This is a genomic window from Paenibacillus macerans, from assembly GCF_900454495.1.
GTDB classification, from domain to species: domain Bacteria; phylum Bacillota; class Bacilli; order Paenibacillales; family Paenibacillaceae; genus Fontibacillus; species Fontibacillus macerans.
Genome location: NZ_UGSI01000001.1, coordinates 5128260 through 5172500, shown reverse-complemented (window position 1 = coordinate 5172500; position 44241 = coordinate 5128260). Strand labels below are relative to the sequence as shown.

The 44241-nt window shown below is 53.9% G+C and carries 39 protein-coding genes, 2 rRNA genes and 1 riboswitch (1 of these 42 cut by a window edge); of the genes, 38 read left to right on the top strand and 3 right to left on the bottom strand.

Annotation, left to right across the window (positions count from 1 at the left end):
* From DYE26_RS23040 to DYE26_RS23025, 5 genes are all read left to right on the top strand, one after another.
* Positions 1 to 1761: ribosomal RNA gene (locus DYE26_RS23040) — 23S ribosomal RNA — on the top strand; it begins 1169 nt to the left of the window's first position.
* 196 nt (positions 1762 to 1957) lie between these two features.
* Positions 1958 to 2074: ribosomal RNA gene (gene rrf / locus DYE26_RS23035) — 5S ribosomal RNA — on the top strand.
* Complete coding sequence (locus DYE26_RS33190) at positions 2075 to 2272, top strand: hypothetical protein (RefSeq protein WP_124333748.1); 198 nt, start codon at positions 2075 to 2077, stop codon at positions 2270 to 2272. It abuts the rRNA gene before it with no gap.
* A gap of 520 nt (positions 2273 to 2792) precedes the next feature.
* A complete protein-coding gene (locus DYE26_RS23030; RefSeq protein ID WP_036618169.1) occupies positions 2793 to 3911 on the top strand; it encodes a PdaC/SigV domain-containing protein in 1119 nt (372 codons plus the stop codon).
* 159 nt (positions 3912 to 4070) lie between these two features.
* Positions 4071 to 5702, top strand: a complete 1632-nt coding sequence (locus DYE26_RS23025; RefSeq protein ID WP_036618168.1) for a formate--tetrahydrofolate ligase — start codon at positions 4071 to 4073, stop codon at positions 5700 to 5702.
* A 100-nt stretch (positions 5703 to 5802) separates the two neighbouring features.
* Here DYE26_RS23025 and DYE26_RS23020 read toward each other — a convergent pair whose 3' ends face one another.
* Positions 5803 to 7740, bottom strand: a complete 1938-nt coding sequence (locus DYE26_RS23020; protein ID WP_036618167.1) for an amidase family protein — start codon at positions 7738 to 7740, stop codon at positions 5803 to 5805.
* A 436-nt stretch (positions 7741 to 8176) separates the two neighbouring features.
* Between DYE26_RS23020 and DYE26_RS23015 the strand changes: the two genes are divergently transcribed.
* Entirely contained in the window at positions 8177 to 8605 is a 429-nt protein-coding gene (locus DYE26_RS23015) for a hypothetical protein (protein ID WP_051985145.1), read from the top strand.
* Between the two features lie 430 nt (positions 8606 to 9035).
* Here the strand turns inward: DYE26_RS23015 and DYE26_RS23010 are convergent, their stop codons facing one another.
* Entirely contained in the window at positions 9036 to 9563 is a 528-nt protein-coding gene (locus DYE26_RS23010; RefSeq protein ID WP_306308161.1) for a hypothetical protein, read from the bottom strand.
* A 364-nt stretch (positions 9564 to 9927) separates the two neighbouring features.
* Here DYE26_RS23010 and DYE26_RS23005 point away from each other — a divergent pair, with 364 nt between their 5' ends.
* The 10 genes from DYE26_RS23005 to rsmI all read left to right on the top strand — a co-directional run bounded on the left by DYE26_RS23005 (position 9928) and on the right by rsmI (position 17717).
* Positions 9928 to 10113, top strand: coding sequence for a sigma factor G inhibitor Gin (locus DYE26_RS23005; protein ID WP_036618164.1), 186 nt, complete (start codon positions 9928 to 9930; stop codon positions 10111 to 10113).
* A gap of 152 nt (positions 10114 to 10265) precedes the next feature.
* Positions 10266 to 12065, top strand: coding sequence for an aminotransferase class I/II-fold pyridoxal phosphate-dependent enzyme (locus DYE26_RS23000; RefSeq protein WP_036618162.1), 1800 nt, complete (start codon positions 10266 to 10268; stop codon positions 12063 to 12065).
* Positions 12055 to 12705, top strand: coding sequence for a dTMP kinase (tmk, locus tag DYE26_RS22995; protein ID WP_036618160.1), 651 nt, complete (start codon positions 12055 to 12057; stop codon positions 12703 to 12705). The genes DYE26_RS23000 and tmk overlap by 11 nt, the downstream gene beginning before the upstream one ends.
* Before the next feature lie 67 nt (positions 12706 to 12772).
* Entirely contained in the window at positions 12773 to 13102 is a 330-nt protein-coding gene (locus DYE26_RS22990; RefSeq protein WP_036618158.1) for a cyclic-di-AMP receptor, read from the top strand.
* Between the two features lie 76 nt (positions 13103 to 13178).
* Positions 13179 to 13622, top strand: a complete 444-nt coding sequence (locus DYE26_RS22985; RefSeq protein WP_036618156.1) for a YaaR family protein — start codon at positions 13179 to 13181, stop codon at positions 13620 to 13622.
* Positions 13623 to 13651: 29 nt separating this feature from the next.
* A complete protein-coding gene (gene holB / locus DYE26_RS22980; protein WP_036618155.1) occupies positions 13652 to 14632 on the top strand; it encodes a DNA polymerase III subunit delta' in 981 nt (326 codons plus the stop codon).
* Positions 14633 to 14786: 154 nt separating this feature from the next.
* Complete coding sequence (locus DYE26_RS22975; RefSeq protein ID WP_036618153.1) at positions 14787 to 15587, top strand: PSP1 domain-containing protein; 801 nt, start codon at positions 14787 to 14789, stop codon at positions 15585 to 15587.
* A gap of 45 nt (positions 15588 to 15632) precedes the next feature.
* Entirely contained in the window at positions 15633 to 16004 is a 372-nt protein-coding gene (locus DYE26_RS22970; RefSeq protein ID WP_036618150.1) for an initiation-control protein YabA, read from the top strand.
* 67 nt (positions 16005 to 16071) lie between these two features.
* Positions 16072 to 16827, top strand: coding sequence for a tRNA1(Val) (adenine(37)-N6)-methyltransferase (locus DYE26_RS22965; protein ID WP_036618148.1), 756 nt, complete (start codon positions 16072 to 16074; stop codon positions 16825 to 16827).
* Complete coding sequence (gene rsmI, locus DYE26_RS22960) at positions 16824 to 17717, top strand: 16S rRNA (cytidine(1402)-2'-O)-methyltransferase (protein WP_036618147.1); 894 nt, start codon at positions 16824 to 16826, stop codon at positions 17715 to 17717. Before DYE26_RS22965 ends, rsmI begins: the two co-directional genes overlap by 4 nt.
* A gap of 155 nt (positions 17718 to 17872) precedes the next feature.
* Here rsmI and DYE26_RS22955 read toward each other — a convergent pair whose 3' ends face one another.
* On the bottom strand, positions 17873 to 18127 hold the full coding sequence (locus tag DYE26_RS22955; protein WP_009226360.1) for an AbrB/MazE/SpoVT family DNA-binding domain-containing protein: 255 nt from the start codon (positions 18125 to 18127) through the stop codon (positions 17873 to 17875).
* A gap of 321 nt (positions 18128 to 18448) precedes the next feature.
* Between DYE26_RS22955 and DYE26_RS22950 the strand changes: the two genes are divergently transcribed.
* The 22 genes from DYE26_RS22950 (at position 18449) to DYE26_RS22845 (ending at position 43746) form a co-directional block, all read left to right on the top strand.
* On the top strand, positions 18449 to 19738 hold the full coding sequence (locus DYE26_RS22950; protein WP_036618146.1) for an HD domain-containing protein: 1290 nt from the start codon (positions 18449 to 18451) through the stop codon (positions 19736 to 19738).
* 16 nt (positions 19739 to 19754) lie between these two features.
* Positions 19755 to 20543 (top strand): TatD family hydrolase, encoded by a 789-nt coding sequence (locus DYE26_RS22945; RefSeq protein ID WP_036618145.1) that lies wholly within the window; start codon positions 19755 to 19757, stop codon positions 20541 to 20543.
* 194 nt (positions 20544 to 20737) lie between these two features.
* Positions 20738 to 20948, top strand: a riboswitch (cyclic di-AMP (ydaO/yuaA leader).
* Between the two features lie 329 nt (positions 20949 to 21277).
* On the top strand, positions 21278 to 22414 hold the full coding sequence (locus DYE26_RS22940) for a resuscitation-promoting factor (RefSeq protein ID WP_036618144.1): 1137 nt from the start codon (positions 21278 to 21280) through the stop codon (positions 22412 to 22414).
* 178 nt (positions 22415 to 22592) lie between these two features.
* Positions 22593 to 23147: a ribonuclease M5 gene (gene rnmV / locus DYE26_RS22935; RefSeq protein WP_036618143.1), complete on the top strand. Its 555-nt coding sequence runs from the start codon at positions 22593 to 22595 to the stop codon at positions 23145 to 23147.
* The gene (gene rsmA, locus DYE26_RS22930) at positions 23144 to 24034 is read left to right on the top strand and encodes a 16S rRNA (adenine(1518)-N(6)/adenine(1519)-N(6))-dimethyltransferase RsmA (protein ID WP_036618142.1); all 891 of its coding nucleotides are present in this window, start codon (positions 23144 to 23146) and stop codon (positions 24032 to 24034) included. Before rnmV ends, rsmA begins: the two co-directional genes overlap by 4 nt.
* Positions 24035 to 24096: 62 nt before the next feature.
* Positions 24097 to 24993 carry a sporulation peptidase YabG gene (yabG, locus tag DYE26_RS22925; protein WP_036618140.1) on the top strand — a complete coding sequence of 299 codons (897 nt, stop codon included), beginning with the start codon at positions 24097 to 24099 and terminating at the stop codon, positions 24991 to 24993.
* A 573-nt stretch (positions 24994 to 25566) separates the two neighbouring features.
* Positions 25567 to 25842, top strand: a complete 276-nt coding sequence (gene veg / locus DYE26_RS22920; RefSeq protein ID WP_036618138.1) for a biofilm formation stimulator Veg — start codon at positions 25567 to 25569, stop codon at positions 25840 to 25842.
* A gap of 242 nt (positions 25843 to 26084) precedes the next feature.
* Positions 26085 to 26267, top strand: a complete 183-nt coding sequence (locus tag DYE26_RS22915) for a small, acid-soluble spore protein, alpha/beta type (RefSeq protein WP_036618137.1) — start codon at positions 26085 to 26087, stop codon at positions 26265 to 26267.
* A gap of 166 nt (positions 26268 to 26433) precedes the next feature.
* Positions 26434 to 27288 (top strand): 4-(cytidine 5'-diphospho)-2-C-methyl-D-erythritol kinase, encoded by an 855-nt coding sequence (gene ispE / locus DYE26_RS22910; protein WP_036618136.1) that lies wholly within the window; start codon positions 26434 to 26436, stop codon positions 27286 to 27288.
* 130 nt (positions 27289 to 27418) lie between these two features.
* Positions 27419 to 28252, top strand: coding sequence for a pur operon repressor (gene purR, locus DYE26_RS22905; protein ID WP_036618135.1), 834 nt, complete (start codon positions 27419 to 27421; stop codon positions 28250 to 28252).
* 179 nt (positions 28253 to 28431) lie between these two features.
* A complete protein-coding gene (gene spoVG, locus DYE26_RS22900) occupies positions 28432 to 28716 on the top strand; it encodes a septation regulator SpoVG (RefSeq protein ID WP_036618134.1) in 285 nt (94 codons plus the stop codon).
* Between the two features lie 170 nt (positions 28717 to 28886).
* Positions 28887 to 30287, top strand: coding sequence for a bifunctional UDP-N-acetylglucosamine diphosphorylase/glucosamine-1-phosphate N-acetyltransferase GlmU (glmU, locus tag DYE26_RS22895; protein ID WP_036618133.1), 1401 nt, complete (start codon positions 28887 to 28889; stop codon positions 30285 to 30287).
* A 152-nt stretch (positions 30288 to 30439) separates the two neighbouring features.
* Complete coding sequence (locus tag DYE26_RS22890) at positions 30440 to 31393, top strand: ribose-phosphate diphosphokinase (protein ID WP_036618130.1); 954 nt, start codon at positions 30440 to 30442, stop codon at positions 31391 to 31393.
* A 258-nt stretch (positions 31394 to 31651) separates the two neighbouring features.
* The gene (pth, locus tag DYE26_RS22885; RefSeq protein WP_036618128.1) at positions 31652 to 32212 is read left to right on the top strand and encodes an aminoacyl-tRNA hydrolase; all 561 of its coding nucleotides are present in this window, start codon (positions 31652 to 31654) and stop codon (positions 32210 to 32212) included.
* A 140-nt stretch (positions 32213 to 32352) separates the two neighbouring features.
* Positions 32353 to 32583, top strand: coding sequence for an anti-sigma-F factor Fin (gene fin / locus DYE26_RS22880; RefSeq protein WP_036618126.1), 231 nt, complete (start codon positions 32353 to 32355; stop codon positions 32581 to 32583).
* A 156-nt stretch (positions 32584 to 32739) separates the two neighbouring features.
* Positions 32740 to 36267: a transcription-repair coupling factor gene (mfd, locus tag DYE26_RS22875; protein ID WP_036618124.1), complete on the top strand. Its 3528-nt coding sequence runs from the start codon at positions 32740 to 32742 to the stop codon at positions 36265 to 36267.
* Positions 36254 to 37405 (top strand): peptidylprolyl isomerase, encoded by a 1152-nt coding sequence (locus tag DYE26_RS22870; protein ID WP_036618122.1) that lies wholly within the window; start codon positions 36254 to 36256, stop codon positions 37403 to 37405. The genes mfd and DYE26_RS22870 overlap by 14 nt, the downstream gene beginning before the upstream one ends.
* Positions 37406 to 38017: 612 nt before the next feature.
* Positions 38018 to 38560 carry a stage V sporulation protein T gene (gene spoVT / locus DYE26_RS22865; protein ID WP_036618119.1) on the top strand — a complete coding sequence of 181 codons (543 nt, stop codon included), beginning with the start codon at positions 38018 to 38020 and terminating at the stop codon, positions 38558 to 38560.
* Positions 38561 to 38755: 195 nt separating this feature from the next.
* Positions 38756 to 40390: a polysaccharide biosynthesis protein gene (locus DYE26_RS22860; RefSeq protein WP_115311269.1), complete on the top strand. Its 1635-nt coding sequence runs from the start codon at positions 38756 to 38758 to the stop codon at positions 40388 to 40390.
* A gap of 1121 nt (positions 40391 to 41511) precedes the next feature.
* On the top strand, positions 41512 to 43008 hold the full coding sequence (gene yabN / locus DYE26_RS22855) for a bifunctional methyltransferase/pyrophosphohydrolase YabN (protein ID WP_036618114.1): 1497 nt from the start codon (positions 41512 to 41514) through the stop codon (positions 43006 to 43008).
* A gap of 184 nt (positions 43009 to 43192) precedes the next feature.
* Positions 43193 to 43465, top strand: coding sequence for an HU family DNA-binding protein (locus DYE26_RS22850; protein WP_036618112.1), 273 nt, complete (start codon positions 43193 to 43195; stop codon positions 43463 to 43465).
* Positions 43465 to 43746, top strand: coding sequence for an RNA-binding S4 domain-containing protein (locus DYE26_RS22845; protein WP_036618110.1), 282 nt, complete (start codon positions 43465 to 43467; stop codon positions 43744 to 43746). The genes DYE26_RS22850 and DYE26_RS22845 overlap by 1 nt, the downstream gene beginning before the upstream one ends.
* Positions 43747 to 44241 lie beyond the last annotated feature (495 nt).

Here is a 44241-nt window from a genome sequence, read left to right as displayed (position 1 = left end):
CGCCGAAAATGTAACGGGGCTAAACACACCACCGAAGCTATGGCTTGATGCTTTGCATCAGGGGTAGGGGAGCGTTGTATGAGGGTTGAAGGTGTACCGGAAGGAGCGCTGGACTTCATACAAGTGAGAATGCCGGTATGAGTAACGAAAAGATCAGTGAGAATCTGATCCGCCGAAAGCCTAAGGGTTCCTGAGGAAGGTTCGTCCGCTCAGGGTAAGTCGGGACCTAAGGCGAGGCCGAAAGGCGTAGTCGAAGGACAACAGGTTGAAATTCCTGTACCACCGTAATCCGCTATGAGCGATGGGGTGACGCAGGAGGGTAGTGACGCGGGGCGATGGAATGCCCCGTCCAAGCAGTGAGGCTGGTGTGCAGGCAAATCCGCACACTATAAGGCTGGGCTGTGATGGGGAGGGAAAATTTACAGTACCGAAGGTCATGATCTCACACTGCCGAGAAAAGCCTCTAGCCAGGAGAAGGTGCCCGTACCGCAAACCGACACAGGTAGGCGAGAAGAGAATTCTAAGGCGCGCGGAAGAACTCTCGTTAAGGAACTCGGCAAAATGACCCCGTAACTTCGGGAGAAGGGGTGCCCCGGTAGGGTTTATAGCCCGAGGGGGCCGCAGTGAAAAGGCCCAAGCGACTGTTTAGCAAAAACACAGGTCTGTGCGAAGCCGCAAGGCGAAGTATACGGGCTGACGCCTGCCCGGTGCTGGAAGGTTAAGGGGAGCGGTTAGGAGTAATCCGAAGCTGTGAACCGAAGCCCCAGTAAACGGCGGCCGTAACTATAACGGTCCTAAGGTAGCGAAATTCCTTGTCAGGTAAATTCTGACCCGCACGAATGGCGTAACGACTTGGGCGCTGTCTCAACGAGAGATCCGGTGAAATTTTAATACCTGTGAAGATGCAGGTTACCCGCGACAAGACGGAAAGACCCCATGGAGCTTTACTGCAGCTTGATATTGGACTTTGATACGATTTGTACAGGATAGGTGGGAGCCTAGGAAGTGGGAGCGCAAGCTTCCATGGAGGCGCCGTTGGGATACCACCCTGATCGTATCGGAGTTCTAACCCGGTACCGTGATCCGGTACGGGGACCGTGTCAGGCGGGCAGTTTGACTGGGGCGGTCGCCTCCTAAAGAGTAACGGAGGCGCCCCAAGGTTCCCTCAGAATGGTTGGAAATCATTCGCAGAGTGCAAAGGCAAAAGGGAGCTTGACTGCGAGACTGACAAGTCGAGCAGGGACGAAAGTCGGGCTTAGTGATCCGGTGGTACCGCATGGAAGGGCCATCGCTCAACGGATAAAAGCTACCCTGGGGATAACAGGCTTATCTCCCCCAAGAGTCCACATCGACGGGGAGGTTTGGCACCTCGATGTCGGCTCATCGCATCCTGGGGCTGAAGTAGGTCCCAAGGGTTGGGCTGTTCGCCCATTAAAGCGGTACGCGAGCTGGGTTCAGAACGTCGTGAGACAGTTCGGTCCCTATCTGTCGTGGGCGCAGGAAATTTGAGAGGAGCTGTCCTTAGTACGAGAGGACCGGGATGGACGCACCGCTGGTGTACCAGTTGTTCCGCCAGGAGCACAGCTGGGTAGCTAAGTGCGGACGGGATAAGCGCTGAAAGCATCTAAGCGTGAAGCCCCCCTCAAGATGAGATTTCCCAATTAGTAAGACCCCTTGAAGACGACGAGGTTGATAGGCCTGAGGTGGAAGTGCAGCAATGCATGGAGCTGACAGGTACTAATCGGTCGAGGGCTTATCCAAAACTCTACTCACCAAAGTGACGTGAAGCTTCGAAGCTGAGTCCGAGTACTTTGGCGGGGCCCAAAAATATACCCCAAAAAGTGACGCGAGGCTTCGTAGGTAATTCCGATTACTTTTCGGGGACCCCGGGAACTGAATAGGGGCTAACACGCAAATCAAGTTTCGTATCCAGTTTTCAAGGATTAACCTTGAATCGTTTGGTGGCGATGGCGGAGGGGTTCCACGCGTACCCATCCCGAACACGACCGTTAAGCCCTCCAGCGCCGATGGTACTTGGACCGAAGGGTCCTGGGAGAGTAGGACGCCGCCAAGCATGAAGAAGAGCACCGCCGATCACTCGGCGGTGTTTTTTGCATTGTCGGAATGCACAAGGGTTGCATTTAAATCTGACAAGTTACATTTTCTGGGCACACCAAAATTCAAACGGTTGCCACAAGCGCTATTTGTTCCAATACCGTTGATTTCAAATTGTAACGGTTGCCATGGTGCTTATTTCGCTGAAAACCAGTAATTTTTACTTGGACTCAGGCAAATAACGGCGCTCGCAACCGTTAGAATTTAGAAAAGGCCTTTTTTTCGGCAAATAGCCGCTGCTACAACCGTTAGATTTCGGATAGCTTTTACGGGAAAGCTTGAGCAAAAGTTAATGCAACGCCAGTGGAAATACTCGGGAAATGGGGAGATAAGCTCTTTACTAGAGCTAGAATACGGTCCGTTAGAGTTTGTAACATGCGCGAAAAAGGACAGTTTGTGATAAGAATACCGCACAGTCCGGGAAGAGCACGGCCGAAAACGTCGGCTGTGCTTTTTTGTATTCTTTTTTACGATTCCGCTTGTCAATCAGTTAAAAAGCCGTAAAGAAAACGTCAATATTCGCGCGTAATCCGGACGAAAGAGAAAAAAAACTGTAAGGTGGGATGTAACTTATTCTGCCTAAGCAGTCACTATAATGATAAAGGTGAGCAACAACAGAGAATGAAGAAGCGGCTCTGTAAATACAAAAGTGGTATTTGGCAGGAGGAGAAACCGAGATGAACAAATTGATGCGTTTAGGGGCTGTGGGTGTAGCAACAGGTTTGTTATGTTCCGCAATATTGCTGCCGGTTAGCCCGGGCCAAGCGGCTGCAGACGTCCGGCAAGGGAATTTCAATGCGGCCGTGGTCAAGAGCAAGAGCGCTGTCGGCGATGCCATTAACCTTAAAGTTAATGGGGAGAATACGGGGCTTAAGGGGCTGCTGCTGAACGGAAAAACCTTGGTTCCGGTCGCTTTTTTGCGGGATGCGTTGAAAATTCCCACTAACTATGACTCAAAAACGAAGACCTGGAAGATTGGCCAAGGTTATCGGCAGCTAACAATGATGGTGGCCGGAGGGAGCGTGGAACCCGTCATTAACGGTTTCTATATAGATGGAGAGGTCAAGCTCATTAACGGTAAAATCTACATTCCTTTTCAATGGGTCAAGGATTACCTCGGTTATGATGCGGTCTGGAATAAAGGCGCTAAGCAGTTAAACGTCATCAAGAGCCGAGAGAATAAAATCACGGTGACCACTTCAAGCTATGACAAGGAAAGCAAACGGGTTTCGGTTCATCTCCAATATCCTCAATTGGGCGGCATGGGAGATGCGAAAGCGGAGAAGGCGATCAATACGTTTTTTGAAAAGCAAATGGAAGATCACAAAGGGCACATCGACGAGGTCATGAAGGATCTCGGCGATCAGAATATAACGAATCCGAATAGTTTTGAGAGCTCGTATCTTGTCACCTATAACCAAAATGGCGTGCTCAGCCTTTTGTTCCAATATACGGAGTATACGGGCGGAGCGCATGGTATGAGTTACCGGACCGGATACACTTTCTCGTTGAAAGACGGCAAGCTTTTGGAACTTAAGGACTTGCTGGGCGCGAATAAGGATTATGAAAAGCGGATGAACGCCCGGCTAAGCAAGGAGTTGAAAGCAGACCCCGGTTATATGGGGGGCCTCGAAGGGTTAAAGGACAATCCGGATTTCTATTTGCTGCCGGGCCGCGTGCAAATTTTCTTCCAATTATATGAATACACGCCTTATGCCGCCGGTTTTCCGGAGTTTAGCTTTGCTTGGAACGAATTGCTCCCGAAAGGCAGTAGTCCGTTTGCCTCCTTCAAATAACGCGGAATCCGGTTGAATACGCTCTTGAGAGAACGGCCTAAGGTTATTATGATGCCAATTCCGTCACGCCTATCCCGGTTGTTTTCATGTACAATATGATTGTGTTTTGATTTTTTCCTTATTTTGCACGAATCATATTGCTGGAGGTAACTTGCGGGAATGAAGCCGATTTTGGAGATAGCCGATACGTTTGGGATTGCGGATAAATACTTGGAATTGTACGGCCGTTATAAGGGTAAGCTGGATCTTCGGCTGCTAAGCGATATGCGAGATCGGCCCGACGGGAAATTAGTGCTGGTGACGGCTATGAATCCTACGCCGGCCGGGGAAGGAAAAACACTGACGACGATCGGCCTGGCGCAGGCGCTGAACGCGATCGGCGTGCCGTCGATCGCTGCGCTGCGGGAGCCGTCGCTGGGACCATGCTTTGGCATGAAGGGCGGAGCGACCGGCGGCGGTAAGGCGCAAATTTTACCGTCCGAGGATATTAATTTGCATTTTACCGGCGACCTGCACGCGATCACTTCCGCGAATAACCTGCTCGCGGCGATGATCGACAACCACATTTTTCAAGGGAATGCACTGCAAATCGACCCGGGGCGCATTTTGTGGAAGCGCGCGATGGATATGAACGACCGGAGTCTTCGGCAAATCGTCGTCGGGTTGGGTGACGGGAACGGCCAGGTTCATGAATCCGGCTTTATGATTACTAGCGCTTCGGAGGTTATGGCGGTGCTGTGCCTCAGCGAAGACGCGGACGATTTGAAACGGCGGCTTGGCCGTATGGTTGTGGCCTGCAACATGTCCGGGGAAGCGGTCACCGCGGCGCAGATCGGCGCGGTCGACGCGATGACCGTTTTGCTCAAGGAGGCGATCAAGCCCAATTTGGTGCAAACGGCCGAAGGGTCCCCGGCCATTGTTCACGGAGGCCCGTTCGCCAACATCGCTCACGGCTGCAGCAGTGTGATCGGTACGAAGGCCGCCCTGAAGCTGGCCAAAATCGTGGTTACGGAAGCCGGTTTTGGAGCCGATTTGGGCGCGGAGAAATTTTTCAATATCAAGTGCCGTCAGGCTGGATTAACGCCGGACGCCGCGGTGCTCGTCGTTACCGTAAAAGCGCTCAAATATAACGGCGGGGTCCCCAAAGCGGAGCTGGACAAACCGAATCCCGCGGCGCTGGAAGCCGGTCTAGCCAACATTAGACGGCATTTGGAGAACATCGGGAAATTCGGAGTTCCCGTGATGGTGGCTATAAACCATTATGCCGACGATCCGCAAGATGAAATCCGGCTGGTTACCGAAGCCTGCCGCCGTATGGGGGTTCGGGCGGAGTTGTCCGATGTTTGGGCTAAAGGCAGCGAGGGCGGTTTGGAAATGGCCCGGGCCTTGCAGGATATTTTGCGGGGTGAGCCTTCGCGGTATGCGCCGCTGTATCCGGAAGAGCTTGATATCCGGGCAAAAATTGAAGCCATCGTGAGGGAAATCTACCGCGGCAAAGGCATCAAGCTGTCCGCTAAGGCGGAAGCGAAGATTCGGGAGCTCGAGCGCCTCGGATTTGGCCGCTTGGCGGTGTGCATGGCGAAAACCCCTTATTCCTTCTCGGATCAGGCAACGCTTCTCGGAGCCCCGGACAATTTTACTGTCCAGGTGCGGGACGTAACGCTGTCCGCGGGAGCGGGCTTTATCGTTGCGCATACCGGCAATATCGTGACGATGCCCGGTTTGCCCAAATCTCCGGCGGCGGAACGAATCCGTCTGGATGAGCGGGGGGAAGTGGACGGTTTGTTGTAGGTTCTCTTTTCCGGAACGGGGTTTGAAAACTGGAAATATAACGCACAAAAAAAGTACGGCCGAAGCGGGTCACGCCCCGGACCGTACTTTTTGCTTTTCGTTATGGTGTCAATTTAGGGGCGTGGCGATGATGAGTCCCTTGTTCATAGCTGTATGCCAGCTTAATCAGGGTCCCTTCGTCAAAAGCCCGGCCCAGGAATTCAATGCCGACGGGCAAACCGTTTGGGGTAAACCCGGCTGGAACGGTGATGGCCGGGAAACCGGAGAATGGGCTAAGGCGGTTGTTGTTGCCGGAAGCCTGGCTCTCGCCGATGAACGCGGCCGGTTGCGTCGTCGTCGGGTAAACGATCGCATCCAGGTCGTAATCGGCCATCACTTTTAGAAGGGCATCGCGCGTTAATTTGGTCCGGTTCAGCAAAATATCCTTATATTCCTCCGTTTCCAGCGTTTCCCGAGCCTCGCGGGCTTTCATGGACTGCTCCTGAGCCTTGTCATACTCTCCCGATGCGATAATTTCCGCCAGGCTATGATAAGGTGCGCCGTCTCCCAGCTCCTGAAGGTACTCATTCAATTGAAATTTGAACTCGTATCCGCTTAGGCTGGGGTACTCGTTGATTTCCGCCAGGTTCGGAATGGTGACCGGAATGGCCGCAGCTCCCAGGGCCTTCAGCTCATCGACCGCATGGTAAACGACATCGGAGACGGTCTTTTCCCGATCATTGCCGTTTTGAAACAGTTCGACGGCGACACCGATCCGGGCGCCTTTTAAACCGTCCGTATCCAGAAACGCGGTATAGCTTGCGGGAATATGCCCGACGCTGTACGCGGTTGCCGTATCATCCGGATCATACCCGGCGGTGGCGTCCAGCATGATAGCGGCATCCTCCACCGTGCGGGCCATCGGGCCGCCGACGTCCTGCGTCAAGGCCAGCGGGATGATGCCGTCGCGACTGGACAAACCGACCGTAGGGCGTATGCCCACCAGGCTGTTGAAGCTGGACGGGATGCGAATCGATCCGCCGGTGTCGGTCCCAAGGCCGGCTGCGGCGAAATTGGCCGCGACCGCCGCACCGGTGCCGCCGCTGGAGCCGCCGGGATAATGGTCGGGCGCGTACGGATTTTTCGTTTGCCCGCCAAGGGAGCTGGAGGTCGTGATGCCGAAAGCGAACTCATGCAGGTTGGTTTTGCCCAAAATAATGGCGCCGGCCTCTTTCAATTTGGCGATTTGCTCGGCATCCTTGCCCGGAATGGAATCTTTCAAGCATAGGCAGCCAGCGGTGGTAGGCATGTCAGCCGTATCGAAATTGTCCTTAACCAAAATAGGGATGCCATGAAGCGGTCCGCGCGGCCCTTTCGCGGCCCGTTCCTGATCGAGAGCTTCGGCAATGCTCAAAGCGTCGGGATTTAAGGTCAGAACAGCCTGCAGCGAGACGCCCTGGTCGTCGTATTTGGCGATGCGGTCCAAATACATTTGAACGAGTTGCTTTGAGGTCAGCTTGCCCTGATCTATCGCTAACTGCATATCGGCGATCGTCGCCTCTTCGAGCACAAACGGTTTCAAATGACCCGCGACGCGATCATGCAAAATCGTCAAGTCCTCAGCCGTTAGCGGTTGCCCCGGCATAAACAGGGTTTTGGAATACCCCTCCATTAAGCCGGCTTTGACAACAGCCCCAACCGCCGGTGCATAGGAGGCATCGTCCGCTACATCATCGAAGGTTTCCGCCGCATCTTTCAAATTCAGCCATTGCTGAAGGAAGACGGCGGCGTTGCTGCGCTGCATTTTCGCGCCTTGAGGAACGTCGAGCGTTAGGGCGGATCCCGCTTCGGCGGCGGCCTCCTTCATCGAAAGGTAAAATTGATCTGCCGTGATAAAACCTTGGGTTTTCCCAGCCCTGGCACTACTAGCCGCAGCAGAAGCCGCAGCAGAGGCCGAAGCGGCCTCCGCTGGTGTGCCGCCGGTCCATAGCCCGGTCATCAGAACCCCGGTTAATAGCAGGGAACTGCTTTTTTTCCAATTCCAGCGATGTAGTTTCATCTCTTTATTGCTCTCCTCTCCTGAAATCGTATGTAAAGAATATGGGTACCATCATAAATAGATGTAAGGTATTATGACAAAATCACTTTAACTTCAAATAAGCGCATACATGATTGATTTAATTTATAATGCTTTATAAATCTCCCGAATTCGTGCAATCATTAAATAAAGTGACTAAAAATTTGTGTAAAATAACATAACATTTAAGTCACGCGATTTTCCGCTTCAGTATTGCATTTTGAGCTGTACGGGTTTACTATACTTAGAACCTATCAAAAAGAATGTAACCTTTTTGTTACCGACAACGGCAAGTCAACCGTTATAATTGTAATGATATGTTATTGTCTAGGGCATATAGCCTTCCGAATTCTATATCAGGCATCGACAACATGGGATAACGTTTACAGTATATAGGCAGGGTAAGGAGGAATGGATCATGCGGCGCAGAGGAGTTGCGTATTCCTTATGCTTCATGTGGGGAGTCTTGATGATGATGTTCGTCATCGCGGGCTGTGCGTCTTCCGAGCCTTCGTGGACAAATTACGTAGGGGCGGCTGTGGAAAAAAGCTTCCCGGTTCCCAAAGAAGCCGATCAGACGGATAACGCATTAAATAACTCAAAAATGGACTATGTTCACTACTCGCTGAAGGGGTTAAGCGAAAGCGGCGGCATACCGGATGCTTATGAGAAGGTCATAAAAGAATGGGGCTGGACCGAACAAAAAGAGGAACGCGCCGGTTCAACCCGAGTTTACGAGAAAGGCAAAAAGATTGTGCAGCTGACCATTCACGACGATTCGTTTACGGTGCTTGTCCCAAAACAAGAAGATAAGGCGGTGATTCAAGGTCTGGAAAGCAGTCCTTGATTTGCCGGGCCCGCAGCAACGCGGGGATCGCTTAAATTCGGTACAAGCCAGCCAGCCGGTTGATTCCGAACGGTTCACCAGTATCGGCCTGTTCCTGCAAACCGCAGGCAACAGGCTTATTGTAAAGGTTCAGAAAAATAACGGAAAAAATGGTCCTTATTCTCGTCAAAAAAGGAGTGTGGCGAGAATAGAGGATTTTTTTGTCCCTATTTTAGTAAGATGGGGGTAAAAAAGCCGTGTTTTTCAAGCGTTGCCCCGAATAAGGACAAAAAGTTCCGCTATTTTCTTCGAGAGAGTAAAAATCTTAAAAATAGCGACGTAAAAATTACCATTATATCCGTCAGAAAGTAAAACTTAGGCGGCGCCTCGGCATCCTCCTATCGCAAGAAAAAACAACCGCCAAACGCAGCTATTTTCTCTGAGTACGTACTCACTGCAAGTAATAGGAAATATCGGGACCGGTGATTTTCAGCATGCCGTCTTTACGTTGGCCCCGTACACAGGCAAGGGCGAGCAAACGTGGTGCAATCAGCCAGAAGTGCCAGAAAAACAAGGACAGCACAAAAGAAACCGGGGACCACGGAATGAGGATCGCGATGATACAGCAACCGATCCAGGCGGCATGCAGGTGAACTTTGCGAAATACGGAGTAAGCCACATATTGTTCGGGCATATAGCCGATCCAGGGCAGCAGCCGGGAAAAACGCCAGCGCTTGCGGTAGGAATGGCTTAAGATGATCAGGACGGACCGGGAAATGACGAATTGAATCCATAACGCAATGGGTGCGGCAATCAGAAAGAAGAAAAGGCTGGTCCAGGATAGAAAAATCATCTCTGCGGCAAGCCAAAGAAAAGGAAGCGTAGCGAAGCCATAGATCAAGGCTTTAGGCAACACGACCTTTTTCAGCAACCGATAATGGTAAAACGTCGCGTTTGTTTCAGGATCAGCGGATATCACCCATCAACCCTCCTAGAAATCACATATAGTACGTGTTCAAAAAGTCGGCTTTTCAGCACCGAAGCCTATGCTTCCGCTGTGCGTTTTTTCAAAACGCTTAAGGTCGGATGAAGCTAGGGACGAAAGTAGCGGAGCTAAACGTTTTCGGAGAAAACGGCTTCGGAAGCATAGAACTACCTCTTTAAAACTCGGACATACCTATATTATTATATCGGAGCAAGCCGCCGATAATTAAAGATGCGGCGTACAAACACAGCCGCGGGCCATGCGGCATAAGATAAAGCAGGTAAGGGACTATGAAAAGGTTTAAAATAATAGAATCTGTGTCATACTGATAGTAAAACAGACAAGGTGGGATTTGGGCATGGATGAGCGGACCGAAAGAACTTGCATTATATGCGGGGAGCCAAAAACCGAAGGCATTCATATCGTATCGGAATTTATATGCGATGCGTGCGAGGCCGAAATGGTGCATACCGATGTGCAGGAGGAAAAATACCATTTCTTTATTCATCAAATGAAGCAAATTTGGGTGCAAAAGAATGCATAATACGCATAAATCGATGAGGTGACAGGGCCTGTTCTTCGGGAGAACGGGTCCTTTTCTATATGCGATATTGCCCATTCGGGGAAAGAAGCGGTAAAATGAAGCAATGATATTTTCAGCAAAGCAGGACCACTGCCGGAAGGATTAAGATAGAGATGCCGGAACAAGCACAAGCCAATCGGGCTCCGTTATATGAAGCTTTGATGCAATATATGAAAAAAAACGATGTTTCCTTTCATGTGCCGGGACATAAAAACGGACAAGCCCTGCGCGGCGAAATGCCCCCGGAGCAGGATCTGCTGTCCCGGGTGATGGAAATCGACGCCACGGAAATTACCGGCACGGATGATCTGCATCATCCGGAGGGAGCGATCCGTGAGGCGCAGCAGCTGGCCGCCGCCCAATTTGGGGCGGAGGAGACGTTTTTTCTTGTCGGCGGCAGCACAGCCGGCAATTTGGCGCTGATCCTGAGCGTGTGCACCGCTCCGGGCGATGTGTTGCTCGTGCAGCGGAACGTGCATAAATCCGTCATCCACGGATTGATGCTGGCGGGCGCGCACGCGGTGTTTTTGGCGCCGCGGCTCGATGCGCCGAGCGGCCTGGCGACCATCCCGCCTGCGGAGACGGTGCGTGAAGCCCTGCGCCGGTACCCCGGCGCTAAAGGGCTGCTCGTCACGCACCCGAGCTACTACGGGATGGGCGCATCGCTGCGGCCGCTGGCCGAGCTCTGCCGCGCGCACAGCGTGCCGCTGCTCGTCGACGAGGCGCACGGCGCCCACTTCGGCCAGCATCCGGCGCTGCCGGAGAGCGCGCTGGCCCAAGGCGCCGATGGCGTCGTGCAGTCGACGCACAAGATGCTCACCGCGCTCACGATGGGCGCGATGCTGCATGTGCAGGGCGGGCTGATCGACCGCGCGCTGCTGCGCCAGCGGCTGGCGATGCTGCAGAGCTCCAGCCCGTCCTATCCCATCATGGCTTCGCTCGACGTGAGCCGAAGCCTGCTGGCGGCCCAGGGGCCCGCCCTGTTCGCAGGCGGGCTGGCTGCGGCCGCCGCGGCGCGCAGCGGCCTCGATAAACTGCCGCGCTTCGGCTTCGTCAAGCCGCCGGGCGCGAGCGGCGGGGCCGCTGCATATACTATTCAAGACCCGTTTAAGCTTGTAATATACGACACAACAAACAGGTGGAGCGGCTACGAGCTGCAGCAGCGGCTTGAGGCGGAGGGCTGCGTGCCGGAAATGAGCAATGAGCGGTACGTGGTGCTGGCGTTTGGACCGGGGACGACGGAGCGGGACGCCCTGCGGCTGCTTCAGGCGCTGGAGCGCATCGCGGTGGCAGCGGAAGAGTCGGAGGGTGCGTCGGAGAAATCGAAAGAGAAGGCGGCAGAAACGACGGCACAGCCGGCAACGGCGGCGGAGAAAAGGGAAGCGGAGCAGGAAGAGGAACAGGAAGAGGAACAGGAAGCTTCCGGAGGTGATCCAGCTGCGGAACTTTCCACGTGGAACATTTCGCCGGACCCGAAACCGGCAGATCCCGCAATAAGAAATGCTGAAGTCCGGTCCCAAGCCGCTGCCGGTATAGGTGCGCAAGTAACCGGCACGGTTATAGACTTGGAACCTGCCGATTGCGGATCGGGCATAGATGCTGAACAGGCCGACGTTCTTCCCGGCATCTCCGAGCCTGTGGCGTTTTCCTTGGCTCCCCTATCCCAAGGGGAAATTGAAGCGATTCCCGTGGAGGACAGCGCCGGCCGGCAGGCCGCGGAGATGATCATCCCTTATCCTCCGGGCATCCCGCTGCTGTATCCGGGAGAGACGATCACGGAAGAGACGAGAAGCCGTCTGATCCGCCTGCGGCATTCCGGGGCGAAATGCCAGGGGGCGGCCGATCCTTTGCTGCTCACCATCCAAGTCAAGAAGCTAATCAAGAAAGCAGGGAATGAACCACATGAACGGTAAAGAGAGAGGACTATTTATTACGCTGGAAGGCGGTGACGGTTCGGGCAAAACGACGGTAATGGCCGAAGTGGCCCAAGTTCTTGAACAACACGGCGTTTCTTATATGACCACCCGTGAGCCGGGGGGGATAGAAATCGCCGAGAAAATCCGCGACATCATTTTAAACCCGCAGCACACAGCGATGGACGCCCGTACCGAAGCGCTGCTCTACGCGGCGTCGCGGCGCCAGCATTTGGCCGAGAAAGTGGAGCCTGCCTTGGCGCGGGGCGTCAGCGTGCTGTGCGACCGGTTCATCGACAGCAGCCTGGCTTATCAGGGGTATGCGCGGGGACTCGGCATTCAAGAGGTGCTGAACATCAACATGTTTGCGACGCAAGGGCGTTTTCCGGACCTTACCTTTTACCTCGATATCGAACCGGAGGCCGGCTTGGCCCGCATCGCCGCAGGCCAGGGGCGAAAGGTCGACCGTCTGGATATGGAAAGCATCGGGTTCCACCGGAAGGTTCGGGAAGGTTATTTGCGGATTGCCGGGATGTACCCGGAGCGGATTAGGCGGATCGACGCCTCGCAGGGCCAAGCCGAGGTGGCCGCCGACATTCGCAGCCAACTTTCCGCATTTTTAAAGGAAATGAAGGCCTAGCTGTCAAATAATAAGGTGTGGTACATTTTTAGTATAACGAGTTTAATATAACGAGGAGGGACTGCAAATGAAACTGATTGTTGCGATTATCCAGGATAAAGACAGCAACCGGCTGTCCAGCGCGCTCGTCAAGGAAAATTACCGGGCAACCAAGCTGGCCAGTACCGGAGGGTTTCTTCGGGCGGGGAACACGACGTTTATGATCGGTGTCGACGACCACCAGGTGGACGCGGTGCTGAACGTCATCCGCAACAGTTGTAAAGTTCGCGAGCAATTGGTAACCCCGGTAACGCCGATGAGCGGGACCACCGATTCGTATTTGCCGCTCCCCGTGGAAGTGCAGGTCGGCGGAGCCACCGTATTTGTACTGCCGGTAGACCGGTTTGAACATTTCTGAGAAAATACGATTAGATAGAAATACGCGTCACGTTCAGTCAGCTGAGTAATTTCCAAAAGGTAGGCGGTGATCGAAGATGAAAATTGATCCGGGATTCCGGCCGCTCCAAAGCGGCTTGGGGGTGACTGACGGCCCCGCGAAGCCGGTGCAGTCCAAGAGCTTCGCCGATGTCATGCAGCAGCATGGGGAGCGGGCGTCGCAGGAAGAGCTGACCCGGCGGTTTAAGGAAATTCAAATGCAGGGGGATCGGCTGGCCCGTTCCATGACGATCCGGGAGCTGAAAGCATACCGGCTTATGGTCAAAAGATTTCTCGAAGATACGGTCCGCCGGGGCGTCCTCATTAAGGATGTCAAAGGATGGGATCGCCGCGGCCGGGGAAAACGTTACAAGCTGCTGGACGAAGTTGACGCCGCTTTGCTTGCCATGGCCGATGAACTGCTGGAAACCGAGCAGGGCAAAATCGAGCTGCTGCAAAAAATCGGCGAAATCCGCGGCATGCTGATCAACTTGTGTTTCTAAAAGTGCGAGTATCAAATGGAGGGAACCACGTGTCATTTCAGGATATCATCGGCCAGGATACCGCCAAGCAGCTGCTGCAGGGCGGCCTGCGGAGAAACGAAATATCGCATGCTTATATTTTTAGCGGACCGCCTGGAAGCGGGCAAATGGAAATGGCCATGGCCTTCGTCCAGGCGTTGTTCTGCACCCGGGGCGGGGACGACGCCTGCGGGGAATGTTTGGAATGCCGCAAGGTGCTGCATGGCAATCACCCGGATCTTTCTACCGTCAAACCCGATGGGGCAACGATCAAAATCGACCAAATCCGCGATTTGCAGCGGATTTTCTCTTACCGTTCGGAGAGCGGTAATCCGAAAGCCTATATTATAGATGAGGCGGAAAAAATGACGGTTCAGGCCGCCAACAGCCTGTTGAAATTTTTGGAGGATCCCCCGTCGCCGGCGGTCGCTATTTTGCTGTCCGACAATGGACGGGCTTTGCTGCCGACGATCCAATCGCGGGCGCAGTGGGTGCCGTTTTTGCCGCTGAACCCGGAGCGGATGCTCCAAATTTTGGCGGATGAGGGATATCCGGCAACTTTGGCCCGAAGCGCCGTTCATCTCGCGGCAGGACTGGGTCCGTGCCGTGAACTTATCCAGCAGAATTGGTTTGCAGAAATTAGAAACGTAGTGTTACAATTAGGGAGGGAGATCGCAGGCCGTGGCGGTTCTCCTTTAATTACAGCGCAGCAAAGCTTGTTCAAGGCCGGTTTAAGCGACCACCTGGACATGTTGTTTAGTCTTTTCCATTTGTGGTTTAAAGATATGATCCACGCGCTCTATCATAAGCATGATCAAGTCGTTTTCATAGATGAGTTGGAGTTTATTTCCAGACATGCCTCTTCGCGCAGTCCGCAGCAGTGGATTGAAGCGATGGCACTGGCTGCGGAAAGCAAAAAGAAACTGCGGCAGCATATGAATGCCCAGCTTTGCGTTGAGCAGTTCCTCATCGCGGTAGACGGGCAGAGGTAGAACGTTTGTTCTGCCCGCACAGGCAGCACTCAGGCACTTTAGAAACTTTCTCCCGTGAAAGAGCAGGGAATGAGAAGGAAAGCTGGTTCGAGCGATGCTTTTTTGGCGTATCACCATTTATGGGGGTTTTATAGGTATACGAGGGGGTTAGTTTTTGTACACTGTAGTGGGCGTCCGTTTTAAAAAAGCGGGCAAAATATATTATTTCGATCCGCTGGACCTTCCCGTTGAGAAGGATCAGAACGTGATTGTCGAAACGGCGCGCGGGATCGAATACGGTAAAGTGGTGGTCGGCAAGAAGCAGGTGGGAGAAACGGATGTTGTCCTTCCGCTGAAGAAGGTCATCCGGATCGCCGACGAAGCCGACGCCCGTGTAGTCGAGGAGAACAAGCTTGCGGCAAAAAACGCTTTTGCCACATGTTTAAATAAAATCAGGGACCATGACCTGAAGATGAAGCTGGTCGATGTAGAATTTACGTTCGACCGCAACAAGATCATTTTTTACTTCACGGCCGAGGGAAGGGTGGATTTTCGCGAATTGGTGAAGGATTTGGCCAGCATCTTCCGCACCCGGATCGAGCTGAGGCAAATCGGCGTCAGAGACGAAGCCAAGATGCTTGGCGGAATCGGTCCTTGCGGACGCGTGCTCTGCTGTTCTTCCTGGCTGGGCGACTTTGAGCCGGTTTCCATTAAAATGGCCAAGGATCAGAGCCTGTCGCTAAACCCAACGAAAATTTCCGGTTTGTGCGGACGGTTAATGTGCTGCCTGAAGTTTGAGCATGATAACTACGAAAGTGTGAAGGAGGAGCTTCCGTCCGTAGGCAAAATGGTCATTACTTCTTTGGGCGACGGGAAGGTGGTCGGAATCAACGCCGGATCGCGCACCGTGCACGTACAGCTGTTCGAAATCGGCAAGGTGAAGGAGCTTCCGCTGGACGACGTTGTCCTTAAATAAGAAAAGGCTTTTTCAAGACTTTAGAGATGACGCTGGGGTGGGAACTTGGAGAACAAGGACATTTTCAACCATATGCAGGCGCTGGAATCACAAATGGGCAAAGTTCACGGCGAATTGGGCAGCCTCATGCTTGAAGTGAAGAAGCTGGTGGAAGAAAACCAGCGGCTCTTGCTGGAGAATGAGCAGCTGCGCAAAATATTGAAGCGGGAAAGCGCGGAAAGCCGCGTGCCGTTAACGCCCGCCGGCAAGGCTGCGGACCCGGTACTGGCCGGTAAAGAAGCGATCGATGTCGTGGGCGAAGGGTATGATAATTTGGCGCGTCTTTATCATGAAGGTTTTCATATTTGCAATGTTTATTATGGACATCTTCGTACGGAAGGCGATTGCTTGTTCTGCTTGTCATTTTTGAATAAATAAAAGAATAATAAACCGTGGGGATCGGCCCTACGGTTTTTTTTCAATGACCGTAAAGAAGGATAAATTCATGCACAACGTACCGATTTATGGCAACGAGCGGGTCGACGATTTGCTCACCCATGATTTGCGCATCATTCAAAGCGACGAGGTGTTCAGCTTCTCGATGGATGCCGTGCTGCTGGCGAGGTTCGCCGCGGTTCCGAAATACGGAAAAGTATTGGACCTCTGCAGCGGCAACGGAGTGATTCCGCTGCTTTTGTCGACACGGACGAAAGCGGCGATCGAAGGCATTGAAATTCAGCCGCGAGTGGCCGATATGGCTCGCCGCAGCGTGGAAATGAACGGTCTTACGGAGCGGATTCTCATCCGCGAAGGGGATCTGCGCGAGCTGGTCAATATCACCGGCCATGGAGTGTATGACGCGATTACGGTGAATCCGCCTTATATGCCGCTGACCGGGGGCGACTTAAAGCTTAATAAGCATCAGGCCATCGCAAGGCATGAAATTCATTGCAGCCTGGAGGATGTGGCCGTCGCGGCGATGCGGCTGGTGCGGCCGGGAGGCAAAGTATCGATGGTGCATAAGCCGCAGCGTTTGGCGGAGATTGTAACGGTACTGCGGCAGCACCGGCTGGAGCCGAAGCTCGTCCGGTTTGTGCATCCGCGGGCTGGGGCCGAGGCCAACATGGTGCTGATCGAGGCGCTACGGGACGGCAAACCCGATGTAAGGATACTTCCGCCGCTGATCGTATATGGAGAGGACGGGCAATATTGCCCGGAAATCATGGACATTTATTATGGACCAAAAGAGGGTAGACCATGAACGTAAACGTGCAAAAAAGCTTTGAAGCCGCACCCGGAGAACGGGCGGATTACGGCAAGCTGTACCTGGTCGGCACGCCGATCGGCAATTTGGAGGACATGACCTTTCGCGCTGTGCGGACGCTTCGTGAAGCGGACATCATTGCGGCCGAAGATACGCGGCAGACGCGAAAGCTGCTGACCCATTTTGAGATATCGCCGGGCAAGCTGCTGAGCTATCACGAGCACAATAAGGCGGCGAGCGGACCTGAACTGATCCGGTATATAATGGAAGGAAAAAATTTGGCGCTGGTCAGCGATGCCGGTCTGCCGGCCATTTCCGACCCCGGGAGCGACCTGGTGAGGCTGGCGCTTAACGCGGGCATTTCCGTCATTCCGATTCCGGGGGCCAACGCGGCGTTGTCCGCGCTGATCGTTTCGGGATTGCCCACGGAGCGGTTTATGTTCTTGGGCTTTTTGCCGCGGGACCCGAAACAGCGGGAGAAGCTGCTGACATCGCTGGAGGATGAGGAAAGCACCATGCTGATGTATGAATCGCCCCACCGGTTAAACAAAACGCTTCAGTCCTTGCTTGAGGTGTTCGGTGACCGGAACATCGTGCTGGCGCGCGAATTGACCAAACGTTATGAGGAGATGGCCAGGGGTTCGTTGAAGGCTTGCCTGGGGTGGCTGGAGGAACATCCGCCGCTCGGAGAATACTGTCTGGTGTTAGAAGGTGCGAATCCGGATCGGGTGAAGGAGAAAAAAGAAGCCTGGTGGAAAAATTTAAAAATAGAGGAACATGTGGCGCATTACGAACAGGAGGAGGGATTGACGCGGAAAGACGCGATGAAAAAAACCGCCGCCGACCGCGGAGTATCTAAACGGGATATTTACAATTCATTGCTCTAGGAGCACATAAACCCGCCAGAATATCCCAAAAAATGTTGTACGGCCAAAAAAAAGGGGCCTTCACTAGGCCGGGTTCAAGCCAAGAGAAGGCGCCAAGGAGATATGAAAAAGGTTAGAATTAACAGTTTCAGTAAATCTATTATATACTATAATTCTTAATTTGTCACAGGGGTAGGAAGTTCAGTGATGCATTCATGGCAAACAATTTTGCCTTTGAAGTAAGTGACGTTCTCGGCATTGCCGCAGAAAATGCAGGCGGGCTCGTATTTCTTCAGCATAATCCGCTCGCCGTCCACATAAATTTCAAGCGCATCCTTCTCGCCGATGCCGAGTGTGCGGCGTAATTCGATCGGGATAACGACACGTCCCAACTCGTCGACTTTTCTTACAATACCTGTTGATTTCATCATAACTGATAAGTGCCCCTCTCGCTATAATTTATTAATGTCATTTTTCGACATTGTTCTATCTTTTCTGCTTTTTATAATACCAACCATTGCCAGAATAGTCAACCTATTTATGGCAGAGTTCAGCATAATTTCTAAAAAAATATCTTACATAGCTTCAAGAACTACTTATTTACCTAGGAAATTCAAGGGATGAGCCAATTCGACATTTTGGAAAACAAAGATTTGACTTGATCCGACAATATTCGACATAACTTGCTAATATCGGTCAAGTTGCCCCTTTATTTTTCAAAAAACTATTTTGACAAAAAAGGAGTGTTAGCCATGCATCGTCCGCTTTCCGAGGAAAAGGTGTTTAAAGATCCCGTACATAATTATATTCATGTACAGGACGAAGTGATCTGGTCCTTGATTAATACCCCGGAGTTTCAGCGTCTTCGCCGCATCCGTCAGCTGGGAACGTCTTATTTGACGTTTCATGGCGCAGAGCACAGCCGTTTTTCCCATTCCCTGGGTGTCTATGAAATTACGCGCCGGATCATTTCGCAGTTTGAGCGCGGGGGCTACGCCGATTGGCCAAGCGAAGAAAGGATGGTTGCCTTGTGCGCCGCGCTGCTGCATGACCTGGGTCATGGTCCGTTTTCGCATTCGATCGAAGAGGCCTTCCAAATGCATCACGAGGATTGGACCTGTAAAATCCTGCTTGGAGATACCGAGGTTGGGGAAGTGCTGCGCACGGTAGAGCCGGATTTTCCGGACAAGGTCGCAGCGGTGATCCGTAAAGATTACCACAACCCGATCGTCGTTAATCTCGTCACCAGCCCGCTGGATGCCGACCGGATGGATTATTTGCTGCGGGACGCTTATTTTACCGGCGTCAATTACGGTACGATCGACGTGGACCGGATTTTGCGGATGCTGCGCCCTTACAACGGCCGGGTGGTTGTCAAGGAATCGGGCATGCACGCGGTGGAAGACTATTTAATGTCCCGTTATCAAATGTATTGGCAGGTGTATTTTCACCCGGTTACCCGCAGCTCGGATATCATTTTGCGGCAGATTTTGCGGCGGGCCAAGGAATTGTACCGGGGCGGCTATACTTTTTCATTTTTGCCTCACCCGCTTCCTTGTCTGTTTCAGGGGGAGATCGGCGTGCGCGATTATTTACTGCTTGACGAAGCGCTGATGCAGACCGCCTTCATGCAGTGGAAAAGCGAGCCGGATGCTTTGCTAAGCGATCTTTGCGGCCGTTTTTTGGACCGGAAATTGTATAAATATGTAGAACTGGAGACAGGCGAACTGGAAATGGTCGAACAGATCCGCCAGGCGTTTGAACAGGCCGGTCTTCATCCCGAATATGACCTGGAAATTGATTTTCCGACCGATCTGCCGTATGATGTGTTCCGTCCGGACGAAGCCGCCGCGGGGAAGCAGATTTTGCTGCTGGACCGGCAGGAGCGGCTGCGGGAAATTTCCGAAGTGTCGGACATCGTCCGCTCGATCAGCGGGCTGCAGCTTGGCAAATACCATTTGTATTATCCGGATAATAAATTACACGCAGTGCGGGATCAATTGCCGCCGGACATCGCCCAAATATTCGAACAAGCACGTTAGGAGGAACGATACGACCATGTTATTCGACACACATACGCATTTGGACGCCCCGCAGTTCGACGAGGATCGGGAGGAAGTGATTCAGCGCGCGATAGAGCAGGGGGTTACGCGCATGATCAACATCGGCTTTAACCGCGAAACGATTCCGTCGACGATGAAGCTGGCGGAAACGTATGATTTCATTTACGCCGCCGTCGGCTGGCACCCGCAGGATGCGATCACGATGAAGGAAGGCGATTTGGATTGGGTCGCCGAGCTTTGCAAGCACGAAAAAGTGGTGGCTATCGGCGAAATCGGCCTTGATTATTTTTGGGACACGTCGCCCAAAGACGTGCAGCACGAGGTGTTCCGTAAGCAGATCGGGTTGGCCCGCAGTCTGGGGATGCCGATCTCCATTCATAACCGCGACGCACATGAGGATGTCGTGCGGATTTTGCGCGAGGAAAAGGCGAATGAAGTCGGAGGGGTGATGCACTCCTTCTCCGGCAGCTGGGAAATTGCTAAATTGTGTCTAAATCTGGGATTTCATTTATCGTTTGGCGGGCCGATTACGTTCAAAAATGCAAAGCAGCCCAAAGAGGTCCTGGCCAAAACGCCGCTGGACCGTTTGCTGATCGAAACCGATTCCCCTTATTTAACTCCCCATCCATTTCGTGGGAAGCGGAACGAGTCGGCCCACGTGCGTTTGGTAGCCGAAATGGCGGCCGAGCTGAAGGGGGTCTCTTTTGAGGAAATCGCCGAAATTACCACCCGAAATGCACTGGAACGATTTGGAATACCAAGCATAACGGAGAAAAACCGCTGAAAAAATGAGGATAAACGAAAGATTAATGCTTTTTAACTCAAAACAGCATGTTTATTACATTTTTTTAACCATTTTTTTAAAAAAACGTGGTTGATTGGTTCTTTACAACATGCATCCAAACAGGATAGAATTTTTTCAGTAATCGCTGCGGCTCATTTTTCAGCTTGACGAGCCGTTCGATAACTTGGTTCCGTGAACCAGTCTCGCTGAGTCTCCGCATGGAGAACGGGGGAACCGGCGCAAACATGGATCGGCTGATGCCGGCCAGGTTTGCAAATGATTCCTTTTCAGGGTCTTAGGGGTGAATTCGAGGTCGTTGCGCCATGAGCGAACGAACTGAGAAAGGGCGGCTCTCTTTCGTCCGAACCCGACAGCTAACCTCGTAAGCGTACCAAGAGAGGTAACTCGTGCAGCCTATTACACCTAGACAATCAGGAAGCCACGAAGGGAGTTCCTCTAACTCTTTCTTTGGGCTTCTTTTGTTTTGAATAAAAGTAATAGGGTCGTCATACTGTTGATAAACAGGAGGTGACAAATGCCGATAAAGACTGGGGCAGGGTGCGAAATGCGCGGCTTTGTTTATATTTGAGTTCAAAAGTCAGGGTGGTCTGCTTCGTGATCAAAAGATGACTTTTGAACAACCTCTAAAGCGCGTTTCGTAAACAAGAACTGTAGTCGCGTCAACCGTATCATGCATCGACCTTACGGCGGGACTATGAAGGAGGACGGAAGAAATGGGCATTTTCCGAAACGGGGAGACCCATGAATCACGCTCATCCAGCATGTCTTACGCATTGCGATGGAAGCATGAGAATTTTCGTCAGATTACGCTTGTCGGCGTACTGAGCATCGCAGTAATCATCATCATCCTGATTGGGGCGTTTGGTCAGGAGCGTAAACAAGTATCTCTGGTCATCGATGGAAAGGTTCGGTCGGTGGAAACGACGGAATCGAAGGTGGCGCACCTGCTGGAGGAACAATCCGTTAAGCTTGCGCCGCAAGACACCGTATCGCGTCCGCTCGAGAGCCTGCTTTCGGACGGAGACCGGATCGTGATCGAACGGGCGGTTCCGGTGAAAGTCATCGTGGATGGAACGGCCAAAGTTGACTTTACGACAAAAAACACCGTAAGAGGCGCCATTTCCGAACTGGGCGTCACCCTGAAGCAGGACGATAAAGTAACGCCCGCTTTGGACAGCAAAATTTCCACTAACATGAACATCAAAATTGTTCGCGTTAATAAACACACCGTCAAGCAAGAAGAAGCCGTACCGTTTACCGTTGTCAAAACGGCCGATGAAAGTTTGCCGAAAGGTGAAACCAAGGTCGTTCAGCAAGGCAGAAAAGGGTTGGTTGTCCACACCGTGGAGAAAACTTACGAGGACGGCAAATTCGTGACGAAGCGATGGCTCGGCAAAGAGGTATCCAAAACCGCGCAGCCGAAGGTCATTGCCGTCGGCACCAAGCAGCCGACCGCGGTGTTGTCCGCCAGCATGACCCGCAGCTCGGACGGGGTCAGCGTCAGCGGATTGACAACAAAAGGCGGAGTCTCATTCAAATATAAAAAAATACTTAAAAACGTCACGCTCACCGCTTATTCCTCCGAGGAGGACGGTATTGGAACGCGCACGGCCTCCGGCACCCGCGTTACCGAGGGGCGAACGATCGCCGTGGACAATGATGTTGTGCCGCTGGGCTGGTGGGTCTATATCGAAGGCATCGGCTTCCGGAAAGCGGAGGATACCGGCGGAGCGATTGAGGGCCACAAGATCGACGTGTATTACGACAGCTTAAAGGCGGCTAATAATTTTGGCCGCAAGAAGGGCCGCACGGTTTACGTGATCGGTCCGACAAAACCGGAATTGAATTAATTGGCCCCGCTATCGCTTTATCCGGGGAACGAGATACTTTGAGCGTGTTCAAAAGGCCTTCTTCGTGATAAAAAGATGACTTTTTGAACAACCTCTATTATGATGATGAATAAGACACTTGGATAAGAAGAGGATACGTTCCTCTTCTTTTTGTTGTAAACGGAAGGGAAGAAGACACATGATCAAAGAGGTCATTGTGGTGGAGGGCCGGGATGACACCGTGGCTGTCAAGCGGGCCGTGGAGGCGGATACGATCGAAACTGGCGGCTCCGCGATCAATGAGACGACGCTGCGGAAAATCGCCCTGGCGCAGGAGCGGCGCGGAGTAATCATTTTTACCGATCCCGACCATGCCGGGGAACGGATCCGTAAGATCATCGCCAACCGGGTGCCCGGCTGCAAGCATGCGTTTCTGCGGGAAGCGGATGCGACGAAGCGGGGCGATATCGGGATCGAAAACGCCTCCCCGGAAGCGATCCGCGAGGCTTTGTCGCGCGTGCGCAGCGAGGCGCCGGGAGTAGAGGGCCAGATCGATTGGGAAGACTTGATGACGGCGGGGCTGATCGTGCATCCGGAGGCGGCGGCCCGGCGCAAGGTGCTGGGGGAACTGCTCGGGATCGGATACTGCAACGGCAAACAGCTGTACAAGCGTTTGACGGTGTTCCGGATCAGCCGCGAGGAGTTTGCGGATGCGCTCGCCAAGTTGGAGAATGAAGGGGTACAGAGGCCATGAGCATAAGGGAAGACGTGTCCACGCCGCGGCGGACGAAGGAGATCATACAGCGGTACGGATTTTCGTTTAAGAAAAGCTTGGGACAGAACTTTTTGATCGATCAGAACATCCTTGGCAAAATCGTCGCCGCCGCCGGTCTCGACGCCACTAAAGGGGCGCTCGAAATCGGTCCGGGGATCGGCGCGCTGACAGAGAAGCTGGCGCAGGAAGCGGGCAAGGTCGCGGCCGTGGAAATCGACCAGCGCCTGCTGCCGATCCTGCAGGAGGTGCTGGAGCCGTATCCGCACGTTCGCGTCATTCACGGCGACGTGCTGAAGCTGGACCTTAAGGCGCTGTTTGCCGCCGAATTTTCCGGCGTCAGCGGCGTTAGCGTCGTCGCCAATCTGCCGTATTACGTGACGACGCCGATCCTGATGAAGCTGCTCGAGGAGAAGCTGCCGCTGGAGCATATCGTCGTGATGATCCAGAAGGAAGTGGCGGAGCGCATGGCGGCCTCGCCGGGCGGCAAAGACTACGGCAGCCTCAGCATCGCGGTTCAGTACTACAGCGAGCCGGAGCTGGTCTTTACGGTGCCGCACAGCGTGTTCATTCCGCAGCCGAATGTGGAATCCGCCGTCATCCGCCTGTCGGTACGCAAAGAGCCGCCGGTGGCGGTGGACGATGAGGCGTTTTTCTTCGAGGTGGTGCAGGCCGCCTTCGCCCAGCGGCGCAAGACGATTTCCAACAATCTGAAAAGCCGGTTTTTCCCGGGCGAAGGCCGGGAACGGCTGGAGCGGCTGCTGGAGGCGGCCGAAATCGTCCCGTCGCGCCGCGCCGAAACGCTCGATTTGGCGGAGTTCGCGGGGCTGAGCAACACCTTGCTGCAGGCAGGATTAAAGCGGCCGTAACGGGGCCCGCCGCAGTAACCAATCCCTCCATTTGCCCATACCATGGGATAGAGGTGATTGACTTGACGAATTTGGGAGACTTGGTCGTCCGCAAATCTTACGGCGGGGATGTTACGTTCCGGGTAGCAAGCATCGTGCGGAGCGAAGCGGTCATCAAGGGAACGGAATTCCGGCTGCTGGCGGATGCGCCTTTAAGCGATTTGATCCGTATAGACCGGGACACCCCCGGAGAAACGACGCAGCGCGCGCGCATCAAGGCGACGGAGTCGCTGAAGCGGTTGACCCTGGACCGGAAGCAGCTGGCCGAGCGGAACCGGATGACCATCGGCGGGGAATGGTACCCGATGGGGGAGCCGGCGTATTTTGAAGTGCCGGGCAAAGTGCTTCATCTGGACGGGGATCAAAGATATTTGCAAAAAAGCCTGAGCTTGTACGAAAAGCTGCGGGTGCCCGCACAAGGCTTCTATGTTACGGAGTCGCAGATGGCCAGCGCGCTGTACCGTCTGCTGCCGACGGTCCGCCCGGATATCGTGGTGCTGACCGGTCATGACGGCGTTTTGAAGCATCGGCCTACCGGCGATCTGTACAATTTGACCAGCTATAAAAATTCCAAGCATTTCGTGGAGGCCATTCAGACGGCCAGACAATACGAACGCAATTTCGATTCGTTGACGATCGTGGCCGGCGCCTGCCAGTCGCATTTTGAGGCGTTATTGCAGGCGGGGGCCAATTTCGCCAGTTCCCCGGGCCGCGTGCTGATCCACGCCCTGGACCCGGTGTATATCGCCGCCAAGGCCTCACTGACGTCCATACGCGATACGATTCAAATTACGGATGTCCTGAACCATACGATCAGCGGCACGCAAGGCGTCGGAGGGATCGAAACGCGCGGCAGCTACCGGATCGGCCTGCCCAGGCTGAAGGATTTGTCCACGCTTAAAGTTGTGCCTTCCATGTGAGAGCATGCTAACCGGAAGTTCCAAGTTTTTCCTTGGGGCTTCCGGTTTTTTTATGCAAAAATAGGATATTCCAAACATAATTTTGGCCGTTTTCAGACAATAAGGGCGCTCTGGTCCCTTAGCAAGCCGCAGGGTAAGCCTAGCCCCCGTTTCCATGGCCGCCCGTCTTTGGTACCGATTTTTAGGTTGCGTCAAAAATAAGGACAAAAAATGTCTTTATCTCAGCGATATCGTTTATTCGAGTGAAATAGAGGACATTTATGTGGTTATTTTCCTCCTCCCCTAGGTAATACCAATGTTCTGGGGCATTCATAGGAAAATAAGTACATGAAATGCCGCTAATGAGGATGAACATGCTCCGATCTCCGGACATAAGTACATAAAATGCCGTTATTATATAGGCCGGCGGTCGCTCATTCCGGCAGCTTTATTTGTTCGGGAAGGCCGCGTCAGGTCATGTCGAAAAAAATTCATTGACATTAGTTTTTCCATGCTGATATAATTATTTATTTTGATTTGACAAAGATTCTCCTTTCCTGTATAATGGTTTAAGAAAGAAGGTGGTCACAGGTAATGGCTAAAAATGCGCTGTCGGAAATCAAGCATAGTCTCGACGCCCACGTTGGACAAAAAATTATGCTTCGGGCAAACGGAGGTCGCCGAAAGACCATCGAACGCACCGGAGTATTGGAGGAAACCTATCCTTCGGTCTTTATCGTGAAGCTGGACCAGGAGCATCAGACATTTAAGCGTGTGTCTTACAGTTATGCCGATATACTAACCGAATCCGTTGAGGTCATGATTTGCGACGACAACAACGAGGTGCGGATTTCGTATATTAAACCGTGAACATCATGATGAATTACAAGCAAACGGCTTCCGCCATCGGCGGGGCCGTTTTTTACTGCTGCCGGGCAGGGCGGATGCTTATCAGGCGCTGACGCGAAGCTGCTGTACTCGAAAGGATCAGCCGGCGCGGGGCGGCAGGCTTTTTTTGGGCGGACAGGATTGCCGCTGTCACCGTATGAACGGGTGCGGGCCCACGCATACTAACCATTGTTCCATATCCAGACCCCAAAGGAGGACTGACCATGTCGCGCAGAAGACGAAGCGTAATGTCGGAGGACCTGAAGGTCGAATTAGCCAAGGATCTGGGATTTTACGATACCGTGAAGCAGGAAGGCTGGGGCGGCATCAAAGCGAAGGATGCGGGAAATATGGTAAAGCGGGCGATCCAGCTCGCCGAACAGGCTGCGGCAAAGCAGCAGCAATAGCGGCTAACAAATTTGGCGGACGAAGCTTCCCTGGGGGAGCTTCGTTTTTTTGCCCGGATGAAGTAAGATAGTGTAAGATGAATGTTGATCTTTCGCGCATAGACGGACTGCGGAGTATTTTTTAAAATAAAGGAACGGTAAGGATTGCTGAAGGTAGGTGAGGGCCTTGAAAATTTACGAGAAAGCGCCGGCAAAAATCAACTTGATGCTCGACGTAATACATAAACGTCCGGACGGCTACCACGAAGTCGAGATGATCATGACGATGGTTGATCTCGCCGACCGGTTGGAAATGAGCGCCCTCCCGCGGGATACGATTATTATATCGAGCCAGGCCGGATATATTCCGCTTGATGAGAAGAACCTGGCCTTTCAGGCCGCGAAGCTGATCAAGGAACGGTACAACGTGCGCAGCGGGGTGTATATCCATCTCGACAAGAAGATTCCGGTCGCGGCCGGTCTGGCCGGCGGAAGCAGCGACGCGGCGGCGACGCTGAGGGGACTTAACCGGCTTTGGGGACTGAACATCTCCGAGGAAGAGCTGAAGAAACTCGGGGCGGAGCTGGGGTCGGACGTGCCCTTTTGCGTAACGGGAGGGACGGCGCTGGCCACGGGACGCGGCGAGGTGCTGACGCCTTTGCCGAACCCGCCGCAATGTTGGGTCGTTCTGGCAAAGCTGCCGATTAACGTATCTACGGCCGAGGTGTACGGACGGTATCGCAACGAACGGATCCAAAAGCATCCCTCGGCCGAACGGATGCGGACGGCCCTGGAGAGCCGGTCTTTTCCGGGAGTGTGCCGGGAGCTGGGCAACGTTCTGGAGAGCGTGACGCTGCACATGCATCCCGAGGTCGCCCATTTGAAAGAGACGATGCTGCGCCTGGGCGCTGACGGTGTGCTGATGTCGGGAAGCGGTCCGACGGTGTTCGGGCTCGTCTCCAAAGAAGCGAAAGTGTCCCGGATTTACAACGGGCTGCGCGGGTTTTGCAAAGAGGTTTACGCGGTGCGTCTTCTTACCTGAACGAAAAGCGTTTTGGTTCTTAAGCACGAAGCGGCTCACCCCACATGAAAATGAAGAACAAGCTTGGACAAATCCGTACAAAAATGTTATAGTTTCAATAAAATATTCGGATTTTAGCGAGGGGTACTTCGTGAAAAAATTGAAAAGAAGCGCTCGTTTAGTGGAGATGACCCACTATTTGTTGGCCCGGCCGCATCATCTGATCCCGCTGACGACCTTTGCCCAGCGGTACGGGGCCGCGAAATCGTCCATTAGCGAGGATTTGGGCATTATTAAAGAGGTTTTTGAAGAAGAGGGGATCGGCGACTTGCTAACGCTGGCCGGAGCCGCCGGCGGCGTTAAATATGTTCCGAGAGTGGGCCGCGAGCAGGCGCTTGTCTTTATCCGCGAGCTGTGCGACAAGCTCTCGCAGCCGGATCGCATTTTGCCGGGCGGTTATTTGTATATGTCCGACCTGCTCGGGCAGCCGGGTTTGATGAATGAGGCGGGCAAACTGTTCGCCACCGCCTTCGGCGATCTGGAGATCGACTGCATCATGACCGTGGAAACAAAAGGGATCCCGCTCGCTTACGCTACGGGCGCCGAGCTGAATCTGCCGGTCGTCCTGGTGCGAAGAGACCATCAGGTTACGGAGGGGTCGGCCGTAAGCATCAATTACGTGTCCGGATCGCACAAAAGCCTGCATACGATGACGTTGTCCCGCCGGGCGCTCAAAGAACATTCGCGCGTGCTGATCGTTGACGATTTCATGAAGGCCGGCGGCACCATTCAAGGGATGGTCGACCTGCTGGACGAATTCAACGCGAAGGTTGCGGGGGTCGGCGTGTTGGTGGAATCGGGGGAAGTGGATTCCGAGCAGCGGCTTCTGCGCGATTATGTGTCGCTGGCGACGCTCCGGGCGGTGGATGCCAAAGGCAAGGAAATCTCCGTGGAGCCTGGAAATTATTTTTCCAAATTCGGGTAAGCAGAAACATGTCGATAAAACCGCAAAACTGAAAATTTTGCGACGAAATGTGTCGAAAACCCCGTCATATCAAAAAAAATCGAGAATTTAAGGCATTTTGTTCTTGAAAAAAAAAGGATTTCCGTTTGCTATGTGGAATATTACACCAAGTCTCTGATGGAAAAAGGTGGTGAACACATATGCAAATTACGGATGTAAGACTCCGCCGAGTCAGCTCTGAAGGCAGAATGAAGGCCATAGCATCCATTACCATCGATAACGAGTTTGTCGTTCACGACATCCGCGTCATCGACGGGAACAATGGAATGTTTGTAGCTATGCCGAGCAAGCGCACGCCGGACGGGGAGTTCCGGGATATCGCGCATCCGATTTCCTCCGGTACCCGCGAGAAGATTCAAGCCGCTGTTTTGGCTGAATACGAACGTGCGGCCGACCAGGAGGAAGCTATTGAAGAAGGGGCGTAAGTCGCATTTTTAATTCTTGACCAATTGGGGTTCGAGGAAAAGGGAGCCATGAGTACATGGCTCCCTTTTCTTTTTGCGGTAAATGAGATATATTCAGTAATGAGTTTAAATGAGAGTTCAAAAAAACAGGTTTTCAGCACCGAAGCTTAAGAGAGAAGGAGGCCGGGGCCTTGAAAAAATTAGCGATTGTTCTTGCCGCAGGTCAGGGGAAACGCATGAAGTCCAAGCTTTATAAAGTGCTCCATCCTGTGTGCGGCAAACCGATGGTCGGGCATGTTTTAAGCGCGGTACAGCAAGCCGGCTGCGAAAGAACCATCGTCGTTGTCGGCCATGGTGCCGAAGCGGTTAAATCATACCTTGGATCATCGGCGGAGTACGTGCTGCAGGAGCAGCAGCTGGGAACCGGTCATGCGGTGAAGCAGGCTGGTCCGCTGCTCGCCGGAGAGGAAGGTACGACCGTCGTGATTTGCGGCGATACCCCTCTGGTGACCGCGGAGACGCTTGAAGCGCTGGTCGAACTTCATACCCGCAAGGGTGCAGCGGCTACCGTGCTCACGGCCAAAATGGACAATCCTCAAGGGTATGGCCGGGTGATCCGTGGAGAGAACGGTACGGTCGAGCGCATCGTCGAGCAGAAGGACTGCTCGCCGGAAGAGGCAGCGGTACAGGAAATCAACACAGGCACTTATTGTTTTGATAATGCGAAATTGTTTGCCGCTTTGGAGAAAGTGACCAATAACAACGCGCAGCAGGAATATTACCTGACCGATGTCATCGGCATTTTGGTACAAGCCGGCGAAATCGTGGAAGGGTATGCGGCGCAGGACCACCGGGAGTCGATCGGCGTCAATGACCGCGTTGCGCTGGCCGAAGCGGAAGCGGTGATGCGCGAACGGATCGTTCGGCGTCATATGCTGGGCGGCGTCACGGTGATCGATCCGGCGTCGACTTATATCGGGGCCGATGTGGCGATCGGTTCGGATACGGTGATTTATCCGGGAACCGTGCTTGCGGGGCGGACGGTCATCGGCGAGGATTGCGTGATTGGGCCGGCGTCTCAAATCGAGGATAGCGTGATTCATGACGGCGCGAAGGTGAAGCATTCGGTTCTGAGCCAGGCGGAAGTCGGCAAAGAAACGACGGTGGGGCCGTTCGCTTATTTGCGTCCGGGGGCCAAACTTGGCGCCAACGTCAAAGTGGGCGATTTCGTCGAGATCAAGAACGCGACCTTGGACGACGGAGCGAAAGTCTCGCATCTGAGTTATATCGGCGACGCCAAAGTCGGCAAAAACGTAAATATAGGCTGCGGCGCGATTACCGTCAATTACGATGGTTATAATAAATCCATTACGGAGATTGAGGACGAAGCCTTTATCGGCAGCAATGTTAATCTGATCGCGCCGGTGAAGGTCGGGAAAGGCGCTTATGTGGTCGCCGGTTCGACCATTACGCATTCCGTTCCCGAAGGCGATCTGGCCATCGCGAGACAGCGGCAGGAGAACAAGCCGGGTTACGCCGAGAAAATCCGCGGCCGCGCAAAAGCCAAAAAACAAAATAAGCAGGACTCTTAAGCCGTTTTATCATAGGATGTAGTAGCAATTGTCGGAATGAATTTTTCGGAATGAGGATGCAGTGACCATTTCTAATGACGGGGTAGCTGGAAGGCGGGTTCAGCGGTTTGATTCCCTTTCGCTATCTACACAGCACGGAGGGTTTTAATTTTATGACTTATTGTGATTCCAAATTAAAGATATTCACCTGTAACTCCAATCCTAAGCTGGCTCATCAGATCGCGGATTATATCGGAATTCCGATGGGCGATTCGGAAACGACCAGTTTTAGCGACGGCGAAATTCAGGTCAAGCTGTCGGAGAGTGTCCGGGGCTGCCACGTCTATGTCGTACAATCGACGTGTGCTCCCGTCAACGACAATCTGATGGAGCTGCTAGTTATGGTGGATGCCTTGAAAAGAGCTTCGGCCAAAAGCATCAACGTGGTTATCCCGTATTACGGCTATGCCCGCCAAGACCGGAAGGCCCGTTCGCGCGATCCGATCACGGCTAAGCTGGTTGCCAATTTGATCGAGAAGGCCGGCGCTCACCGCGTCATTACGATGGACCTGCACGCCATGCAGATTCAAGGCTTCTTCGATATCCCGGTGGATCATATGCTCGGGGTGCCGATTTTGGCCCAGTATTTCCGGTCCAAACATATCCCGAATCCGGTCGTCGTATCTCCGGACCACGGCGGGGTGGTGCGCGCCCGCAAGCTGGCGGATTTCCTGAACGCCCCGCTGGCGATCATCGATAAACGCCGTCCGGAGCCCAACGTCAGCGAAGTTATGAACATTATCGGGAACATCGAAGGCAAGACGGCGATTCTCGTCGATGATATCATCGACACCGCCGGAACGATCGTGCTTGGCGCGAATGCGCTGAAGGAGGGCGGCGTGGAAGAGGTTTACGCCTGCTGTACGCACCCCGTGTTGTCCGGCCCGGCGATGGAACGGCTGGAGAATTCTCCGTTGAAGGAAGTTATTGTAACCGATACGATTCCGATTACGCATCCCAATCCGACGAGCAAGCTGAAGGTGCTCTCCGTCGCTCCGCTTATGGGTGAAGCGATTATTCGCGTGCACGAAGAGCTGTCGATCAGCAAGCTGTTCGAGATCGAATAAGGAAAAGGCTACTGCACACAGGGGTTGCATCCTCCCGCCGGAGGGTGTAACCCCTATCGGTGTGTTTGCCGGGGGATAGATAAGGCTCGTTTGGGCGTAAAATGGGCGATTTGGGCGAAATCTATTGGATATTTCCAAGTGGGGGCTCAAAATAGCGGCTGATATCCGCCAATCTATTGGAGTTTTTCCAAGTGAGGGTGCCGGGAAGAGCCTTAAGGTGCTGCCAGCTGCCACAAACGTAGGAGGTATATGGAACAAATGAAATGGATCGTAGGTCTCGGAAACCCGGGGAAACAATATGAGAAAACGAGGCACAATATCGGTTTTATGGCCGTGGATGAACTGGCGCGGCGGCACGGGATCGAGATCAAGCAGAGCAAATGCAAGGCTTTGATCGGCGAAGGGGTGCTGCCGGGCGGCAAGGTCGTATTGATCAAGCCGATGACGTTCATGAACCTGTCCGGCGAAGCGGTTCGCGCCTACATGGATTATTACAAAGCGTCCCTGGAAGATATGATCGTCGTATACGACGATCTCGATACCGAGATTGGGCGCAACCGGCTGCGTTATCAAGGCAGTTCGGGCGGCCATAACGGAATTAAATCGATTATCCAGCATACCGGAACACAGGTGTTCAACCGCATACGAATGGGTATCTCCCGCCCGGAGCCCGGTTATGCGGTGGTGGATTATGTGCTTTCCGGGTTTGCCAAAAAAGATCAGCCGCTGCTGCAGCAATCGATCGAAGCGGCGTGCGATGCGCTGGAGTACAGCTTGGACCACACGTTTGAGCAGACTATGGCCAAGTTTAACGTATAAATGCCGGGTTATGGACCAGCGCGGCCGACGGGAAGTCGGCCGGAAGCCTAATCCGCGTTTTGCTGCCGTTCAAGGTCAGGGCTAAAAGGAGCCAGTCTGGGGCATACTGGAGACATAATGAATCTTCAGGAGGCATATAGATGGCTATAAATTACGTCTGCCGGCACTGCCGGACGGTGATTGGTAGAATAGAGGCCCCCCAGGTCACGGAAGCCCAACTAGGCTTTCATTCCTTGACCCCCGAGGAACGGCGAGATATAATAGCGTATGATTCGAACGGCGAAATGACGGTTCGGGTGATCTGCGATTACTGCAGGGAAGCGCTGGAGCAGAACCCGGAGCTGATGCTGCTCGTGAGTCCCTTGCAATGAGCGGGGGCGAAGGCCGATGAAGAATGAACAATTTACCGGTTAAAGCGGTTATAGAGCCTTGGCACGTTTGCTGAGGCTCCTTTTTGGTTCGTGTAAACACATTGTCCTGCCCGGTCAGGTCAATAGATTGAATAAGCAGTAAGAGAGGTGCCACACTTGCTACAAGCGCTAATAGAAGCTTTTTCCCGGGATACCGACTTTGCTTCGATGGTCGCCGGCGTCAACTCCGGTATGAAGGAGCAATTGCTCTCGGGGTTATCCGGTTCGACGAGACAGGTGATGCTGGCCGCGCTGCACCAGGAGGTGAAGCGACCGCTCCTTGTCGTAACCCACAATATGTTCGCCGCCCAAAAAATTTATGAAGATTTACAGGAAGCGCTCTCACCGGACGAAGTGCTGCTTTATCCCGCCAACGAGCTGGTCGCCGCCGAATCGGCCGTATCCAGCCCGGAAACGCTGGCCCAGCGGATCGAGGTGCTGCTGCAATGCTCCCGCGGCTTTCGGGGCGTTGTGGTGGTGCCTTATTCCGGCATCCGCCGGTTTATTCCCACGCCGGAAACAATGGCAGAGGCCGGACTTACGATTACCCTCGGAGGGACGATTCAGCATGGCGACTTCCTGAACAAAATGATCGAGCTTGGCTACGAACGTGTAGAACGGGTTGAATCCCGTGGGGAAATGAGCCTGCGCGGAGGAATCATCGACTTTTACCCGCTGACCTCGGCGATGGCTTACCGGGTGGAATTGTTCGATGACGAAGTCGATTCCATCCGCACCTTCGATCCGTCCGACCAGCGTTCGGTGGACCAGGTCAAGGAAGTGTTCGTTCCCCCTTGCAAGGAATTGATCGCTTCCCCGGACCGGCTGGAGGCGGCGGCTCAAGCCGCGTCCGAACGCCTGGATCGGCAGCTTGAAAAAATGGCCGACCGCCAGGCGAAAAACAAGCTGCAGGAGGAAATCGCCAAGGAGATCGAGCTGCTGCGGGAGCATGTGTATTTTCCGGAAATCTATAAATATATTTCTTTGATCTACCCTGAAAGAAAAACGTTGTATAACTATATGCCGAGCGACACGCTGCTCATCCTGGACGAACCGGCGCGCCTGCTGGAGACGGCCAAGCAGCTGGAGCGCGATGAATCGGAGTGGAATCTGCATTTGCTGCAAAACGGCAAAAGCCTTCCGGAACTGCCGCTGGCGGTGGAGACCGACCATGTGCTGTACCACCGTCCGTTTCAAACGCTGTTTCTGTCCTTGTTCCTGCGCCAGGTTCCGCACTCCCAGCCGCAGAACATTCTCAACTTCGTTAGTCGGACGATGCAGGACTTCCATGGGCAAATGAACGTGTTGAAGGCGGAAATGGAACGCTGGAAAAAAAGCGGCGCCAATGTCATCATGCTGGCTAGCGGCGAGGAACGCATGGACCGGATGCGGCGGGTGCTGCAGGATTACGGGATCGAGGAGCCGACACTGCTGAAGGGCAATCTGCAGTCGGGCTTTGAGCTGCCTTCCGTGCATCTGGTTGTCATCACCGAAGGGGAGATGTTCTCCCAGAAGCAGCGCAAAGTGCGCCGCGTCGCCAGCAAAAGCATGGACAACGCCGAACGGATCAAAAGCTACACCGAGCTGAAGGTCGGCGATTACGTCGTTCACCAAAACCACGGGATCGGCAAATATATGGGGATCGGTACGCTCGAGGTCGGCGGGATCCACAAAGACTACATGCATATCATGTATGCCGGCGGCGACAAGCTGTCCGTTCCGATCGAACAGATCGACATGATTCAGAAATACGTCGGTTCCGAAGACAAAGAGCCAAAGGTCTACAAGCTCGGCGGCAATGAATGGCAGCGGGTGAAAAACAAGGTCCGCTCCTCCGTGCAGGATATCGCCGACGATCTGATCAAGCTGTATGCCGAGCGGCAGGCGGCGCCGGGGTATGGCTTCGAGAAGGACTCGCCGGAGCAGCAGGAGTTCGAAGGAATGTTTCCTTACGAGGAGACGCCGGACCAACTGCGGGCCATCGAAGAAATCAAAAAGGACATGGAAAAAAACCGGCCGATGGACCGCCTGCTCTGCGGCGACGTTGGCTACGGAAAAACGGAGGTGGCGATCCGGGCCGCTTTCAAAGCGGCGATCGAAGGCAAGCAGGTCGCGGTGCTGGTGCCGACCACGATTTTGGCGCAGCAGCATTACGAAACGTTCCGCGAACGGTTTGCCGGTTACCCGATCAATATTCAGACGCTGAGCCGGTTCCGCAGCCGCAAGGAGCAGAACGAGACGATCAAGGGGCTCCGCCAGGGCACGGTGGACATCGTGATCGGGACCCATCGGATATTGTCCCAGGATCTGGTGTTCAAAGATTTGGGCTTGCTGATCGTCGATGAAGAGCAGCGGTTTGGCGTAACGCATAAAGAGAAGCTGAAGAAGCTGAAAACGAATGTGGACGTGCTTACCCTGACGGCGACGCCGATCCCGAGAACGCTGCATATGTCGATGCTTGGCGTACGGGATTTGTCGGTCATCGAAACGCCGCCGGAAAACCGCTTCCCGGTGCAAACCTACGTGGTCGAATACAGCCAGGCGCTGGTGCGCGAAGCGATCGAACGCGAAATGGCCCGGGGCGGGCAAATCTACTACCTGTACAATCGCGTACAGGGAATTCATGAGATGGCGGCGCAAATCTCGGCGCTCGTCCCGGATGCCCGCGTAGGCGTTGGCCACGGGCAGATGTCCGAGCAGGAGCTGGAGAAGACGATTCTCGACTTCCTCGACGGGGAATACGACGTGCTGGTCAGCACCAGCATTATCGAGACCGGCGTCGACATTCCGAACGTCAACACGCTGATCGTGCACGATGCCGACAAAATGGGCTTGTCGCAGCTGTACCAGCTGCGGGGCCGGGTTGGCCGGTCCAACCGGATCGCCTATGCTTACTTCACCTATCAGAAGGACAAATCGTTGACCGAAGTGGCCGAAAAGCGCCTGCAGTCGATCAAGGAGTTTACCGAGCTCGGCTCCGGCTTCAAAATTGCCATGCGCGACCTGGCCATCCGCGGCGCGGGCAATTTGCTGGGGGCGGAGCAGCACGGCTTCATCGCCTCCGTCGGCTTTGACCTGTATTCGCAGATGCTGGCCGAAGAAATCCAGAAACGCAAAGTGACCATGCTCGGAGAAGCCGAACCTGCGGAAACGCATTGGAATACGACGATCGATCTCGGCATCGACGCTTATCTGCCCTCGGATTATATTTACGATAGCATGCAAAAAATTGAAATTTACAAGAAAACGGCTTCCGCAACCTCGTTTGAGGACGTGGCGGAGCTGGAGGACGAGCTGCTTGACCGTTTCGGGGAATTGCCGGAAGCGGTGCAGAACCTGCTGTCCGTAGCCAGGGTGAAGTTGTACGGCAAGAAGTACGGCATCGAATCGATCGCATTGCGTGGAGAAGAAGTTACCGTCAAGTTCTACGAAGGCCGGGAACAGTCGATCGTGCCCGGCAGGCTCGCGGAAATTGGAAATCTCTTCGGAAGACGTGTACAATTTATTCAAGGGTCCGTGATGCTGATCCGGATCAATATCAAAGGAATGGACGACAAAGCGTTGATGGGCTTGTTGGAGCAATTTCTGAATGCCCTGAAGGATGCGTTCAAAGCGAAAGGGGAACTACAAGATGTTTCAAAGTAAAAGGCGTTCCTGGCAAACGCTGCTGATTGCCCTTGTGGCGGTGCTTGCCTTTACCATCATGGCGGGATGCGGGAAGAAGGATGTTGTCGCCACTTACGAGGGCGGGGAGATCACGGCGAAGGAATTTGATTTGGACCAGCGCATCTTGCTGGCGGTTTCGCCGCAGGCGGCACAACTGCTGCAGATGGACGAATTCCGCGAGTATCTGCTCAAACAGGAAATTGCGTACAAGTATTTGGCGGCGAAAGCCGATGACAAGACGGCGGAAGCCGGGAAGAAAAAGGCGGAGCAGCAGCTCGAAATGATGAAGGCCTCCTACGGCGGCGCCGATGCGTTCAAAAAAATGCTGGACGCCCAGAAAGTGTCCGAGGCGGAAGTCAAAGATTATTTCAACCGCCTTTACATCGCTATGGAAAACGAGGAGAACAAGGTTACGGAAGAAGATATGAAAAAGGAATTCGAAGCGGCGAAGGAAAACTTCACGACGGCTTCGGTCCGCCATATCCTGATCGGGTTTACTGATCCAAACGGCAAGCAACGCTCCGAAGAAGAAACGCTCAAATTAGCCAAAGACGTCAAGGCCAAATTGGACAAGGGCGAGGATTTCGCCACCCTGGCCAAAAAATACTCCGAGGATCCGGGTTCCAAGGACAACGGCGGATTGTATGAAAATGCCAACGTCAGCGGATGGGTTGAGGAGTTTAAGCAGGCTGCCTTGACCCAGCCGATCAACGAAATCGGCGATCCGGTCAAAACAAGCTACGGGTACCATATTATCCGCGTCGAATCGCGTAACGAGAAAAAATACGAGGATTTGACGCAGGATGAAAAAGACCAGCTAAAAATGTCCGTTGCATCCCAAAAAGTGGACGAGTTCATGGCTGGGGATCTCGAGAAGAAGATCATCAAGAAAATTAATCTTCCGAAAACGGAAACCCCGAAGAACAACAGCGGCAACGCGGCGAATAACGGCGCAGGCGCCGGAAGCGGGGCCGGTACCGGTACGAATGCAGGCGCAGGTACGGGCACAAACGCGGGAACCGATGGAGCCGGAAACGCCGGGGCGTCGGGGAACAGCGGCGGCGGGGCCGCCAACAATTCCGGCGCGGGAACCGGCAGCGGCAATGCCGGAAAATAAACGACGATGGCTTGAGGAGGGCAGCTGCTGAGCGGTCGCTGACTTAGCGGTAAAAAAGGGCCTTATTTTCGTCAAAAAGAGGGACATACCAGAAATAAAGGTTTTTTTTACCGCTATTATAGAGGGATGAGGAAAAAAGATGCTTTTTTTCAAGCTGGCTCCCCAAATAAGGGAAAAAAGTTCCGCTATTTAACCCAGAATGGATAAAATCTCAAAATAGCGACATAAATTACCGCTGTTTCCGCTAACAGAAGGTTGCCTCCTTATCCCCCCTTCCCACGCAGCGCATCAAACTAACCGCCGGAGTGAATTTCTCCGACGGTTTTTCTTAACCAGACATTTACGGGGAGGGGGGGCTATTTTTAAAAATGATGGTTCAATATGATGAATAAGGTGCACTTTAGGGATGAATACTAAGGACAGAATCACAGGTACACCAAATCCCTACCCGCCTCAGGCATCGGTCAGCGGCATTTCGCAAGCTTGGATCGCACTTTTGTCTGCGTCCGGCAGATTTTTGCATAAGAGATCGTATATAGAACTGGTTTTTGTTTAGGCTATATCCGAGAAGCAGTAGTTCAAAACTTCTAAGAAAGCGGGGCAACATGTGACATGAAAGCTACTGGTATTGTACGCCGTATTGATGATTTGGGCCGCGTCGTCATCCCTAAGGAAATTCGCCGGACTTTGCGGATTCGTGAAGGAGATCCGCTGGAGATTTTTGTGGACCGCGATGGAGAAGTCATTTTGAAAAAATATTCGCCGATCGGCGAATTGGGCGATTTTGCCAAGGAGTATGCCGAGTCGTTGTACGAAAGCACGGGACATGTTACGCTGATCTCTGACCGGGATACGCTGATTGCGGTGGCGGGGGCGTCGAAAAAGGAATATTTGGACAAGCCGATCAGTACGCTGCTGGAAAACAGCATGGATGGGCGCAAAATCCTAATGGAAACGGAAGCGGGCGAATTCGAAATTACGAAGGACCATCCGGAGAACATTTCGTCTTTCGTCATTGCGCCGATTATTGCCGGAGGCGATCCGATCGGGACCGTCGTTTTGCTAACGAAAGACAGTTCCGTGAAGATGTCGGAGTTGGAGTCGAAAATGGCGGAAACGGCCGCAGGCTTTCTGGCCAAGCAAATGGAGCAGTAAACGAGACTCCTTTCACCTGTGTCATTCTCAAGCTTACACACCCCCGATTTACGCGGCGGCCGGCCGTTCGGAGCGGATGTGTAAGTTTTTTGCGTTAAACCGCCGAAAATTGGCCGCAACCCATGGTTTCGTCATATAATGGAACCTGCAAGCTTTGGCATGTCCATTATCTAAAGGTGCAAAGAAAGGGAAACCATGAAAGAACCTGGCGTTACCCTGGCTTCCAAGCTCCTGAAGGGAGCGGCGATCCTAAGTTTGGCGGCGATTTTGACCAAGCTGCTGGGCACTCTGCAGAAAATACCGCTGCAGAATATCGGAGGCGACGGGGTTTTTGGCATTTACAATACGGTGTATCCTTTTTATACGCTGCTCATTACGCTGACCACATCGGGTTTTCAAGCCGCCGTGTCTAAATTTGTGGCGGAGCGCCATGCCGTAGGCAACGTACCGGAACAACGCGAGGTTCTGCGGCTGGCGGCGGCCATGATGATGGTGTTCGGCGCGGCGGGCGCAATCCTGCTGTACTTTGGAGCTCCGCTGCTGGCGCGTTTGATCGGCAGCAGCCTGATCGTCCCGGCCTTGCAGGCGGCCGCGCCGGCGCTGCTGTTTTACCCGGTCAGCGCCGCGCTGCGGGGGTATTATCAAGGCCTGCAAAATATGCTGCCGACAGCCGTATCGCAGGTCACCGAACAAGCGGTGCGGGTCACCGTCATGATCGTGCTGCTGCTCTATTTGAGCCGGATGTCGGCGGGCGACCCCGCGCTGGGCGGCGGCGCGCTGGCCGGCTCATCCGCGGGAGCGGCCGCCAGCCTGCTGATCATGCTGCTGTATTGGCGGTTTGCGAAAAGGGGACCCTTGGAATCGTCGCCCGAAGAACCTGCACGGCAACGTAATTTTCCGCCGTCAAAGGGGAGACGGGAGCTTTTTCCGGCGCTCTTGAAATACGCGATTCCGATCAGCCTGGCCGCTTTGGCGGTCCCGTTGATCAGCCTGGTGGACACGTTCTCGCTGCCGCGCCTGCTGAATGTCCATGGGGACGAGATACGCGTTATGGGGCAGGTAGGGATATACAACCGGGGCATCCCGCTCGTTCAGCTCGTGACCATGCTGGCCACTTCTTTGTCGGTGCTGTTTATCCCGGCGATGGCCGAACTGCGGATGAAATCCGACACCGCCGCCATACGCAGGCAAACGCAAACCGCGCTCCGCTGGTTTTGGCTGATCGGGCTGGCGGCGTCCCTGGGGCTGGCGCTGCTCGCGGAGCCGATCAATGTGATGCTCTATGAGGACGCGGCCGGCAGCGCCACGTTTGCCTGGATCGCCTGGACGGCCGCACCCGGCGCGCTGATGGTCGTGACCAGCGCGCTGCTGCAGGGCCTCGGCGCCCAGCGCGCTCCGGCGCTGCACCTGCTCGCGGCGGCGCTGCTCAAGGCGGCGCTGAACGCGCTGCTGGTGCCGCGGCTCGGCATCACCGGCGCGGCCATCGCCGGCATCGCCGCCTATGGCGCGGCCGCCGCGCTGAACGCTGCGCTGCTGCTGCGCCGCGCGGGGCTGCGTCCGCGCCTGCGGGACGCGCTGCTGCGCCCGGCGGCGGCCCTCCTGGCGATGGCCGCCGCCGTGACGGCGCTGCGCCTCGCCGTCGCCGAGCTGCTGCCGCCCGGCCGTACGGCGGCCGCGGCGGAGAGCCTGCTCGGCGTGCTGCTCGGCGCAGCCGTGTTTGCCGCCGCGGTGCTGCGCGCGCGGCTGCTCAGCGCGGCAGAGCTTAGCGCCCTGCCGCGGATCGGCCCGAAGCTGCTGGCGCGGCTTCGGAAGCTGCGTCTGCTGCCGTAGCACGTTCGGCGCAGACGCTCGCTGCCGCGGCTTCGGAAGCTGTGTTTGCCGTAGCACAGGCCGGCATATACGCTCGCCGCCGCGGCGGTGCCGCCCGCCAGAGGCCTAACCGAGGCCTAACCGCGATCATTGCCTCAGGCCATGGTGGCAGCCGTCCAGACCACTGAAGCACGAGCTCCCTGGCCCCCAGGCTTTAACGGACACCAGAGCTCCTAAGCGCCCAATTTTCCGCCTGATTCCGCTCTAACGGACAGGTGAGACGTTAATTAGTCCAAATGGCTGCCAAAACAGCTAATTTTCCCACTAACGTTGCATTAAATCCGGCAAGATACATTTTCTCGCCACCACGTTCTAACGGTTGCCACAGCCGCTATTTGCTCCAATAACGCCGTTTTCATATTCTAACGGTTGCCATAGCGCTTATTTAGCTAAAACCCGGCGATTTGGGCTCAGATTTGAGCAGATAACCGCGCTCACAACCGTTAAAATTTAGAAAGGGTCTTTTTTGGCAAAATAGCGACTAATACAACCGTTAGATTTCTGGCGTGATCCCAAATGGAATAGCGGGCAAGGTGTACCGGAGATTTTGTGCAGGCGTTATGCAACGCCAGCGGAATTTTCCGGCAATAGCGTCTCTTGTGTCCGTTAGCTGGGGAATGATGCGAAAATTGCTTCTAGAGGCAATTCAAAAAAGTCATCTTTTGACCATTAAGCGGGTCACGAAGCAGGTTACGAAGCAAATTCGACGTGGAGTCTTGAATTCAGCCGGGTGGGGCGGATGCTTCCGAAGCATGTTTCCTACGGAAACATTTCAGTTGCTCACATACCTTCCAAGAGCCTATCCTTCTGGAGCCGTTTTCTCCAAAAGCGATTAGCTCCGCTACTTCGTCCCTAACTTCATCCGACCTAAAGCGTTATGAAGAAACGCACATCGTAAGCATAAGCTTCGGTGCTGAAAACTTGACTTTTTGAACACGTATTTTTAGCGTCTTCTCAGTCCGTTAGAGTGCAGCGTTGTCCGCATCGCGGTTTGGCTTGCCCTGCCCGATTTCATATTTTGCTCCGGCAGTGGTATATTAGGTACATGCAGAAACGGACTGAAGCAGAGGGAGGAAGAGAGCATGAGCGCTCGCATTACGGTCGTCGGGCTCGGGTCGGGCGATCCCGACAAGCTGACCTTGGGAAGCCTGAAAAGCCTTCAGGGGGCGGGGGAGCGGTACGTGCGGACGAAAGACCATCCGGTCGTGGCCTGGCTGGAGGAGACGGGGGTCTCGTTCGTTTCGTTCGACGACGTGTACGAAGCGAAGGAGGATTTTCCTTCCGTCTATGAGGAAATTGCCGCACGGCTGCTTAAGCGGGCCGAATACGGCCCGGCAGGCATGGAAATCGTTTATGCCGTGCCCGGCCATCCGATGGTTGCCGAGGCGACGGTCAAGCTGCTGCGGGAGCACTGCCCGCAATCCGGAATCGAGCTGGAGATTGTTGGAGGCGAGAGTTTCCTGGATGAAGCGTTTGTCCGCCTCGGGTTCGACCCGATCGAGGGGTTTGCGCTGCTTGACGCAACCGCCGTTAATGGGGAACGGATCGACCCCCGCCGGCATACGCTGATCGGCCAGGTGTACGACCAGCTTACCGCGTCGGAGGTGAAGCTCGGGCTGATGGAGGTATTCCCCGACGATTATCCCGTCGTTGTCGGACATGCCCTCGGCGTCGCCGGGCAGGAGCAGATCCGGCGTATCCCGCTGTATGAGCTGGACCGCATCGATGGGTACGGCAATCTGTCGCTCGTCTACGTGCCGGCCAGTGAAGACGAGGCCTTGCGCATCCGCAGCTTCGAGCGCCTGCACGAAATCGTGACGATTCTGCGCAGCCCCGGCGGATGCCCGTGGGACCGCGAGCAAACGCATCAGTCGATCCGCAAAAATCTCATCGAAGAAACGTACGAGGTGCTCGAAACGATCGATGACGACGATCCCGACCATATGCGCGAGGAACTGGGCGATCTGCTGCTGCAAATCATGCTCCATTCCCAAATGGAAGAAGAGCTCGGCACCTTTACGGTATACGACGTCATCCGCGAACTGAACGAAAAGCTGCTCTACCGCCATCCTCACGTATTCGGCAATTTGAGCGCGGAGGACGCCGAAGCGGCGCTGAACAACTGGGAAGCGATGAAAGCCGAAGAAAAACGGCGCAAAGGCATCAAGCCCGAGCAGCAATCGGCCCTTAGCGGGGTGCCGCGCGATTTGCCGGCTTTGATGAAGGCTTACAAGCTGCAAAAAAAAGCAGCCAAAGCGGGCTTCGATTGGGAGCAAATCGACGGGGTATGGGACAAGCTGGAGGAAGAGATCGCCGAACTCAAGCAAGCGGTGCAGGACAAGCTTGATCCGGAAGCGCAGGAGCTTGAGCTGGGGGACGTGCTGTTCTCGGTCGTTAACGCGGCCCGCTATATCGGCGCCGATCCCGAGCAGGCCCTGTCGCGGACGATCGCCAAATTCACCCGGCGGTTTCATTTTGTGGAGGAACGGCTGAGAGCCCAGGGGAAAACGCCGGGCGATAGCTCCTTGTCGGAAATGGATGTACTATGGGAGGAAGCTAAGTCGAAAGAACGGGAATAATGGGATAAAAGGCCTAAAATTCGGTTTTTTCGCGAAAAAATTAAAAAAAAGTTACGGTCCGGGCAGGATTTTAAACGTAAAGCAAGAATACTGTTACAAAGATATCGTAATGGCTTTAAATCAGGCTTTTTGCCTGTAGTGCCAAGGTATCACCTATCTTTTTATTTATTGGGAGGCATTATTAATGAACAAAACAGATCTGATCAACAACATTTCCAGCAAAAGCGGTTTGACGAAAAAAGACGTTGAAGCCGTATTGAACGGTTTTCTCGGCGAAATCACGGATGCTCTTGCTGGCGGAGACAAAGTACAATTGATCGGCTTCGGCACGTTCGAAACCCGCAAACGTTCCGGCCGTACCGGCCGCAACCCGCAAACGGGCAAAACGATTGAAATTCCGGCATCCAATGTTCCGGCATTCAAAGCGGGCAACAAACTTAAAGAAGCTGTAAAATAATGCGTCTTGATAAATTCCTGAAGGTATCACGGTTAATTAAGCGGCGCACGGTTGCAAAAGATGTCTCCGAGCAAGGCAGAGTTCTCATCAACGGACGCGAATCCAAGCCGAGCAGTACGGTGAAGGTGGGCGACGAAATCACGGTACAGTTCGGCCAAAAGCTGGTGACCGTCCGCGTTGAGCGCCTGGCAGAAACGACCCGCAAGGATGAAGCTGCGACCTTGTATACCTTGATTAAGGAAGAGCCGATCGCGAAGGGTAACGGTCTGGATTGGACCTGATTCGCGGCAGGCCACGAGCATGTCCCGTTTAGGCGGGGCATGTTTTTTTTGCATTCTTGCTACCGTTTTTGTCGAGCTCAGGGGGGAATAGCGGTAAAAGGATTACCCGGAAAAACTACCCGGAAATCTAACGGTTGTAACAGCGGCTATTTTTCGAAAAAGGTCCTATTCTAAATTTTAACGGTTGTGAGCGCCGTTATTTGCCTGAATCTAAGCAAACTAAGCCGGATTTCAGTGAAATAAGCGCCATGGCAACCGTTACAATTTGAAATCAACGTTCCTGGAACAAATAGCGCTAGTGGCAACCGTTAGAATATTGGTGTGGCTAGAAAATGTATCTTGTCAGATCAGAATTGATGCAGCGCTAATGGTGGGGGAAGGAAAATCCCGGAATACACCCAAAATTATTGCTACTTCGGCAGCGGAGGGGTACGCCTAATGTCCATCCCTTCCCGCACACCACGCGCTAACACGTGCCTAAAGTATAGGTTCGCG

Coding starts and splice junctions, on each gene's coding strand:
- DYE26_RS33190 (WP_124333748.1), top strand. CDS start 2,075: ATGAAGAAGAGCACCGCCGATCACTCGGCGGTGTTTTTTGCATTGTCG.
- DYE26_RS23030 (WP_036618169.1), top strand. CDS start 2,793: ATGAACAAATTGATGCGTTTAGGGGCTGTGGGTGTAGCAACAGGTTTG.
- DYE26_RS23025 (WP_036618168.1), top strand. CDS start 4,071: ATGAAGCCGATTTTGGAGATAGCCGATACGTTTGGGATTGCGGATAAA.
- DYE26_RS23020 (WP_036618167.1), bottom strand. CDS start 7,740: ATGAAACTACATCGCTGGAATTGGAAAAAAAGCAGTTCCCTGCTATTA.
- DYE26_RS23015 (WP_051985145.1), top strand. CDS start 8,177: ATGCGGCGCAGAGGAGTTGCGTATTCCTTATGCTTCATGTGGGGAGTC.
- DYE26_RS23005 (WP_036618164.1), top strand. CDS start 9,928: ATGGATGAGCGGACCGAAAGAACTTGCATTATATGCGGGGAGCCAAAA.
- DYE26_RS23000 (WP_036618162.1), top strand. CDS start 10,266: ATGCCGGAACAAGCACAAGCCAATCGGGCTCCGTTATATGAAGCTTTG.
- tmk (WP_036618160.1), top strand. CDS start 12,055: ATGAACGGTAAAGAGAGAGGACTATTTATTACGCTGGAAGGCGGTGAC.
- DYE26_RS22990 (WP_036618158.1), top strand. CDS start 12,773: ATGAAACTGATTGTTGCGATTATCCAGGATAAAGACAGCAACCGGCTG.
- DYE26_RS22985 (WP_036618156.1), top strand. CDS start 13,179: ATGAAAATTGATCCGGGATTCCGGCCGCTCCAAAGCGGCTTGGGGGTG.
- DYE26_RS22965 (WP_036618148.1), top strand. CDS start 16,072: ATGCACAACGTACCGATTTATGGCAACGAGCGGGTCGACGATTTGCTC.
- rsmI (WP_036618147.1), top strand. CDS start 16,824: ATGAACGTAAACGTGCAAAAAAGCTTTGAAGCCGCACCCGGAGAACGG.
- DYE26_RS22955 (WP_009226360.1), bottom strand. CDS start 18,127: ATGATGAAATCAACAGGTATTGTAAGAAAAGTCGACGAGTTGGGACGT.
- DYE26_RS22950 (WP_036618146.1), top strand. CDS start 18,449: ATGCATCGTCCGCTTTCCGAGGAAAAGGTGTTTAAAGATCCCGTACAT.
- DYE26_RS22945 (WP_036618145.1), top strand. CDS start 19,755: ATGTTATTCGACACACATACGCATTTGGACGCCCCGCAGTTCGACGAG.
- DYE26_RS22940 (WP_036618144.1), top strand. CDS start 21,278: ATGGGCATTTTCCGAAACGGGGAGACCCATGAATCACGCTCATCCAGC.
- rnmV (WP_036618143.1), top strand. CDS start 22,593: ATGATCAAAGAGGTCATTGTGGTGGAGGGCCGGGATGACACCGTGGCT.
- rsmA (WP_036618142.1), top strand. CDS start 23,144: ATGAGCATAAGGGAAGACGTGTCCACGCCGCGGCGGACGAAGGAGATC.
- veg (WP_036618138.1), top strand. CDS start 25,567: ATGGCTAAAAATGCGCTGTCGGAAATCAAGCATAGTCTCGACGCCCAC.
- DYE26_RS22915 (WP_036618137.1), top strand. CDS start 26,085: ATGTCGCGCAGAAGACGAAGCGTAATGTCGGAGGACCTGAAGGTCGAA.
- spoVG (WP_036618134.1), top strand. CDS start 28,432: ATGCAAATTACGGATGTAAGACTCCGCCGAGTCAGCTCTGAAGGCAGA.
- DYE26_RS22890 (WP_036618130.1), top strand. CDS start 30,440: ATGACTTATTGTGATTCCAAATTAAAGATATTCACCTGTAACTCCAAT.
- pth (WP_036618128.1), top strand. CDS start 31,652: ATGAAATGGATCGTAGGTCTCGGAAACCCGGGGAAACAATATGAGAAA.
- fin (WP_036618126.1), top strand. CDS start 32,353: ATGGCTATAAATTACGTCTGCCGGCACTGCCGGACGGTGATTGGTAGA.
- DYE26_RS22870 (WP_036618122.1), top strand. CDS start 36,254: ATGTTTCAAAGTAAAAGGCGTTCCTGGCAAACGCTGCTGATTGCCCTT.
- spoVT (WP_036618119.1), top strand. CDS start 38,018: ATGAAAGCTACTGGTATTGTACGCCGTATTGATGATTTGGGCCGCGTC.
- DYE26_RS22860 (WP_115311269.1), top strand. CDS start 38,756: ATGAAAGAACCTGGCGTTACCCTGGCTTCCAAGCTCCTGAAGGGAGCG.
- yabN (WP_036618114.1), top strand. CDS start 41,512: ATGAGCGCTCGCATTACGGTCGTCGGGCTCGGGTCGGGCGATCCCGAC.
- DYE26_RS22850 (WP_036618112.1), top strand. CDS start 43,193: ATGAACAAAACAGATCTGATCAACAACATTTCCAGCAAAAGCGGTTTG.
- DYE26_RS22845 (WP_036618110.1), top strand. CDS start 43,465: ATGCGTCTTGATAAATTCCTGAAGGTATCACGGTTAATTAAGCGGCGC.